This is a genomic window from Rania fehmarnensis, assembly GCF_056494185.1.
In genome coordinates this window covers 7,571,577-7,629,247 of the sequence record NZ_CM151398.1, presented here as the reverse complement: position 1 = coordinate 7,629,247, position 57,671 = coordinate 7,571,577, and the positions used below count along the sequence as shown (strand labels likewise).

Here is a 57,671-nt window from a genome sequence, read left to right as displayed (position 1 = left end):
CGTCCTTTTTGATCAGCAACCAATTCTCGTCGCCACGACCGTGCATGCGCACGAGCGTCCAGGCACCCTTTAGCTTCTCGCCATCCAATTGAAAAGAGAGTTTGCCACGTTTCAGCGCTGCCGACACATTGGGTTCATCCGTGCTCCACTGGCCGCGATCCCAGACCATAACGGTGCCACCACCATATTGTCCCTTGGGGATCGTACCTTCGAAAGTTGCATAATCCAACGGGTGATCTTCAACTTGGACCGCCAATGATTTGACTGTCGGGTCGAGACTTGGGCCGTTGGGTACTGCCCAACTCTTGAGGACCCCTTCATGTTCCAGCCTGAAGTCATAATGCAGTCGCGTAGCCGCATGCTTCTGAATGACGAACTGACCCTGGCCCGTCGACTTGGTGGATGCGTCTTGACTACCCCGCGGTTCAGGCGTTTTCGTGAATGAACGTTTGCGATTGTATTCCCGCAGCGACATGATCGACTATGCTCGCTTCTTTTTGGCCGCGGTTTTGGTCGCGGTCTTACTGGTGGTCTTCTTGCGAGTGGACTTGCGAGTGGACTTGCGAAGGTGCGTGCTCTGGCGGCTGGTCTTCGGCTTGGCAACTGTTGACTTGGCCTTCTTTTTCGTTTTGCCATGGCTGCCATGGCCCTCAATGCTGCGCCGCAGCACATCTAAAAAGTTGATCGTTGTCGGTTCGTCATCGGAATCCTCTTCGTCGGGAACATCACGTGGCTCGGTATCGCCGGAAGCGATTTTGTCTTGAATCATTTTCATGACCGCGTCGTGATACTCGTCGTGAAAGTCTTTGGGATTCCACTTGTCGGTCATGCCATCGATCAACTGCATAGCCATATCGCGCTCTTGCTTGGAGGCTTTAACTTTCTGCGACTGGGCAGGCAGGTCGAAGTCCTTCATATCGCGAAGTTCTTGTTGGTAACGCAGCAGCTGCAGTACTAAACCGTCGGCATAGGGTCGCAGGGCAGCGACGTACTGTCGCGTCCGGATAACGACAGTCGCCAGGCCGACGCGCTCGGAGTCGATCAGGGCTGCGCGCAGCAAACCATAGCCTTTGGCTCCGCCTTTTCCTGGCACCAAGTAGTAGGGCTTGTCATAGAATATAGGGTCGATATCGCTCTGATTGACGAACTGCGCGACATCGATCGTGCGCGTTAATTCAGGCGAGGCACGTTGCAGTTCCTCATCGCTCAATAGGACAAGGTTTCCGCCGTCGTCTTCATAACCTTTGACGACTTTGTTCCAAGGAACTTCCTCGCCGGTCTCGTCATTGACGCGCTCGTACCGTACCCGAGCATCATTGCGACTATCGATCAGTCGCAAATTCAGATCCGTACGGCGCTCGGCGGAATATAACACAACCGGGACATTGACCAAGCCAAAGGTAATGTGCCCAGTCCATACAGGTCTGGCCATAGATACACCTCAAACATTTCAGGTGCGTGGGCCAGTGTGCATTCTGCATGCCAATACACGCATCCCAAACAACGCACGTGTCCACTTGCCTTAGGTCGTGTAAGAGGCGTCTAAGGTTGGGTGAGTTGTATGTTTGTCAGGCTGCCAGCAAAGTACTTTTGAGCGCCAAAGCCAATTTCAGCCGGCGCATGGGAATCAAGATTAAAATCGCTGGGTTTAAACAATTTAGATTGAGCCACTTGTTTTCCATCTACTCGCAGCAGTAGGCGATCAGCCAGGCGGATGGCTTCGACGTAATGCCAACCGCTGGGAAACTCATAATCCCAGGTAGCGTTTGCGCCGGCTTCGATCGAGAGGACACGGCCTGAAGGCAAGGTGCCGATGAACAGTCGCCCTTGGTATACGGCCATCGACCAAGCGCGACGATACTTTACATCAGGCGTTTTATCCACTGCGCCTAGCAAGGTCCACTGGTCATCGCGGTCGTAGCGAAAGATTTGTGCGCTGGGCAGCGAACCACCATACAACTTGCCGTTGTATACCAGCAGCGGCATGGCTTCCAGTTCGCCAGCGAATTTGCCCGTGTCTTGCCAACGCGACTCGCCTGTGTATCGATACACGTGCGCTTGTGGCCATTCGCTGACGTGTAGCTGTCCACGATAAATGGCAAAGCCATAAGTCTGAGTGGCGCCGGGTAGCGTGCCTACATGTTTCCACTGCTGTCCATCGAATTGAAATATGGAACCTTCATCGTAACTGGTGGCGAACAGTCCATCTGGGGTAACCGTCATGGCTTCCACGCGTTTGCCATCGGGAACAGCTAAGGCTGTCCAGTTTTGATCGCCTTCGTAACGGAAGAACCCGGCTGGTCGATACAGCGAGCTGGCGTAGAGTCGACCTTGATAGACAACCAAGCTGGCCACGGCTTCTGTTTCTGTTGACAGACTGCCACAAGGCTGCCAAGTGGTGGTTTGGCCGGAAGTCTGCAAGCGAAAGATGTTGCCACCTGAGTTAGGGTTCTCCGATTCAGCCAGGCTGGAACCAGCCAAGCGATACTTCGAGGAAGCAACGTACAGTTGACCATTGTAAACCGCCATGGCGGAGATAGCGTTGGCCTTATCGGGTGAGCCTAAATCTGTCCAACGCTCTCCGCCTTCGAATCGGTAAACATGTCCGGCCTCGTCTTTACCAGCCGAACATGTGGCAGCATACAGCTGCCCATCATGCACGCACATGGCAAATACAAAAACTGCCTGTCCCAGTCGTCCATGATCGGTGAAGTCGGTCTCGAGCCGACCTTGATCGATTCCAAAATGCAGTTGCCGCGAATTGGGTTGGCTATTGGTCACTCCGCCGTGCGTATAAATTCCCAGATGGTAACCCGTGCGAGAATCGGCATCGTATTGATTGATTAAGTCCCCAGCCAGATTGTCTTGCACATTGTCAGCGTTGACCCACATCGAAATCTTGAACGGAGTTGTGCCCAGTTGAGGAGCGCTATCAATCGTGATGCGCGATGAACGGCCATTAAACCTGGCAGAGCCATCGAGTTGGATCTCAGCAGTTGGGTTGAATTGGTCGCGAACAATCGTAACTTGCTGCGAAGTGCTGGCGAGTGGCTGCGACGAATGATCGTTCGTGTCTTGCGTTAGCGGCAAGCGCAAGAGTACTCGCGGCTCTTGAGCGCATAAGCTAGTGCCACTTGCCAGCAGCAAGATGGCAATACAGATAGATTGATACCCATAGTCTCCTTTCGCTCCGCGAAAGGCAAGTGTGTTTGTGATCATCTAATCTGCTTCGGCAAGTTCGGTCGGTTCGTGATGGTATGTTCCTTTTGCGGAGCAAAAGGAGACTATTTAACACGCACAAGTTTCATGATGCGTCCATCTACGTTCCAGTCTTGGACATAGAGGTTGCCATCGTGATCCCAGTAGGAACCGTGAGTGCCGCTGAAGATACCTTCTTGCCATTCGGCTTGAGGGATCTTGTACTCGCGACCCTTCTTTGGATCGGGGTTGTGACCCAATACGGCCATGATCGTATTGCTCTTGTCGAGGATCACCACGCGTCCATGCAGGTCGGGGACCGAAACGTAGTCGCCTTGAACGGCGGCGGATGTCGGCATGCCTAGGCCGTTGATGACTTCTTCGATGAACTCGCCTTCCAGTGAGTAGTGCACGAGCCTGCCTTTGGGTTGATGGTTGCGATCGCAGACCAGTAGTCGCGGTGGATCGTAGCGCGAGTCGAGCACCATGCCGTGAGCCGTGTTGAACTCCTTCAGCTCGTTACCTTTCTTGCCGAAGTGCATCACGTACTTGCCGGTCTGGTCGAACTTGAAAATGTGGTTACTGGCGTAACCGTCCGATAGATAGATGTCACCGCTGGGCGCGACTGCGATCGCCGTGGGGCTGAATTTGTCCAAGTTTAGTCCGGACTCTTTGGGAAATGGTAAACGCAGCGCGATCTTGCCATCGGCGATATTGAACTTGATACCTTCGCCCGCGACATTGCGAGCCCCATAGATGAACTCGGTGTCGCCTTCTTGGCGAATCTTCATATCGTGGATGTTGGAGTAGTCATTACCCAGATAGTTGTGAATGACTTTGCCATCGGGGGAAAACACAAAGACGCCTTCGCTGGCACTGGTGTAAATGTTGCCGGCTTTGTCGATGACTACTGAGCCGTGGGTGGAACCGATGGCAGATTTGCCATCGGGGCGCAATCCCCAGCCGGGCACGGTATCGAAGGTCATAACGCCGCAGCCCATGCGCACAGGCTTGACCTCTTGGGCTAAGGCATGGGGTGCGCATGTCCAGGCAAACAAACACGCAAGCGACAGGGCCAACGAAGTGATTCTCAAGGTGGGACTCCTAGCGGAACGAAGGTCGATGGGGTATGAAGGAATCAACTTACTTTTCAATTTCAGAATTTCAAACTAAAAATTCCAAATTGATTCGCACTAACCTCAAATTTCAGCGTCGACCACTGGCGGCAGTTGTTGTTCTGTTCGCATTTTGGGCAGTTCCTCCGTTGTGGGCTCAAGAGGAAAGCTACTTGAACGTGCCGATGCCGACCATGGGCGGCCAGCAGTTTTGGACTGATTATCGTTGGTCCAGTGGTTGGCGCGTGCAGCGCAATTGGTTGACCGATCACTGGCGACTACTAGATGACAGCGATGTGCGGCGTGCATGGGGATCGCGTGAGGCTTGCATCGCGAAACTCGATCAGCACATCCAAAAGTCGGCTGCAGCGCCGCCGGAGAATGTCGTGGTCTTGTTGCACGGGCTAATGCGATCGGGTGATTCAATGACGCCTCTGGCTCGCGCCACCTTGGACAAACAGTGGCAACCAGTGGTTTTCTCCTATGCGAGTACTCAAGCATCGATCGATGAGCATGCGCGAGCTCTCTGCGAACTGGTCGACAATTTGCCCGGCCAACCACGCCTGGCTTTTGTCGGTCATAGCCTGGGCAACATTGTGGCTCGGCGGGCGATCAAAATGTGGCAGACCGAAGGCGATCCTCGCGAGGTGCTCAAACGTTTGCATCATGTGGTCATGCTCGGTCCGCCCAATCACGGATCGTCGCTGGCCAGATATCTTTCGGGGCTGGGGCTATTCGAAAAGCTGACTGGATCATCGGGCCAAGAGTTGGGCGTAGCCTGGGATGAGTTTCAAGCGAAACTCGCAACCCCGCCCTGCCCTTTTATGATTGTGGCTGGTGATCTATCGGAAAGCTCGCTTAAGAATCCACTGCTCGAAGGTCAAAACGATTTTATTGTCACTGTTGAAGAAACACGCCTGGATGGAGCGGCCGAGAACGTGATTGTGCCTGTAGTGCACGCATATCTTATGTCCGATCGGGACGTCATCGACAAGTCGCTACAGTTTATCGATCAGAATGGCCAGTAAATGATGGCCAGTAGCCCATGGGCGGTGGCAAGGAGAATTTCTGTGCAGTCAGTTCTGGCTGGCGGATCGTTGCTTTTGGTGCTGGGCACGTGGTCACTGTGGACTCCGCAGTGGTTGTTTCCCAGAGTGCCATTGATTTCAGCTCTGGCTGAATTGCCGGAGGGTATCGATCAATGGTTGACTTGGCTATTGCTGGGAAGTTGGCTGGGTGTCAGCGCGGCTTTGTTGGTCTGTCGTGGGCGCTGGTTGGCCTGGTGTTATGCAGGATTATTCGCCGCGCTGGTCGTGCTAGATCAACATCGTTTGCAACCTTGGGGAGTTCACCTGGCGGTTGGTCTGTTGTTGGGAACTTCACGGAAGGACACAGGCTGGAAGCCTATGCCACAGGGAGACACAGGCTGGAAGCCTATGCCACAAGGAGACACAGGCTGGAAGCCTATGCCACAGGGGGACACAGGCTGGAAGCCTATGCCACAGGGGGACACAGGCTGGAAGCCTATGCCACATGATAGAGAATGCGGACAGCGCTGGCTAATCTATCTGACGGCCTCGATCTACATCTATTCGGCTCTCAGTAAATTCGATGCGCAATTCTTGTATACGGTGGGGCAAGATTTTCTCAGTTGTCTGCTAAGTTTGGTGGGTCTGGCCCAGATTCCATTGAGTGAACCAATGCGAGTGGCGTTGGTATGTTGTTTTCCGCTTGGTGAACTGCTGTGCGGGGTGGGGTTGCTGTGGGTACGCTCGCGGACCACTGCGCTGTGGTTGGCAATTATGATGCACATGCTGTTGTTACTGATCTTGGGACCTTGGGGTTTGAATCACTCCTGGGGAGTGCTGCTGTGGAACGCAGTCTTCGTGGCTCAGAATGCCTGGCTGATTCGAGCATTGCGGCCTGATTCAACATCCAATAGACCATCAGTCCTGAACGAAACGTCGGTCGTAAGCGAAACACCAAGAGCGAAGTTAAGGCAACTTGGTGTGGTGCAATGGCTGTGCATTGCCATATTGATCTTGCCGATCGGCGAACGCTGGGGATGGGTCGACCATTGGTTGGGCTGGGCGCTCTATGCACCGCATAGCAGTCGCGCCTCGATTGAAATCGCTGAATCAGCTGTGGATCGGTTGCCAGTAGCGACTCAAGACTATTTCGCCCCCGCTGACCAGCTGGGGTGGCGACGACTGGCAGTTGACCAATGGTCGCTCGACGGCCTAGGCGTGCCGACGTATCCGCAACAAAGGTTCTATGTAGGCGTGGCTCGGGCTCTAGCAGAACGCGTGGACGAATTCGAGATTCGCGTAGTGTTGCAAAGCGTTTCCCAGCGATTCAGCGGGCGCAGGCAGACCACCGTGTTAGAAGGCCGACGCGAGCTGGAACTAGCTGCAGAGCGTTACTGGTTCGGAACGGCTGCGCGGTTTGGTCCCTAGGAGATGCTTTATGTGTAAAGTATTTGTGGTTGATTGGGCTTGTGGCATAGGCTTCCAGCCTGTGTCATGTGGCATAGGCTTCCAGCCTGTGTCGTTACTACCTTTACTGAAACTCAGCTTTGCACAGACTAGTTTTACTTGAAATCCAGCAACAGCTCAGCTGCGGCGATGCCGGATTGGGAATTTGAATGCACACAGGCTGGAAGCCTATGCCACAGAAGACACAGGCTGGAAGCCTATGCCACAGCGATGGGCTAATCTGACTATAATAGGGTTTCTCCAACTCGACTCCCGCCTCAATGTTGTTATTGCCTATGACTATTCATCAGCCGCCTGTCGGCATTCAGCCGCGATTTGCTCTTTTGCATCATGCCATGGACGCGGCTGCTGGACGTTTTGATCACTGGGATCTGATGCTCGAACATTCGGGTAGTTTGTTGACGTTCGAATTGATGCGAGTTCCTTCTGGTCCGGGTTTGATGGAGACGCGGCGACTGAAGGATCACCGCCTGGCTTATTTGGATTACGAAGGGCACATTTCCGATAATCGGGGGCAAGTTTATCGACTGGACCGAGGGCGCTACCGGGAAATACATATTCAAGAGGTCAGTTATCCCCGCCGTTTTCAATACGAATTGACTGGCAGTCGTCTAACTGCTCTGTTGGGGTGCGATCAGCCACTCTTTTTGCTGCCGTTTGGGCAACCTATCGAACTGGAAGTTGTGAAATGGGACCTGCATGATTAGAAGCTTGGTGACTGCTTGGATGCGTATGTTACCCAATCCCGGATCATTGACAGTCTTTTCGCCCGCAAATTAGAATCGGCATCCCCTGATCTTCCCTTAACCCCACATCCCGATCCCATTGCAAAAGGTCGCCTTGATGAGCGAGCATGTCGAAGGCCAAGTCCATACCGTGATGGTGGAACAGCGGCTTTTTCCACCTACTGCCGAGTTCGCTGCCGAAGCTCGCATCAAAAGCCTGGCTGAATACGAGCAGCTATACAAACGCTCGATGGCCGATACTGAGGCCTTTTGGGCAGCCGAAGCCCGCGAGCATTTGTACTGGTCCAAACCGTTCACCAAAACGCTTCAGTGGAACGAACCGTTTGCCGAGTGGTTTTCCGACGGCGAGACCAACGCCAGCGCCAACTGCTTGGATGTGCATATCAACAACGGACTGGGTAACCGCCGAGCGATCATCTGGGAGGGTGAACCGGGCGAGATGCGCGAGCTGACCTACGCCCAGTTGCATCGCGAAGTCTGCCGGGCAGCCAACATGTTAAAGGGGCTCGGCGTCCAGCGCGGCGACGTGGTCAGTATCTACATGCCCATGACGCCCGAATTGGCCGTGGCCATGCTGGCCTGTGCCCGCATCGGTGCTGTGCATTCGGTTATCTTCGCCGGTTTTTCGGCCGAAGCGGTAGCCGATCGCAATAACGATGCTCAGGCCAAGATTCAGATTACCAGTGACGGTTTGTACCGACGCGGCAAGATTCTGCCGTTGAAGCAAACCATTGACGAAGCTCTAGCCAAGAGTCCCAGCATCGAGAAGTGCATTGTCCTCAAACGCGTTGGCAATGAAGTCAACATGACCGCCGGTCGCGACGTTTGGTGGCATGAGCAGATGGAACAGGCCAGCGATGATTGCCCAGCCGAATCATTGCCAGCGGAAACGCCACTGTTCATCCTGTATACCAGCGGGTCGACGGGCAAGCCCAAGGGCATTCGTCATACGACCGCTGGTTACAACTTATTTGCCAAGCGGACCTTTCAGTGGGTCTTCGATCATCGCGATGATGACATCTACTGGTGCACTGCGGATTGCGGATGGATTACGGGACACAGCTACGTAGTCTATGGTCCACTATCGGCTGGCGCTACGGTGCTGATGTATGAAGGCGCGCCCAATTGGCCAGAAGAAGATCGCTTCTGGGCACTGATTGAAAAGTATGGCGTTACGATCCTGTACACAGCTCCCACGGCGATTCGCGCGTTTATCAAGTGGGGCGATCATCACGTTGACAAGCACGATTTGACTAGCTTGAGGTTGCTGGGCAGCGTGGGCGAAGGCATCAATCCAGAAGCTTGGATGTGGTATCACCGTAAAATCGGCGGTGGACGTTGTCCGATTGTGGATACCTGGTGGCAAACGGAAACCGGCGGCATCATGATGTCCCCGTTGCCCGGTGCCATCTCTACCAAACCTGGCAGTTGTACCAAGCCGCTACCCGGTATCAGTCCACGTATCGTCGACGACAAAGGTCAAGAGGTTCCGGCCGGTCGCGGCGGCATGTTGTGCGTCGACAAACCCTGGCCGGGCATGCTGCGTGGTATTTGGGGCGATGACGCGCGGTACCAAGAGCAGTACTGGACCAAGGTGCCAGGCATGTATTTAACTGGGGATAATGCCCGGTGCGATAGCGACGGTTACTTCTGGATCATGGGTCGCATCGACGACGTTATCAACGTGGCTGGCCATCGTTTGAGCACGATCGAAGTCGAAAGTGCCTTGGTATCGCACCCGGCGGTGGCCGAAGCGGCGGTGGTTGCCAAGCCCGATGAGATTCGCGGCCAGGCAATTTCAGCGTTTGTCACGCTGCGTGGCGGCGAGCCCAGCGACGAACTGCGGCAAGCCCTGCGGATGCACGTGCGCAAAGAAATCGGGGCCCTGGCCCAGCCCGACGATGTTCACTTTACCAGTGCCCTGCCCAAGACGCGAAGTGGTAAAATCATGAGGCGCCTGTTGCGGGACATTGCGTCGGGTAAAGAGAGTGTTGGCGATACGTCCACGCTCGAAGATTACTCGGTCTTGGCCAAGCTCCGCGGTGACGAAGAATCCTAATCTCACTTTTCCAACTGTCTACTTGTGGCACATGAATGAGTCAAGCAGATCGGCCGGCGACTGAAGCACACGCGAAATCGCCGCAGCCGAGCCTGCTGGGCGGGCTGTGGCGTCGCACGGTAAATGCCTATCGACGACGCCAGGAACTGAACAACAACCAAGTGCGATTCCGCTTGTCGCGCGAAGGTTTTCATTTCCTGATGATTCTGCTGTTCATTCTCATCGGAGCGGTCCTGCGCGACATTAGTTTGCTGGTGCTGCTGGCCGGAGTGATGTTCGCGCTGCTGCTCATTCAGTGGCGTGTGGGAACTCGCAGTGTGTCAGGGTTAGAAGTCAAACGCGAGATTCCGCATACCACGGTTTGTGGATTGCAGATCGATGTACGAATGACCGTAGCTAATCAACGTCGCTGGTTGGGAGCTTGGCTGCTAACGGTCGAAGATCATATTGAGCAACTGGCACCCAGTCGCCGCATCAACTATCAACGCGCTCTGACCGTGGTTGATGATGTCGCGCCAGGCAAGCAGCGTCAGGGCACCTATCATTTGGTATTTCATCAGCGTGGTCACTATCGCGTTGGTCCAACAACCGTCTCGACCAGGTACCCGCTGAATTTGGGGCGGAGCATGCGTTTGTTCAGCATGCGCAATACGGTCGTCGTCCATCCTCGCCAAGGCATTCTGACCAATCGCTGCCACGAGTTGTTTCGCGTCGAGCGACAGGGACTGTCGCGAGCCATCGCTCGAGCCGGAGTCAACGAAGGCGAGTTCTTTGGTCTGCGCCAGTGGCACAATGGCGATTCGCAGCGCTGGATTCATTGGCGCACTACGGCTCGCTTGGGTGAGCTAAGTGTTCGTCAATTCGAGCAGCAGCAACGGATGCAGGCAGTTGTTGTGCTCGATCTGCATGCCAAGCCTGAAGATCTGTGGTCGTTGGTCGAATCACCTGTGGTGGAGCGGGCCATTGGTTTCATGGCCACCTTGGCTGTGGAACTGGTCGGCCGCGGGCGGCACAAGTTGAGCGTGGCCATTGCTGGTCGCGATATTGTTGGCCTGCCGAACGTGCAGAGCCGTATACTGGTGGATGACTTGTTGGATCGCCTGGCCAGTGCCGCCAGCACAGCTCAAAAAGACGCTTTGCCTCGAGCGCTGGAACAGGTGCAGGCCAGCCTGGTACGCAACCCGCTGTTGATCGTGATTAGCACTCGTAGCAATACGATGCCGCAGTTGATCAAGAGTATGCCAGAGAGTTTGGGTAAACGCGTGCTGGAGAGAATCAGTCTGCGGTGGTTAAATGTGGCGGCCGATGATTTGGAGCCTTACTTTCAATGGTCCGAGATGAAATCGTCCGCGTCCGACGTCTCCTGACGTTGATGCTGGTGCTGTTAGCGTTTCTGACATCGACGCTGGTTGCCTTGGGCAGTCAGAGTGCGTTTCTGCCGTTGTTGGTGCTGGTGATTGGCGTATCATCGCTGTTGTTTGTCGATTGGCTGGAATGGTTTTCGCTGCACCATGTGTTGGCGTATTTCGGCATGATCTTGGGCACGATCGTGGCCTTGTCCGATTATTTTCGCAACGCAGGGGCCGATACCAGTAAGCAGCTATGCGCGATCGCTAGTCTGCTGATCTATCCCGAGCTAGTCATCATGTTGCAGCGCAAGAACCTGCGGCTGTTCGAGCAGATGGCGATCTTTCTGCTGCTGGAGATCATCGTAGCGGCGCTGGTCAACGATAACGTGCTATTCGGCGTATTGTTGGCACCGATCGTGTTGCTGTGGGTTGCTTCGCTGTTGCTATTCACTCGCTATGCGGCTTTGATTCAATTGGCACCGGATTTGGACAAGCCGACGCCGCGCGTGATCGAGCTGATCATGGATGCATGGTCGCGGGCTAGATCGCGAAATCAACCGACTCCCACCAAGATGCTGGAAGTGGTGCAGCCTGCCAACGCTCGGGCTCAATCCGCCGGCGTGATTACGCTGATGGGACAGGCGGGGCCAATTGGTATTGTTAGTTTGGCGTTTGCGGGCCTGTACTTCTATCTCTTGCCCAGAGCCGCCGGCGACATGGAATCGCTGGCCCTGGCTCCACGGACGGGACTGTCCGATACGATGGTCTTGGGTTCCATGGGCAAGTTGTTGCAAGACAAGGAGGTCGCCTTGCGGCTGAGTTTGCGAGATGCCTCTGGTCAACCGTATCGCTTGGAGAGCCCGCCCTACATTCGCGGCACGGTGGTCAGCCGCTACTTCCGCGATCAGAACAACAAGACCACTTCTTTTCAGGGAACTGACACGCATCAGGCGGCAGATCTGCTTGAATTGCTGGGTGGTTTGCATTATGCCGACGATGCCTTGGCCGGCGACAAGGTGATTGCTAACTTCGAAATCCTCTCGCCTGATGGATCGCTCTTGCCGTGCCTGGCCCCGATGGCCAATCACGATCGCGATAAGCAGTTCATGATGATCATCCCATTCGAATGGCGACTATTTGACAAACGCTCGGATCACTTTCCACATCGGACCAAACTGCAATATGAGCTGATGACGACGGCGTTTCGGCAAGGGCAAGAGTGGCCAGTGTTGCCCGACTGTCGACGGTTGATCAATCGTCCCGATCGCAACGTGCATGCGGTTCTCCTGTCGCAGCTCTCTCAGGCTCGTCAAGAACGGCAAGCATATTCCACTGGCTGGATTGATCGGTTCATCGACAAAGTGAAAGCGCGTTCGCCACAAGCAACTTCACCGATCAAGTTGGCCCAAGCTGTGGAGAACTATCTTTCGCAGTCGGGTGAATTCACTTACTCGCTGGTGCACTCCATCTCTCGGTTCAACGATATCGATCCTATTGAAGACTTTGTGGTCAATCAAAAGCGAGGTCATTGCCAATACTATGCGGCCGCGCTAACGATGACGCTCCGGCATCTGGGCATTCCGACGCGGATCGTCATGGGCTACCATCCGCTGGAGTACAACGAAATTGGCGATTATTTTACGGTTCGACGTCGCGATGCGCACGCGTGGGTGGAAGCCTATTTTGAAGCAGATGAACTGCGCGAGATTGGGCTCTATACACCGGAGCTGGGGCAGTATGGCGGCTGGCTGCGCATGGATCCCACGCCGGCCGGGCCGGGCTCCAATGCAGGTGATGATCTGCGGGCTCAGTCCGATCAAGGTGTTGATTACGTCAATCGAGTCTGGAATGAATACGTTCTAAATGGTCGTCAGCGCGCCGAAGAAAACTCGCTGTATGCCCCGCTGCAGGAATCGACCGTCGAGACCTACAAGCAGATGTTGGAGCTCAGTAAAGAGCTGATACGTCGCGCGCGCGATGCAGAGTTCGTCGGCGGGGCGATCAATCGTGACAACTGGTTTTCCTGGCCTGTGGCAGTCTTGATTATGCTAGCCGGAGCCGCGGTGGTGATGAGCGTACGCTTAGCTCGCTGGTTGCCAAGGCTGGCACCGCAACTGGCCCGCAAGCTTGGATTGCGTCAAAGTGCCGAAGAGATCCAGCAGCAGTTCTTCAAGCAGTGTATGCGCATGCTCCGCCGCGCAGGCTTTATTCGGAACTGGAGCCAAACGGTGCAAGAGTACACCGGCCAGGCCGCCACCGAATTAGCAGAGGCGGACCACTGGCGAGATGCTCCACGCCAGCTGAGCTTGTTGACCGACGCCTACTATCAAGTACGTTTCGGTGGCAACAAAGTACTCCAGCCCGAGACGCTGGAACGCATAGGTACTGCGCTGGATGAGATGGAAGAGAGCGTTAACAAACGCGGACGCCGGTAGCGGAATGCGTCAAGCATTTCGAACCATCAGAATACGTCAAGCGTTTGAAAGTTTGACGCTGCCGGTTCGAAAGCCTTGACGGCTTCCGCTACGGATAGTGCCGGTAGGTTGCGGTTTAGGCGACGATATTGACTCGGCGGCCTTCTTGGTCGAATTGGACGACGCCTTCTTTGAGGGCGAACAGGGTGTAATCCTTGCCCATGCCGACGTTGCGACCAGGGTGAAACTTGGTGCCGACTTGGCGAACCAGGATCGAACCGGCGGTGACTTGTTCGCCACCGAAGCGCTTTACGCCACGACGCTGAGCATTGCTGTCGCGTCCGTTACGGGTCGAGCCCTGACCTTTCTTGTGTGCCATCGCTGAATTCTCTGCCTAATTGGATTTCGATATGTTTGGTATTCTGGAGAACTCAGAATCCTAGCGATAAACCCAATAATGATCAAGTCGTTCTCGCAAACCGTATTTGGCTAGCACGCGTTTTTGTTGGACTGGGTCGGCCAAGGCTGGCACCCCGTAGCGGATGATGTCGGCCAGTTCGTTGACCGTATCGCCGGGGCGGGAAAAGTTCAGGACCAGCGTTTTTTGCTTGCTGACCAATTCACCCTCAACAGTTTCGGTTTTCTGGGCATTGGTTAGCCCGCGAATTTCCACGGAGAAGAAATCAGTTCGAGGGTCAACGTCAGTCCAGGTGGCGACCCCCCAGACTTCATTGGACTCGAGTTCCGTCGACAACTTGACAGGCACGCGTTGGATGGCGATGTGATCGTAGACTGGCTTGCCGACGCGTTCTTTTTCCATGATCAGCGGTAGCGCTTGCGGAATTAGTTTGCTATTGGTCTGTCTACCCAGGGCGGTGGAGTTGAGGGTAAAGTGCGGCATGAACCGACGCTCGGTGCGTCCGGCGCTGGGGGTCGGTTGATAGACGTCGTTGCCAAACTGATCTTTCTCGAGCTTGGGAACTATGTCGCCGCCCTTGTATTTGACGTAATACAGCAAGTACCACACAACCTTGGTTTGGGTTTCACCCGTCGCGGTTGACAGGTCCACAGCGAGCATGCGTACCGGTTTGAATCCAATTTCCAAACCCCAGATTTCATTGCGGAAGATCTCGTCTTTGACTTTGTTGACCAGGGTCTCAGAAGTGGGCGCGAAATTGGGAGTCCACTGCAGAGAATCGGCAGACTTCAGGGGCAATGTCAGCGGACCTTCGACCGTATCACCCAATTCGGGCGACGGCGGAATAATGTTGATAGCGTCCGCGGCCAGGCGACGACCTGAGTTGGCCGTGACGGGCAATCCGCCTGCAGGCGCTAGGTTATCTTGGGCCGGCACAAAATCGACGCCCACCAGCGCCAAAGCCAGGGAGAAGGCTGCCAAACCTTGAAACGAACGCTGCCAGCGTAAAACCATGCTTGAATCCGTTTTACTAATAGCGGCCAGAGCCGAGACGAGAGTTATCCGATTCTTCCAACCTTGTAGTGTAGTCGCTCTCCGGCAGAACTAAAGCATTTTTGGGATTGGGGAATTGAAATTTGAGATTTGAAATTTCAAGTTTGAGTTTTGCGATTCGCAGCGATTTCGAGGTTTGCACAGGCTATCATACTCACTGGTCAACCTCTTCCCGCACTCGATCATTCCCCCCAAGCAGGAGCCACGCTATGGCTTTATCTCGCCGACATTTTGTCAAAACCTCAGCTATTCTCACCGTGGCCGCTGCGGCGCTGCGTTATGCCCCGATTGCCTTGGCTGCAGACCAAAGCGGTCTGAAACTGGGCATCCAGTTGTATTCGCTTCGCGGCTACAAAGATGCCACCATTGCTCTCAAGCACGCCAAAGACTTGGGTTTTGAACAAGTCGAGTTCTATAGCGGCATGTTTCCCCTGGACTCCACGCCTGAACAAATCGCAGCCATTACAAAGCAGGTCAGCGATTTGGGGCTGAGCATTTCCGCGCACGGCGTCAATCATTTGTCCAAAAACGATGCAGCCAATCGCAAGGTCTTTGAGTTCGCCAAAGCCGCGGGCATTCGCAACATCACGGCTGATCCCGACCCCGATTCCTTCGACAGTATAGAGCAGTTGGTCAAGGAATTTGATATTCGCGTGGCCATTCATAATCACGGTCCAACGCACCGCTACAACAAAGCGATCGACGTGCTGCGAGCCGTTGAAAAGCGCGATGCGCGCATTGGGGCATGTGCCGATCTGGGGCACTTTATTCGTTCCGGCGAGGAGCCAACGCAAGTGGTTCGGTTGTTGACCGGTCGCCTCTTTGGCGTGCATTTGAAGGACTTTGCTGAGAAGCAAGACAAGACAAAGGGGGTCATCTTGGGTAAAGGCCACCTGAACGTGGCTGAGGTCTTTGCAGCCCTGGTGGATACTAAGTTCCCCGCCGATGGCGCCCTGTCGCTGGAATATGAAGAGAACGAACAGAACCCGCTGGAGGATATCCGGCAGTGCGTGAAAGTTGCGAAAGACGCTCTTAAGGAGATTGGCTAATTTCCCAAAACTTCGCAGCTGGAACAGATTTCGCTTCGCATGGCGACGTAATCTCTTCCTAGACGCCCCGGTGCACGCAGGTGGTAAAATCTACCCAGCCTGCTTGTACCTCCCCGTTGATTGGTTATCCTAGCAAGTGAGTTCCGAATAATCCTCACATTCGGTAGTTTTTGACATTGTCAGCCGTGGAGTTTGGGCACATGAAGTACACAATGGTTCGGCTTTTCGTCATCGCAGCCAGTTGCTGCGTCGTGTCGCTAGTGGCCAGTCCCGCTAGTGCGGGTTTTGGGCTGCTGCATCGTGGCGGCTCCACTGGCGGTTCCAGTGGTGGCGCAGGCTATGGAAGCAGTGGCGGCTATGGGGCTGCGAGTTATGCGTCCGCAGGCTATGGTTCCACAGGCTACGCAGCTGCAAGCTATGGTAGCAGCGGTGGCTATGCTGGTTATGGCTACGGCAGCACTGGCGGTAGCTCCGGTGGCGGTAGCTCCGGTGCTGTTGCCTACGGCTCCTCTGGTCACGGTCCAGGACCCCTGCGTCGCTTTGCTGCTCACGTCCACGATCACATGGCCGCCAAGCACGCACGTCGCGCGGCTTACGCCAGCAGTGGCGGCTCAAGTGGCAGCTATGTTGGCTCCTATGGCAGCACTGGCGGAAGCAGTGGTAGCTACGTCGGTTCCTATGGTAGCAGCGGCTATAGCACCTCCTACGGAAGCAGTGGCGGTTACGGCGGCTACAGTAGTTCCTATGGCAGCAGCGGTGGATACAGCACCTCGTACGGCAGCACTGGCTATAGCACGTCTTATGGCAGCACGGGCTCGTCGAGCTATGGTAGCACCGGCAGCAGCTATTCAAGCGGCTACATTGGCGTCTCGAATCAATCACCCGCAGGCGCAGCCAGCTTGGCTTCACACAGCGCTAACAGCGATAGCGATGCGATCTACTTGAATGTGGATGTACCTGCCGCAGCCAAGATTTATGTCAATGACATGCCAACCACCAGCACGGGTGCTAGCCGTCAATACGTCAGTCGCGGTCTGGTTCCAGGCAAGAGCTACAAGTTTGAACTGCGAGCTGAAGTTGTGGCTGCAGACGGACAAGTCGCCAAGGAAACCAAGCTGGTGACCTTGACCGCCGGACAGAAAGAAGCAGTTCAGTTTGTCTCGCTGCAAGATACGCGTGTACAAACGGCGGTTACGTTGAATGTGCCGGCAGATGCCAAGGTCATTCTGGCTGGTAACGAAACCAAGGCCACCGGTGAAGTGCGGACCTTCCGCACATCACAATTGACCGCTGGTCAACAGTGGGATGATTACATCGTCGAAGTTCATCACGATGGCCAAGTCAAACGTGAAAGCCTACGCTTGATTGCTGGTGATGAAGTCTCGTTGACCTTCAATTTCGACGAAGACAAAGATCTAGTCGCTAGCCGTTAATCGGCGGTATTCGGTCAACCCAAGCTGCAGCGGCTGACGCCAGCGGCCAGCAATACAAACCCTCGTGGCTCACGCTGCGAGGGTTTTTTATTTGCAGGGAGATTTGATCTTTCGGAACGTGAGCTCTAGAATTTGGGCTCGACCAATCTCTTTCCATCACAACATGCCGTTTGATATGCGGCACCTGGAATGAAATCTAGCAAGCTTAGGAGGCAGATCGCGCTGGATGCCGCCCGCGCGATGTATTACCGCGAAGAGTCAGAATATTATCGGGCCAAAATGAAAGCGGCCCAGCGCATCGCGCGCGGTTGGGTCAAACCCGCTGACTTGCCCAGCAACGCCGAGATCCGCGATGAGATTCAAGCCTTCGCACGCATGCATGAAGGCAGTACTCGTACTGACAATCTGCAGCAAATGCGGTTAGTCGCTTTGCGCATCATGCGTTTGCTGCAGCGTTTTCGTCCACGTCTGATCGGCAGCGTTATGACCGGGCACGTGCGACAAGGCTCAGACATCGACATTCACCTCTTCTCCGATAGCATCGATGCCATCACGCTCGTGCTCGATGAGCAGATGCTGTTTTACGACGTCGAAAAGAAACGCGTCCAGAAACATGGTGAAGAGCGGATCTTTACTCACATCCACCTGCGTGATGTGTTTCCCGTTGAGCTGACGGTTTATGCCGCGAACTTGGCGCATTATGTTTTTAAAAGCTCAGTTACCGGCAAAGCGATTGAAAGGGCTAGCATCGCTGAGCTGGAAGAACTGCTGGCCGAAGAATATCCAGACTTGCAAGTCGAGCAATCTCTGAGCGACTTGGACGATACGCCCGATCGCTTTCAAGTATTCACTGCACTATTGTTGCCACTGGAGAATGTCAAGCAACATCCCAAGTACCATCCCGAAGGAGATGTGCTGTATCACAGCCTGCAGGTCTTTGATTTAGCTTGCGATGAGCTGCCCTACGACGAAGAGTTCTTGTTGGCTGCCTTGTTGCATGATGTTGGCAAAGGTATTGACCCGCAGCAGCATGTGGCTGCCGGTCTGGAGGCGCTCGAAGGGTTTATCTCAGATCGCACAGCCTGGTTGATTGAGCATCACATGGAGGCGCAGCAAATCCTAGACGGCACGTTGGGAGCGCGGGCCAAACGACGCTTGCATGCGCACGAAAGTTATGACGAACTGCTCATGCTGGCCGAATGCGATCGCGCCGGTCGCGTGGCCGGAGTGGAAACCTCGGATCTAGAGGCCGCGCTGGGGTATATTCGTGACCTGAATGAAAAGTTCGGTTAGAGGCGCTCGTAGTCGCCGCTGCCAAGCGGTGGTCAGTTGAAGGCAGCACGTCCACCGTCTGGCGACGGTGGCTACGGTACACAAAGAAAACAATATTATGCAACTTCAAACGCTCAACTGGCCCAAGGGTGAATTGACGGCAGTCTGGACAGCCGGCGGGCTGTGCAGACTGACCTTTGGACGCATGGAACTGCCGGGCACAGTTCCGATGAATAGTGCGGAGGCCAGGTTAGCTGGGCCGCGAGCTTTAAGCAGTGCACTGGCTGAGTACTTTGATAACCGTGGCGAACTCGATTTTCCGCTCGAGCATCTCGACTGGACCGGAGTGCCCGAGTTTCATCGCCAAGTCCTTAAGTGTTGCGCGCAGATTGCACGTGGTCAGTTTATGACATACGGCCAATTGGCCGCGGCCGCCGGAAGTCCGCAAGCGGCCCGGGCCGTCGGACAGGCCATGGCTCGCAATCGCTGGCCACTGGTCGTGCCTTGTCACCGCGTGATTGGGCAATCGGGTAAACTGACCGGCTACTCAGGCCTGGGCGGCATCGATACCAAACTTTGGCTCCTCGAGATGGAGGGTATCAGCGCCGCCAGCTTGAAAGCCAGTAGCAGTATGCGTCAAGCATTTCGGACATGCTGGTAGCGGAATGCGTCAAGCATTTCGGATATGCTGGGAGCGGAATGCGTCAAGCATTTCGGAGCGTTGCCATTATATCGCGAGCCAACTCAAGACTCGAAAGCCTTGACGGCTTCCGCTACAACTCACTCGAAAGCCTTGACGGCTTCCGCTACAAACCCAGACGAAAGCCTTGGCGGCTTCCGCTACTATCTGTCGGAGGTGATCAATGGTTGTGCGAATGCGACTGACTGTGTTGTGGACGCTGGTGCTCTGGAATCTGTCGGCCTGGGCATTGCAAGCGCAACTGCCACCGTCATGGCCGCAAGTTACTGAAGTTGAAACACAGCCACTCATCGCTGCTACGCGGCGCGTGGTTAGTGCCCTCGAGTTGGCTGGTTCACCGCTGGAGGCTTCGCTGGCTTCTGAGCTGGAGCAGGCTATGACCGGCGATGATTCGTCCGCGCTCAAGCGAATTCAAGAATTGCTTGACCCGTTGTGTTTGGCGGCCGTGTCGATCAATCCGGAAAGCCGCGTGAAAGTCGCCGCACCTATTGCACGTCAAGAATTAACGCAAAACGGCTGGCGAACTTTTTTAATCAAGGTCCATAACGAAGCGGGTGTAACGGCAGCCCTGCGCATCAGTAGTCCTCAAGCTCAGAAATTCTTGCGAGCCAGTTCGGGTTCGCCCGAACCGAAACAGACCATCACCTCGGCCGACGTCCGCGATCGGTGGTTAGAGTTGGCGGTGCTGGACAAGCAGCCCTTATTGCCGACGCTCTCGGGGCTAGCGCTGGAGTATCGACTGGTGCAACTCTATAGTCGCGATGCGGGTGCGCGCGAAGCGACCTTGGCATTTGATGTGGGACAGGGCACGCAGGACCTGGGCTTCCGCAATGAAGCCCCCATGCAGTTTGCCTGCAAACCCGCTAGCGAAGTTCGTTTATCAATCCGCGATACTGATGGCTCGCCTACGACGGCAGCGCTCTTGGTCAAAGATGCTCAAGGCCGTGTGTATCCCAATCCAGCTCGGCGCTTGGCGCCCGACTTCTTCTTTCATCCACAGGTCTACAGGCAAGATGGTGAAACGATTGATTTGCCGCCCGGCCATTACTTTGTAACAGCCACGCGTGGACCCGAATATCACGTCTTTCAAACAGAGATTGATGTTGTGGCCGACAAAGCTCCTGAGCCCTTGGTCGTCAAGCTCGATCGCTGGATCGATCCCACGCAGCGCAGTTGGTTCAGCGGCGACCATCATGTGCATGCCGCAGGTTGTGCGCACTACGATCAACCGACTGAAGGCGTCAAACCTGGCGACATGATGCGCCACATCTTAGGCGAAGATTTGAAAGTGGGTTGTGTGCTGAGTTGGGGACCGTGTTGGTACTACCAAAAGCAATTCTTCGAAGGCCGCACATCGGACCTGAGCAAGCGCGATTACTTGATGCGTTACGATGTCGAAGTTAGCGGCTTTCCTTCATCGCATGCGGGCCATCTGTGTTTGCTGCGTCTTTCCGAAGATGACTATCCTGGTACCGAGCGCATCGAACAGTGGCCCAGTTGGACTTTGCCGGTGCTCAAGTGGGGGCAAGAACAAGGCGGCGTGGTGGGCTACAGTCACAGCGGCTGGGGACTAGCACTGCCCGATTACATGCCCGATGGTTCGCGAGCACCTAGCCCGGGCGGCAAAAATGAATTTGCGCCTCGCGCTGGCGGACGCGCGGCCGACAAGCTGCCGGATATGGCCATGCCGGCCTTTGACGGCATTGGTGCCAATGAGTTTATCGTGACCGTGGCACACGAGGCCTGCGATTTTATTTCAGCCGTTGATACACCCGCGATTTGGGAATTGAATATCTGGTATCACACACTCAACACCGGCTTCCGCTCACGCATCAGCGGCGAGACAGATTTTCCCTGCATCTATGGCGAACGCGTTGGACTGGGACGCATCTATGTACAGCTTGACGAAGGCCAACCACTCAACTACGAACGCTGGGTCCATGGCCTGAAGAATGGTCGCAGCTACTGCGGTGATGGCCTCAGCCATGTGCTCCGCTTTCAGGTAGGCGATACCGCGCTGGGGCAATCGACTGAGGCCAACGGACCGGCCAGCGAACATCGCCTAGCGCAGCCGGGCAAAGTAAAAGTCGTGGCGGATGTCGCGGCCATGCTCGATGCCCAACAATCCAGTGAAGGTCAAGCGATTGCCAAACGTCGTTTGGACGACAAACCGTATTGGCACCTGGAGCGATGCCGCTTGGGCAGCTCGCGCAAAGTACCTGTCGAATTGATCGTCAACGGTCAGGTAGCTGCGCGGCAAGAGATCGAAGCTGACGGCCAGGTGAAAGAACTAAGCTGGAACGTGGAGTTGAAGCATTCGAGTTGGGTAGCCGTGCGGATCTTGCCCTCGGTCCACACCAACCCGATTTTCGTAGTCGTCGATGACAAGCCGATTCGAGCCAGCCGCGCCAGTGCTCAGTGGTGTCGCCAGGCTGTCGACGTGTGTTGGGAGCGCAAACAGAATCAGATCCGCGAGAGCGAGCGCCCAGAGGCCGCCGCTGCCTATCAAAAAGCTCGCGAGATCTACGATGCGCGCCTGTCCGAGAGCGTAGCCCCGTAAGAACTAAACAGCTTCACGTTGAAATAAAAAAAGCGGACGACCTGCGCTGGTAGGTCGTCCGCTTGATTTTTCTTCGCGTGCCCGGCAACGAGCCGAACGAGCGATGAGTAATAAACCTGTTACTTGCCTGTCAGGCGTCGGGTTGGAACGCGAAATTGCTTCCTTTGGTACCCACCGTCGGCAAGAGGCTGAGCAAATTAATGAGAAATTGAATGAGTTAAACGCATGCTCTTTACTGTGGGCGAGCAGCCGTTTGTTTGATTGGTTCTCGTACTCGTGAGAGCAACTCGCGAAGCCGCGATTGGCTCTGCATGCCGGTTAAACTAAAACGTTTCCAGCCGTCAGCTTCCTGCTTGAACATGACAACTTGTGGGAGAGTCGAACCTCGCATCAATTGCTCGGCCAACTCTGGCTTGGCGTCTTTATCGACGACAGCCACCACGACATCATCCAGTTCCCCCGATCCTTTCATGGGTTCAATCGTTTCCTTCTTCATCACTTGGCAGGACGCACACCAATTGGCACCTACCAGGACCAGAAGCGGCTTCTTCTCCTTTTCGGCTTTTGCGCACGCAGCGTCGTACTCGTCTAGGCCTTCGTTCGGCGCTCCCGCAATAGTAATAGCCATCAATAGAGCTATTGCCACATGAACCATACTTGTCATCCCTTCGTGAAAAGACAGTGTGGCGATCAATCAGCAAAGATGAACAGGACTCCTGCCGGTTCAAACAGACTGTCATTGCTGAACTTTAACGACAGTCGGCAGTTCGAGTCCTTTCCACTCCAGCGCGCTGATGTGTCTCGCTGTCAAAGGTTGCTTCAGCCCACAGGGTACAAGTCGAAGATGAGAATCAGGATCTTGGGTTAACTGGCTAAACTCTACCAATCGTGCAACCTTTGACGACCAATGTTGGACCGAGTATAGGCATGGGAATGGTGCTGGCAACCGCCTGCTGTCGTGCTAGCATTATCGTCAGGCCCCTGGAGCCCTCCCGAGTCTTGTACAGCATGACCACTTACAAAACGGATAGAAAACGCCAAGTCTTTCCCATGATGATGGTTACGTAAACGGTACAATGCCAGGATCCGCGTCCTGTGCCCCTCCGCTTGGTGGGGGTCAATTGGTCCAAAAGATTTTTTGCAAAACCAAACCAAAAGAGTGGAATGTGTGGGAAGAACGTTCAAAAGACCCCCAGTGTCATTGGCCTGAGGCCTGTCAGTGGCGTACCCTGGGGACGCAGTGCTCTGGGCTTTCCGCCTGCTGGAACTGCGTTTAGCCTACTAATGTGCGTATCAAGAATCGCAAACCAACCCCTTAGGAGCCAACAATGCGATTGCGAGTGGGACTGATCGGCCTGAGCAAGGATTGGCAGAATCGATACCGTCCTGCCCTGCGAATGCTCCAGGATCGGTTCGAGGTCCGCGGCGTGTACAGTAGTGTCGCACGCCTGGCCGACCAGGTTGCCCAGGAGTTTCACTGTGAACGCTTCGACGGTTACCGCACCATGCTGCAGCGTGAAGACATCGACGCCATCATGCTGCTGGACGGCGATTGGTTCGGCACCCTGCCAATTCATGCCGCCTGCGAATTTGGCAAAGCCATCTATTGCGGGACAGAAGTGGATTTCGAGCCCGCGGTGGCCCACGAATTGCGCAAGGAAGTCGAACAATCTGGTGTGGCATTTATGGCGGAGTTCCCGCGACGATTTGCACCTGCGACTTTGCGTTTGAAGGAATTGATCGCCACGCGCTTAGGCAGACCTCGGCTGTTGTTCTGCCATCGACGCCTGGCCTGCGAGAGCAGCGGCACGCATCAGCGGAGCCAGCGGAGCCTGATCGATCGTAGTCATCGAGAGTTGATGGAACTGATCGATTGGTGTCGCTTCATCGTGGGCAATGAACCGCGGGCTGTTCAGGCGGTCTATCACCCATCAATGACCGAAGCGGCTACCCCCGACTATCAGGTGCTGAGCATGGATTTTTCCAAAGGCGACGCGCCCGACCAGGCAACCTTGGCTCAGATCAGTTGCGGAGCCTACATTCCAGGCAGTTGGCATGAGGCCATTACCTTCCGCCCACCGGCCGGCGTGCAAGTTGCCTGCGAAAAAGGTGTGGCCTTTGTCGATCTGCCCAATTCGCTCATCTGGTTTGACGAAGCCGGTCGGCACCAGGAGTCGCTCGACAGCGAACTATCGGTCGGTCAGCAATTGCTGGCGCAGTTTCACCGGGCCGTGACTAGCCTGGTCCGCAAAATGGGCGACTTAGAAGATGTGTATCGCAGTCTGCATGCGATCGAGAAAGCACAGGCCAGCATGAAACAAGGCGGACGAATGTCGCTGATGTAAGCTCCTGCTGTTTGTGCGTGTTCCCTTACGTTCGCAACCGTTCACTCTTCTTCGAGCGAATCACTGAACTCGTCGTCGGAATCGATCAGTTCGATCACTTCGCCTTGTTCATCTTCCAGCGTCGCACCAGGGCCGGCGCCGGTGTGGCTATCGCGCTTCTGCATGTAGAACTTGATAGGCACTTCGCCGAAGGGCAGGTGATCGCGGAGTACGCCCAGCAAGTAACGCTGATACTGCGAGGTAAAGCCTTGCGGGTTATTGCACATCATCACAATCGTCGGCGGATTGGTCGAAATCTGCGACGCAAAGTAGATTTTGGGTCGTTTGCCCGAGATCATCGACGGTTGCTGCTGCCTGAGGGCGGCTTTGATCAAACGATTGATGGCGTTGGTCGGCACCCGCGTCGAAGCTTGTTTGTACAGCATCTGTCCATGATTGAGCAGCGCTTTGACGTTCTTGCCGGTTTGGCCCGTGATGAAAGCGATCGGACAATACGCCATGGTCGGAAAATGCTCGCGCAAGTATCGCACCCAACGCTCAGTCGGTACCTGCCCGGCGACTTTGTCCCACTTGTTGATCACAAAGATGCAAGGCTTGAACTGCTGCTCGATGTAATGCGCTAGCTGCTTGTCGACGCGGCTGATCGCTTCCATACAATCGAAGAAAAGAAAGACCACGTCGGCCCGGCGAATACTGCGCTGGGCGCGATGGAATCCATAGAAATCGATGTCGGTGCGGATGCTCTTGTTGCGCCGCAGTCCCGGTGTGTCGATCGCCATAAAGCGATAACCGTCCAGTTCGAACAGCACGTCGACGCTATCGCGAGTGGTCCCGGGAACTTCGCTCACGATCATGCGTTCGGCGCGGGCCAGCGTATTGACGAAGGTGCTCTTGCCGACGTTGCGACGACCGACGATCGTCATTTTCATCCGCGCTGGTTCAACTTCGCTGTCTTCGTAGTCCTTCTTGGGCAAGCGTGTCAGGATCTCATCCAGCAGGTCGGTGCGGCCGCGATTCTGCAGCACGCTGACCGGTATCAACCAGCCGCGACCCAGCTTGTGAAACTCGTGAGCCTGCACATCCAGTCCGGCATGGTCGGTCTTGTTGGCTAGCAGCAGGACGGGCTTTTCGACTTTGCGCAGCCGCTCGGCTACTTCTTCATCCAGGGGTGCCACGCCCGTCTTGGTATCGACCACAAACAGAATGACGTCGGCTTCGTCGATGCCGTTGGTGATCTGCTGTTCAATTTCTTTAGTCAGATTATCAACGTCATCGATACCCATGCCGCCGGTATCGACGATTTCAAAGAAGCGATCTTCATGCTCGACCAGCATGGTAATGCGGTCGCGGGTAACGCCAGACATATCGTCAACGATGGCGATGCGTTTACCGCACAACCAGTTGAAAATGCTGCTCTTGCCCACATTGGGGCGGCCAACAATCACGACACGGGGTACCGGCATTAGAATCACCACGGGGAAATTTTTGAGAATCCCCTAGTCTAGTTTATTGCCATACTTTGAACAGTCGCAATTTTTCCCGCCGGCTCGCAGCGCACCCCCCCTGGCCGGCTTGCCCTCCGGCCAGGCTCCCTAAAACTGTTAAAAAAATAACAGATCCAGCTTGATTTGCCCGGGTAGTTGTGTTAGAAAAATAACACATTCTTTTGGGAGGATCGGTTATGGAATTAACACGTCGCGAGCAGCAGATTCTGGACGTGCTGTATTTGCTGGGTGAAGCGACGGCCAACGAGATCGTGGCGGAGATGCCCGATGAACTGGCCAATGCTACGGTGCGTACGCAACTCAGACTCTTGGAGCAAAAGGGAGCAGTGAAACACCGGCAAGACGGCAAGCGATTCATTTATCGACCGGCGGTACCCAAGAAGTCGGCCGCCAGCAGCGCGCTGCGCAAAGTGCTGAACGTCTTCTTCAAAGGCTCAGTCGAAGAAGCCTTGGCGGCACACCTGGCGGATCCCAAAACCAAGATCAGCGACGAAGAAATCCAGCGCCTGCGAGCCTTGATCGATCAACACCACAAACCGGAGAAACGCAAACCATGATGGACTCTCTCAGCCAGACAGTGGGGCTCGATTGGCTGTCGCTAGGCAGCCTGGTGAGCGTGGTAGTGGTTCAGTTATTTCTGGTCGCCGGCCTGGCCACGGCTTTGTCGCGCTGGCAGCCAGCCCGGTTGTTCTGGGGCGCGGGTGCCCAGGGCAATCATCCCAGTGCCCGGGCCCGCCATCGTTTGTGGCTAACGGCCATCGTGCTCGCACTACTGTTGATGCCGGTTCACTTGATCATAGGCGGTTGGCCCATCAACTTGCAGGCCCCGCTCACTACTGAACCCCGTATCGAGGAATTGCAGACCAGTGCGCTAAAGCTCGAGGCAATTGAAAATGCGCCGGTCGGTTCTGTCATCAAGGCTACCATTCCATCCGCCCTGCCACCGGCTGCGGCAGTTCCGACATCAACTGCCCCAGCTGCAGTCATCACTGCGCGAGACATCGGAATGGCTACGTCGAAGGGCACACCAGTTTCCGAAACCAAGCCGGCTAGTGATGCGCGATGGCAACTGCCTGGCTGGCTGGTGTTGATGCGCTGCCTGGTAATCGTTTATGTGGGTGGAGTTGCGTGCCTGGCAGTGCGCGCATGGTTATCGACCATACGACTGTGGTCGCTTGCGCGACGTGGTACGCAACTCCAATTAACACACACGTTGGTTGCTGAGGCGTGCCGTCAAATCGGGCTCAAGCGTATACCGAGAGTTGTGGCTGATGATCGAGTCACGATGCCACTGATGTTTGGCGTGGCTCGGGCCACTGTACTGTTACCCACGGAGTTTGCCAGCTGGCCTCCCGAGGAGCAGCGCTGTGTGCTATTGCACGAACTGGCGCACGTTAAGCGTTTGGACACGTGGTCGCAGTTGGCTTCGTTGACCTTGAAGTGCCTTTACTGGTTTCATCCAGCGAGTTGGTATATGGATGATCAGCAAGCTCGCGTGCGCGAACTGGCGACCGACGAACTGGTCGTCGCTTCGGGCATGCCCGGCGACCGATACGCAACTTGCTTGCTGAATGTGCTCCAGCGATTGCAAGGTCGCCGACCGCCCACGGGGCTGGCAGTGGGCATGGCTTGCTCCATGAATTTAAGCCAACGCATCACGCACATTCTGTCGCTACCAACCGCCAGCGATTCATCAAATCGCGTGCGAGGCTTGGCATTCATTCCGCTGATCGCTTTAATTGCAATCACCACAGTGGAATTGAACTGGGTGACCAGTGAAGCCCTGGCAGTTGCAGCCGCACAGCCGCCTGCAGAACAGGCTCAAGCACCAACAGCGGCACCGGCTGCTGATCCAGTGCAGTCGCCTAGCCCTGTGGAAGCTGACTTTGGTTATTTGCTAACTGCGTGCGGAGTGGTCAGCCAGGCAGAGATGACGGCCATGTTCGCACTCAAACCTGCCATTGCAGCGGTCAGTGGACGCGTGGTGGATGCCGGTGGCCAGCCAGTAGCGGGAGCAGATGTTGCGTTGCATGCAGAGAGCTTTGCCTATTGGCCGCGTATCAATCAGAATCGGCTACCGAGTGCTGTGAACTACTTTAAAGTGCGTCAGAAGTCCGCTACGGCCCGCGCGACTACAGACGATCAAGGTTTCTATGAGTTCAAGTCCGTGCCTTATCCCATCGATCAACTGCCCACTTCGCTACCAGGCTTTGTCACCGTTAGGCATCCTACACAGGGTGTTGGTTGGCGGCATGTCAATCTGAACAGGCAAACCAATTTTCGACAGGCCGATGTCGATGTCCGACTGCAAGAACGCGTCGATCTGCCAGCCGAGGTCGTCTGGCCGGACGGACGACCGCTGGCTGATGCCAAGGTTACGCTCGTTGATTTAGAAGAGCTTAACCCACTTCCCGTTTCGAGGTTCGGCCGACGACTGAATCTAGCTGCGACCGAGTTGGCTCCTCATACAGTTACGGACAGTGAGGGTCGATTCAAGTTGACAAGTTTGCCGCACGGATGCCTGGCCACGGTGATCATCACCCACCCGAGCATAGCGCGCACCGTGGCGGTGATGGCTACCTACAACGATTCCCAGCCGATCGATGCGGTGAATCGCAACGATAATCGCTACCCACCTTCCCGACGCATTTATTGGGACAAACCGTATAAGATCGAAGTGGATCCGGGATACAAACTGGTGGGTCAGGTTGTCGATGAACAATCACAACCGGTTGCGCAGGTCAACGTGGCTCTGCCTGTTGTGAATATGACAACCGAAACCAATGCCGACGGCAATTTCGAGATGGTTCTTCCGAGCAGCCTGAGCCAGCTTAAGCTGCCACACCTTGCACAGCGCATGCTGGAAGCAGCGGCACCTTCGGGATCAGGCTTGCTGAATGGTTTTGCCGTCATCGAGGCAGACAAAATCAAGCGACCGCCGGCAGTCACTTTGCGATTGCGAACTCCGGTGACCGTTACTGGGCAACTGGTCGCGGAACCAGGGCAGAGCCTTTCAGCGATCAAGCCAACGGTCTGTTTTCTGAACGACACCACGCTGGAACGCATTCGAACAGTCATCCCCGCAGAGGATGGTTCGTTTGAAGTCTTACTGCCGCGCGATGTGTATCGCGTGGTGGTGGCTACAGACCAACCCGGTTTCCAATTGCCCCGGGCGCAACAACTTTTAAAAGGCGTGCCTCCCGACGTGGAAACCCTCGCGGGCTATCGCGTCGTATTGGCTACCGACCTTGCGAATCAAGCAACTCTGGAGAGAGTGCCAGCCGATGTGGAAACCATCGTCGGTATAGCGCTCGACACTCGCGATGGCCAGCCCAAGCGCATGGAGCCAGTGGTTATCAAGCGACGACCACCGCTGGAAATCTCGGTAACGTTGCCCGATGGCCAACCAGCCGCGGGGGCTGAAGTCACTCTGCGTACGACGGAGGCGGTTACTTCCGATCGCGGGTTGGTCGGTCAAATAACAACTCAGCTTGAAGCTCCGATCGTGACCAATGCACAGGGACGTATATCGATGCTGCTGCGCAATAACCCAACACCCAATGAGTCGCTGGACATTCGGCTGGTCATAGGTGACAAAGCGTATCGCGCAGCACAGACGCTAGTGGCCGACCAGTATCAGATAAAGGTCGAGCTTAAGAGTGTGGCTTTGCTAAAAGGTCGCGTCACTTTGAATGGTCAACCGCTGGCCGATGCGATTGTCGTTGTATCGATCGACACACCGCGCAATCGTAAGGAGGGCAAAGTCATATTGACCTATATGGAGTCGAAAGAAATTGGTCGACTCACCACGGATGCAGCGGGTAACTACGCCTTGGCCGTGGCACCTGGAGGCCACTATTCTGTTCGCGTTGACTCAGTTCCTGGCAGCAATCGAGATTTCGCTTCTATTTTCACCACGAAAACAGCGACGGCAGACGCGGAGGTGACAAACGTCGAAGCTTGGAATCTGCAAACGGGTGACGAGGAGATCGCGGGTATCGTCGTTGATGGCCAAGGCAGGCCAGTGCCGGGTGCCGTTGTCGAACTCAAGTCGAGCAGCCTCGATGTACATGGCTTGCTCGGATATCTAGCCAGCAGCCAACCCACCACGGACTCGGAGGGACGTTTTCATTTTCGCAAGCTCGTCAAAGGCGACTACCGACTCGAAGTTGGCCCTCCCAGACCAATTCCCGGCCAGCCGGCGCTGAAGTCCGTGATCGAAACCACCGCTGGCACGAAAGATGTGACGCTCAGGTTACTGCCGTAAAAGATGTGGCAGCGGAAACTCCTACTCCTACTCCTACTCGTACTCCTACTCGCTACTTTCGAGTACGAGTACGAGTACGAGGGAGGACGTCAGCAACCAACGTTAGGCACTCAAGCTGACTTCACGCGCCAGCGGCCTTGGGTTCGGCCGGAGCGGAGTTGGCTGGCTGTGCGATTGACGGCTCGCTCGACGGCTCGCAGCTTCTTGGCGACGGCAGGCCGCGAATCGAATCGCTCTAGCGAGTTGCGGTACTTGAGAAAGTACATAAAGGTCTCGGCAAAGTCTTCGCATGCACAAGTCGATGCATAGTCGGAGATGAAATCGCGTCGAAAGTGATCTTCGCGAACTCGACGACGGCCACTCTCGGTGCGGCAGCGCACGACCGCATTCTGGTAACGCTTGTTACCGAGAATTTGCCGCGACCACGCCGTCAGTGGCTTGGGGTTGCAGTTGGTATAAGGCGCACCAAAGGTGCGGGCAAACCACTCGTTTCTGAAGAATTTTGGATCGGTGTAATACCAGGCGTGTCCAAACTCGTGACGAATCGTATCGACTAGCGTAGAGCCGGGAACGCGAGGCAATTGTGGCATATCGCTGGGCAAGTAGATCACGCCCGGGCGAAAACCCAGTCGTCCCCAATCGCCAATCGATTCAAACACATAACCCGCTTCGCCTCGACTCGGGTAATTGGAAACGCAGAGCTCGATATGATCGAGGTATACACCGTCGGCGAGCAATCCGACTTCGGCAAGCTCTCTGCGAACCTGGTTGTAAGCGCGGTCAACATCCACCATGGGGCCACCAGTGAAAGCCAGTGCTGGTTAAGTTAAAAACAGCTGGATTGCGGTATGCATTTCCAGCCGCGGCTTTCCCTGCCCACCACCAAGTCTGACTCCCAGGGCCGCGCCAGGCAACCGCTTTCTGCCATTTACCGCCCCACCCTCTGCGACCCCTTACTTTGGGTGGATTGCCTATAGCTATCATAAGCTAGGCCGGAAATTCCGTTAATGGCGTCGAGACTCCCATTGCCATCCGGCTTTTGGTGGCTGGGTGTGTCCTGACTAGCTCATTTTTACCCATTTTGGGAGCCGGTAATCCGCCATGTCACCATTTGTCCACTCCCCTGTCGGGGTGTTTGGCTACAGCCGAAATTGGTCAAATTTTCTGGCGCGTTTCTGCCGGAATAATCGGAGCGAAGTGGACAAGTTGTAGATAGATCACCCCTGGCCGCACCTGGTCGGCAGGTTCCTGGTCGGCGGAGCAGCATGTCCAAAATCGCGTTAGGGCCAACGGGGGGCAGAGAGTGCGGGCCACAGCCTATTGAACGACATCGACCAAGCTGCTGCAAAAGAGGCGGCCTTGAAATTCATTTGTATTTACGTAGTGGCCCGCGCTGCGCCGGCCTCGACGGGACGTTACAGCTCGCATGTGCGCTAGCGAGGATCAGTCGAAAAAGTCGACGACAGCCGTGTCGAGATCATAGTACGCGCCGACGATCTTCAAGCTGCCATCTTTGACCATAGCGCGCAAGACTGGACTGCGACGAGTTATCTGTTTGACGTTGTGTCGCACGTTGTTCTTGGCTACGTGATCAACGAATGCAGGATTGGTGGAGAGCTTCTTGCCTCGAAATGTTTGACTGCTGCGCTTCACGATAGGACGTATCTTCGAGAGCATTGAAGTAATGTTGCCAATCTTCACATTGTCGATCGCCGATTTTATCGCGCCGCAATACTCATGACCAAGCACTACGATCAACTTCGCCCCAGCTACATGACATGCAAACTCCATGCTGCCAAGTAAGTCTTCATTGACGAAGTTACCAGCCACACGACCCACAAATAGATCACCGATACCTTTATCGAACACATCCTCAACAGGTACGCGGCTATCGACGCACGAAAGCACCATAGCTTTAGGGTACTGGCCGGCTGAAGCCAAGCGAACTTGGGCTGTATGATCGCGAGCGGTGATGTCGTTGTTGACGAATCTCGCATTGCCCTCTTTCAGACTCTGCAACACCTCATCAGGAGTGAGTCTCGCTTGTTCCTCTGCTGTTAAAACGGTCGAGACGAGTGCTTTGCGTGGCATGTGTAACTTTGTTCCTGCTTTGGTTGTGGCATAGGCTTCTAGCCTGTGTTGTGGCATAGGCTTCCAGCCTGTGTGTTTGGCAAGGGCTTCCAGCCTGTGTGACAATACCGTTGGGTTCCGTGTGGCAGTTGGGTCGGTTGGGTCGGTTGCAAATTGGAATAGCGGGAGCAAGTGGCTGAGGACAGCCGCTCTACACTGGCAAACTGCGCCACCAAGCGATCAGGTCGCTGGCCGGTACGGGGCGTTGGCTGTGTCGGAGCATGTTCACCAGTTGCGCACGATGGTGCGTGCCATGCGTGCATAACTGCGTGAAGGCTTCGCTGCGGCGGGCGAGCAATCTAACGCCACCTGGTTTCGCCTCCAGCACTTCTTGCGCCGCCTTGTTGTCGGTCTGGGCTGCCTGCGCCAATCGCGTGGCATAAACGGTATCGAAGTGTTCTTGCATGGCTGGAATGTCTAGTTCTGGGAGAGGTTGCCACGAGTCACCTTGACTGTCCATGATGGCGTTCCATTTCAGCTCGACATTCAGCATGTGCATCAGCGTCTTGCGAATCGATCCAGGGCCCATCGCGAAATCACGATCCAGGATCTCCGCAGACGCATCCGTTAGCAAGTTCAGGATTTGATTGGTGGCCCATTGGCCGTACTCGATGTAGCGCTGCATCGCCAACCCATCCCAGCGCACCATCCAGCCAGGTGAGACGGCGACTTGCAGTCCCATATTCTTGCAGGCCGTCACTGATTCCGCCGGTTGTTCCAACGTCGGTCGGGCCAGTTTGTAGACGATAAAATCCAAACCAATCGGCACCGTGCGACCGAAGGCTTTTAGATACGACAGTGCTTGTGCGCGATGGTAGACACTGTGGTTAGCCACATGTAACAGCAGGACGTCCAGCGGATTGGACCACTCTTGGCCCTTGGCGTCTTTGTAGTTGATCACGCGTTTGAACGCCGAATCGACTTCGGCCTTGATCATCTGCAAACGAGCTTGCGACATCTGGCGCAGTTGGGCATGGATATCATCGGGTGCCAAGCCCATCGACTCGATCGGAAATGGTCGCCACGGTGCGACTTGCCAACGCTCGAGCCAGATTTGTTCGGCGGCTAACAAGTGAAAGAGCGTATTGCGAAGCGTTCCCAGCCCCAACTCGCGGGGCTGGTCCAATTGGGCGTTGGTGAGGTCATCGCACATCTTGAACAGTCGAGCGTTAGCCCAATCGTTATAGCGGTACAGATCTTCGATCTGCGATATCGTTTCGAGCATATCAATAGGATCACTTAGGGGATGGAGGGGCACTGTGACCAGTGGTTTGTATGGCCTGAGCTTGTCAGGTCAAAGCTACTGAAGGCACAGCCTACCACTGGGCGAGGTTTTTTGAAACGCAGAGTCCGCTTGTTCTTCTCTGCGATCCTCGGCGAACTCTGCGTTTTAAGGTGGAACCCAAAAGCTCACACGATCAGCTATAGGCCAATAGAAACTCAGCCCGATAAGCTTGGGGGTTATTGGGAAAGAGACGCTGGGGTTGATCAGCGCTGCCGTCTTGGAAGCGGCGTTTAGGATAGATGGGCATGTCCCAACCGGTGAGCGCTTTGATGCCGGCTTTTACAACTTGTCCTTTAAGCTCGTACAGTTTGTCGTGCTGCCAATCGGTCAACTCGATAAATGGTATACCTTCGGCAACTGCGATGACCTGTGGCAAGGCATACGGGCTGAAGCCGCGGAAGCCCAACTGTTGTCCGGGCGCGTAGCTCCGCACGTGGCCGCGGCTCTGTCCGCCGCTGAAGGTCAACGAATGCTTGATCGCGTTGACGCCCCAACCTTCTTGATAGAGCATCAGGTTGTTCAGCACACTACGAATGGTTAGTTCGGGGTTGTCTTCGATCGGGTAGTCTTTCAAGTTCTCGTCACCGCCATCGCCATCGACCAGCCACTGCCAATCGGGATAACGAGTGCGAATGGCTTTGCACAGCGCTAGGCCCATCGTGGCGGCTTCGACATCCAAGCGTTTGTAATCTTCGAGGACTCGAATTGTCTCGCGCCAATCGATGGCACTGGCCGGCACATCGATCGTTTCCAGCAGCATCTCCATGTCCAAAGCCTGCAAGAACTGACGAGCTTGCCGCCAATCGGGACTATCACCATCGACGGCGAGTGTAAATGCTTTTAGTCGAGCCGGATTCTCGCCGCGTTTGAGCAGCAGGTGCATCAGCACTAACAGCACCGAACCCGAATCGATTCCACCGGAGAATAGCACGCCAATCGGTTCACGCGACTCGATGGAATCGAGCCAACGCTCGCATTGCTCAGCCAAAGCCCCCATGTATTGCCGCCCGATGGTCTCAACATTGGCCGGTAGACTGTTGCGCGTGGGCGTAAAGAAGCGATCGCACGTCGGGTTGGGATCTGGGCAGCCGATCAATTTCAAATGCAGCACATGATGAGCCGGCACCATCCGCGTATAAGAGGGATGGAACTGGTCGCCCAGTCCTAGTTCGTCCAGTTTCTGGCGAATAGCATCGATACGTTCGGCCACAATCAAGCACGGGCCGTCGGACTGTTTGGCCAGAAAATAGCGGAGCGGCCGGCCAATGGTGCGCGCCAAACGCACGTCTTTGCCTTGGTAAGCCACCAAGGCAAATTGCCCTTCGATTTGGCTGACCTGGGCGGCATCCCCACTTCGCACCCGCTCGGTAGCCTCGGCGACGGACATATTGAAGATGAGGTTGCTTTGAGGATCGACTAGATCAAACACTTTTTCGATATAAGCCGCCTGGTGCATGTCCGAGTCCCTACTTGAGAATAGTCCCAGCCGAAAAGACTGAGTGTAAAGCGGCTGAATCCAGCCGCAAGACGTAGAGCTGCTGTCCTCAGCTGCTCAGCACCCTCTAACCAACGTTTCTTCCGACTGGGTGACCAGCGTTACAAGTTGACGACTTGCCGGGTGGTCAAGTTCTTTGCTAAAACGCAGAGGCCGCGGAGCCCGCAGAGAAAAAACGCTGTCTTCTCTGCGATTCTCTGTCTCTTTGCGTTTGGAAACGGAACCCTCTAACCAACGTTTCTTCCGACTGGGTGACCAGCGTTACAAGTTGACGACTTGCCGGGTGGTCAAGTTCTTTGCTAAAACGCAGAGGCCGCGGAGCCCGCAGAGAAAAAACGCTGTCTTCTCTGCGATTCTCTGTCTCCCTGCGTTTGAAAACGGAGCCCTCTAACCAACGTATCTTCCGACCGGGTGACCAGCGTTATAGGTTGATGACTTGCCGGGTGGTCAAGTACTTTGCTGAAACGCAGAAGCCGCGGAGCCCGCAGAGAAAAAACGCTGTCTTCTCTGCGATTCTCTGTCTCCCTGCGTTTTAAAACGGAACCCTCTAACCAACGTATCTTCCGACCGGGTGACCAGCGTTATAGGTTGACGACTTGCCGGGTGCCGAGCGGCTGAGGACAGCCGCTCTACGAGAATACGCGATCAACTATTGCTTCTCAGCTTGCCGCTCCGATATACTTCTTGTTGGGTACATGACCGCTTACCACACCATTTCGCAGGGTTGAGACTCATGGATAATGTCCGCAAGCAGGCCAAAGTGGCCAAGCGCAGATTGGTCTCGGAGCGATTCTTTAAATATCTCTCGAACAACTTGCTGGTGTGGTTGGGTATTGCCTTAGTCGGTTTGGCTCTGCCTATCTTTATGGTAATGGCCGTCGACAAAGTCATTTGGTATGCATCGTGGCTGGGCGGCGCGGTTGTGCTGGCATTGATTGTCAACACGATCATGACTTGGATCGGTCGACCTACGTTAACGGACGCAGCAGTCGAGATCGATCGGCGCTTTGCGCTGCGTGAACGGCTTTCCAGTGCGCTGATGCTGGGGCCGGAAGATCGTGAAACCGAGTTAGGACAAGCCTTGGCGGCTGACGCTGAAAAACGCGCCACGCAAATCGATGTGCGCGATCAATTCAAGTGGGGCGTGCATCGCGGCTTACTCTTGCCAGTGATTCCCGCCCTGTTGGCTTTGGGGCTGTGGTTCGCTCCGCTGCGTCAAGCGGATGAAGACGCAGCCAAGGCCGGTGCCAAAGTTAATCAGATAGCCAACTCGACCAAGCCTCTGATCGAACAGCTCAAAAAGAAACGCGAAGAGCTCGAGAAGCAAGGCCTCAACGAAGCGGCCGACGTATTCCGCCAACTCGAAGCCAAGCTGAACGACTTGCAGAAAGATACCAAGCTCGATACCAAACAATCGTTAGCCAAGTTGAACGACATCAAGCAACAGCTCGAGAAACGCAAAGAAGAACTGGGCAGCTCGGAAGCACTTAAGAAGAATCTGCAAAACCTGGAGAAGCTCGAACCAGGTCCAGCCGACGAAATGACCGAAGCGATGAAGAAGGGTGACTTCGACAAAGCTGAAACCGAAGCTCAAAAGTTGCTCGAAAAGATGAAGTCCGGTGATGGTCTCAGCAAAGAAGACATGCAGAAGCTTGAGAAGCAACTCTCTCAGCTAGAAAAGGCGCTCAGCGAAGCGGCCTCGTCCCATGAAGAAGCCAAGAAGTCGCTCGAGCAACAAATGAAGCAAGCCGAAGCGGCTGGCGATATGCAGAAAGCCGCTCAGCTGGAACGCAAGCTCTCGGAGATGATGGCCAAAGACTCCCAGATGCAGCAGATGCAACAAATGGCTGATACCCTCTCGGAAATGCAGAAGGCGATGTCCGAAGGCGATCAAAAGTCTGCCGAGCAACAATTGCAGAAGATGGCTGAGCAACTGCAGAAGATGAGCCAACAAGACGGCGAGATGGAAAACCTAGACGAGTTGATGGATAGCCTCTCGCAGAGCAAGTCACAGATGGCCTGCGATAAATGCAACGGCAAAGGCTGTGCGAAATGCATGAACGCCGGCATGGGCAAGATGGGCCAAATGCCAGGAGACGGCATGGGCGAAGGCAAAGGCCAAGGTGAACGTCCAGAAGAAGAAAACGAAACCGATTTCTTTGACTCCCGCATTCGCGAACAAATGCGAAAAGGTGAAACCGTCTTCGGTGGCAAAATCGGCGGCGAGAATCGCAAAGGTGTAACCACTGCCGAAGTTCAACAAGCCGTCCTGACCTCGCTGGCCGAAGAACCAGAAGCTCTCGACAATCAACCTCTGCCCAAGAGCCAACGCGAACACACCCGCGAATACTTCAACGCCCTCCGCGACGGAAAGAAGTAAGACGGCACGCTGTAGGACGGGTTGTAGGACGGGTCTCCAGGCCCGTCCACGTCTTTCCCACGTCTGTGGCATGTAGGGCCCTCGGCTAACGCCGTGGGTTTTAATTTGGACGGGCCTGGAGACCCGTCCTACGCGCCGTCGGTTTGGACGGGCCTGGAGACCCGTCCTACGACCAGTCCTACATGCGTTCGACGACACCGATGCCTAGCAAGCTCAAGCCTAACTTCAACGTGCTGGCAGTCGCATGACACAAGAGCAAGCGACTGTCGCGCAGAGCGGGTGTGGGTGCGTTGTTGACGTGGCATTGATCATAGAAGCTGGCGAACTGTTTGCTCAGTGCATACATGTATGCCGTCAACTGGCTGGGGAAGTAGCCATCCAAGCACGACAGCAATGCATCTTCAAACTGGATCAGCTTCAGAGCCAACTCGCGTTCCGCGTTTTCTTCTAGCGTCAAAGCAATGCCGCTCGACCAGGCCGCAGTTGGTACCACATCGGCTTTGGCGAGAATGCTGGCGATGCGGGCGTAGCTGTATTGGATATAGGCGGCGGTGTTGCCTTCCAGTTGCACCATCTGGTTAACGTCGAACACATAATCGCTGGTGCGATTGTGGCACAGGTCGGCGTATTTGATCGCTCCCAGACCAACCGTTTCGGAAACCAATTTCTGCTCGGCTTCGGACATCAGCAGGTTCGCCTTCTGCAGTCGGGCTGGATCGCAAACAACTTGATAAGCCCGATCAACTGCTTCATCCAGCAAGTAATCCAGGCCGACAACCGAACCATCGCGGGTCTTGAAGGGCTTGCCGTCTTTGCCGGTCACGGTCCCGAAGGCGATGTGCTGCATATCGATTTTGTCGTAACCGATCTGGCGAGCCGCCGCGAACAGTTTGGCAAAATGCTCACCCTGCCGATGGTCGACTACGTACAACATGACGTCGGGGTGAAAGTGCTGGTCGCGATATTCAATGGTGGCCAAGTCGGTGGTCGCATATAGAAAGGCACCATCGGCTTTACGAACGATCATCGGTGCGTCGAAGCCTTCGACGAAGATACACAATGCACCATCGCTAGTCTGAGCCAGGCCCGACTGGGTGAGTCGTTCAACCAAGGGCTCCAGCATCGGGTGATAAAAGCTTTCGCCGTATTGATGATCAAAAGTAATGTTCAAGCGATCGTAAACTAACTGGAGCTCGCCCAAGCACAGCGGCATGAACTGTTGCCATAGCGCCAGGTTCTCCGGATCGCCTTGGTGCAGTTTCACGGTTTCCAACTGAGCTTGCGTTTCCAGTTGTGGATGGCTGGCCACCAGCTTGGCCAGCGCAGGATCACTGGCGACCTTGTCGATTTTCTTATCGAGATCTTGCAGCGCTTGTTCGGCTTCGGCGAGGCCGCGCGTGACTGCTTTCAGTTCTTTCTCGGCTTTTTTCTTGTCGGCCGTCGCTCGAGCTTCGGTCAGTTTCAATTTCTCAGTTGCCCGGTCGATGGCTTCGAGCGCTTGTGGGCGCTCGGCCACGGCTGACTGGTATCCGATGATCTGCTGCACGAGTCGATAGAGCCGACTCAGTTCGGCGACGGGCGTGGCTGCGAACGCAGTCTTGTCGACGAAATGTTTGTAGCCATAAATCACCATCCCGAATTGCGTGCCCCAGTCGCCCAGGTGATTGTCGGTGATCACTCGGTGGCCCAGAAATCGCAAGATACGCGAAAGTGCGTCGCCAATCACGGTCGAACGAATGTGACCAACGTGCATGGGCTTGGCCACGTTGGGAGCGGAGAAATCAATCACGTAAGTTTGCCGTTGGCCGGCTGAATCAACCCCTAGTCGCTCGTCCAGCAAAGCAGCCTGGACGGCTTGGGCCAGCACATCGGACTTTAGTCGCAAATTGATGAAGCCGGGTTTGACGATCTCCGGTGGCAAACACAGGTCGTCAATCTGCAATCGGCTAACCACTTCGGCCGCAATATCCATCGGCTTCTTGTTCAGAACGCCTTCCAGTGGCATAGCGATATTGGCTTGATAATCACCGAATCGAGCATCGCGAGCTGGCGCGATACGCTGAGCATGCTCGGCCGGCTGATCGACCAGTCCGGTAAGTGCTGCGGTAAATCGTGCTCGCAAAGTTTCGATCAGTTTCATCGGTCGGCAACCTTAAAATGTGGCATACGCACTAGTGTGGCATAGGCTTCCAGCCTGTGGTCAATCAAGCAGCCCAGACTTCCAGCTCTCCTGTGGCATGTGATGTCATAGACCCAAAGCCCAGCCCACACGAATGCCAGATTATTATCGCTCCCCTGGATTTTTGCAGTGGGGCAAGGAATTGGGTTACAATGGAGTTTTCCTGCCCACTTTCCCACCTCTGCCGGCTATGACTTATCCCATGCTGCGAAAGTTCGTTGCCCACAGTCCAATCTTCCGCAATGCCATGGCCGTATGCATGGGCATGTGGTGCAGTCTGGGCCTGGTCGATTTAGCGCACGGGCAAACTGCGACGCAGCAAGTTGATTTCGACGGCCAGATTTTGCCGATTTTCCAGAAACATTGCTTGGGCTGCCACGGAGCCGATGATGCCCAGAGCAAGTTGCGGCTCGATTCGATGCTCGATGCACTGCGTGGAGGCGATTCAGGCGAGGCGACCATTGTCCCTGGCGAGAGCGATCGCAGCCACTTGATGCAGCGCATCACCAGCGCCGATGCTGCTCTGCGCATGCCGCCCGACGACGCCGAGCCCCTGGCGGCCGACGAGATAACCTTGCTCGGACAGTGGATCAATGAGGCATCAGCTTGGAACGCAGCTCGCGATCAACTTGCCCAACAATCGGTGACGCACTGGTCGTTCCAGCCAGTTGGTCAGCCCGCCATCCCGCAAGTTGGCCAGGCTCATCCGATCGATGCCTTCATCGTCGCCAAGTTGCAAGAGCAAGGACTGTCGCTATCGCCGCGCAGCGATCCGCGCCGATTGATCCGACGGTTGTACTTAGTCATGCAGGGCTTGCCGCCCGATCCGCACCAGGTCGAGTGGTTTCTCATTGAGAATCAGACCAGCGATCCCGCGCAAGTTTGGGATGCCTGGATCGATCGAGTACTCAGCAGTCCACACTACGGCGAGCGGTGGGCCATGCACTGGCTGGACCTGATTCGTTTCGGCGAGACCAATGGATTTGAAACCAATCGTGAACGACCCAATGCGTTTCACTTTCGCGATTGGGTGATTCAGTCGCTAAACGACGACCTGCCCTATGATCAATTCATTCGCCAGCAACTGGTGGGCGATGCTCTCGGGGCACCAGTGGCCACGGGGTTTCTGGTCTCGGGGCCCAACGATATAGTCAAAGGTCAAGACAAGCTTCTCGGTTTGATGCAGCGTCAAGATGAATTGTCGGACATCGTCAACACGACCGGTACAGCTTTCTTGGGTTTGACCACTGGTTGTGCGCGCTGCCACAATCACAAGTTCGATCCAATCTCGCAAACCGACTTCTTTGCCTTGCAAGCCATCTTTGCAGGTGTCGAACATGCCGATGGCCAATTGCCACTGACGCCTGATCAGCAACAAGAGCTGGTCCGACTGGATGATCAAATCCGTCAAGCCAAATCGATCTTGGATAAACTCACCGCGCAGTCCGAACTTCGCCCGCCGGTCAACCCGCGCGAGAATGTCGAGTCCTTCGAGCCTCGCCGGGCACAATTCGTGAGGTTCTCGATCCAGCGCTCGAGCGCATCCGAACCATGTATCGACGAGTTGCAAGTTTTCTCGGGGCAAGCCAACGTAGCTTTAGCCAGCCTGGGGACGCAGGCCACATCATCGGGTGACTTCGTTCATCCGTTTCATAAGCTCGAGCATATCAATGATGGGCAGTTCGGCAACTCGCGCAGCTGGATTGCCAGTACGGCCAGCGATGCCTGGTTGCAATTAAAGTTGCCTGAGCCGAAAGACATCGAGCGCATCGTGTGGGGACGCGATCGCGACGGCCAGTTCGCCGATCGTTTGGCGTTGGATTATAAAATCGAGCTGTCGCTAGACGGTCAGCAGTGGCAGACTGTAGCTTCGTCCAAGGATCGCCTGCCAGCCACAGGCAGTCAGCAGCCGCGTTACGATCTGAGCCAGGTTGCCGTTGAGCATCGCTCGGCGGCCGAAGCTGCGCTCGAGACACTCACCAGCAGCGAAACAGCCAAACGTACGCTGACGGCCGCGCGAATGGCTTACACCGGCAAATTCGTGGCGCCACCTGAAATCAATCGACTGTTTCGCGGTGATCCGACCGCACCGCGCGAAGTTGTATCGCCCGGCGCGATCGGCTCGCTGGGGCAATTGAATCCACCGCTAACCAATGCCACCAGCGAACAACAGCGACGCCTGGCCCTGGCCGATTGGATTGCCAATCGGGACAATCCATTAACGGCGCGTGTTATGGTCAATCGCTTGTGGCAGTTTCATTTTGGCACTGGGCTAGTTGATACGCCCAGTGATTTTGGAGCTAACGGGACATTGCCCACGCATCCAGAACTGCTCGACTGGCTCGCCTGGCAATTTATGGAGCATGGTTGGTCGCCGAAGTACATGCATCGACTGATTCTCACCAGCCAGACCTGGCAGCAATCCAGCCAACCGCGCACCGCTGGCTTGGCCATTGATGCCGCCTCGCGACTGTTGTGGCGATTTCCGCCGCGGCGATTGGAAGCAGAACCGATTCGCGATTGCATGTTGGCGGTCACCGGTAAGTTGGACCGATCGCTGGGCGGAGCGGGATTCAGCGCCTTCGAAGTCGAACTTGAAAACGTGCGGCACTATTTTCCCAAGAAGGATTATGGTCCCGGCGATTGGCGGCGCATGGTCTACATGACCAAAGTGCGTCAAGAGAAAGACTCGGTCTTTGGCGTCTTCGATTGTCCCGATGCCAGCCAGGTTACTCCCAAACGCAGTCGTTCGACCACGCCGCTCCAGGCTCTGAACTTGCTCAACAGCCGTTTTGTGTTGCAGCAAGCCGAGTTTTTGGCGGCCAAGCTCCAGGCGGCTCGCGAGTCAACCCCTGAGCGCATCGAACTGGCCTGGCAACTTTGTTACGGCCGCCCCGCCGCTGTCGCTGAAGTCCAAGCCGCCAGCCAGTTTGTAGCTGAATCTGGTTGGGAACAGTTCGCCCGTGCCTTGCTGAACTCCAACGAGTTTGTGTTTATCCCCTAGTGGTTTGAACGAGTAATAAAATAAACTTGCCAGATGCTTTATGTGTAAAGTAAGTTGCTTTACATGTAAACTAAATAGAAATGCTTGCCATGCAGCCACTTTCGCCATTGCTGGACCGCCGTCGCTTTCTCAATCACACCCTGACGGGACTCAGTGGGATCGCGCTGGCCAGTCTGCTGGCCGACGAGCGTTTGTTGCTCGCTAGTGACACGGGGAGTGGTCCGATTCGGCCCGCGATCGATCCGGCCAAACCGTTTGCACCGCGCGAGCCACACTTTGCAGCCAAAGCCAAGAATGTTTTGTTGGTGTTCTGCTCTGGTGCTTGCAGCCAACTGGATACCTTTGATTACAAACCAGAACTTATTCGTCTAGATGGCCAGCCCATGCCGGGTGCGGACGAACTGGTCACCTTTCAGGGCAAACAAGGCAATCTCACTCGCAGTCCTTGGCAATTCAAACCGCGTGGGCAATGCGGCAAGATGGTTTCTGACTTGGTGCCCCAGTTGGGTGAATTGGCCGATGAGATGTGTTTCCTGCACTCGCTGACCAGCAAGACCAATACGCATGGTCCGGGCGAGAACTTCATGTCGACGGGCAATACGCTGGAAGGTTTTCCCGCGGTTGGTACGTGGGTCACTTGGGGACTGGGTACCGAGAATCAAGAGTTGCCCGCCTATGTCGCCATCCCCGATCCGCGCGGCACGCCGCAATCGAGCGTTAACAACTGGGGTAGTGGCTTTCTGCCGGCGGCCTATCAAGGCACCGATTTCAACGCGACCAAACCGCTGCGCAATCTGGATCGACCCGCTCAGTTCTCGGCCGAGACTGATCGCGCCACCCGCAACTTTATTCAGCAATTGAATCAGCGGCACTTGGAGCAATTTCCCGGTGACACAGAATTAGCTGCGCGGATCTCCAGTTATGAACTGGCCGCCCGCATGCAACTGAGCGTGCCTCAGGTGACCGACTTGAGCACCGAATCGGAGAGCACGCTGACCATGTACGGTGCCAACGATTCGAGCAACGAGTTGAAGATGCAGTACGCGCGCAATTGCATTCTCGCACGCCGCCTGGTGGAACAGGGCGTGCGCTTCGTGCAGTTGTTCAATGGCGCGTATCAAACAGGTGGCGAAGGTGTGAGCAACTGGGATGGTCACAAACAGCTACATGAACAGTACAGCAAACACGGACCAGTGTTTGATCAGCCGACGGCGGCCTTGCTGCGCGACCTGAAACAGCGAGGCTTGCTGAAGGATACGTTGGTCGTATGGTGCACCGAGTTCGGACGCATGCCTACCTTTCAAGCGGGTGCCAGCGGTCGCGATCATAATCCGTCAGGCTTTACCGTGTGGCTAGCAGGTGCCGGTGTCAAAGCTCCGTTTACCTACGGCGCTACCGATGAATTTGGATACAAGGCTGTCGAGAACGTGACGACCGTGTACGACTTGTATGCCACCATCCTGCACATTCTGGGGCTCGATCACGAGCGACTTAGCTACTACCACAATGGCCTGGAGCGTCGATTGACCGACGTTCATGGAACCGTGGTAAAAGATATCTTGGCTTAGACTTCAAACTTCAAACTTCAATCTTCAATCTTCAATCTTCAATCTTCAATCTTCATTCTTCAATCTTCATTCATGCGTTTCCTCATATTATTGCTGCTTGTCTCTACTCAGCTGCAGGCTGATCCGCCTGAGTTTCAAACGCAGGTCGCACCGCTCTTGGCCACGCGGTGCCTGGGTTGCCACAGCGGGGCTGAGCCCAAGGGCGAGCTGGACTTGTCGCGGAAGTCGGCTGACTTGGATGTGCAAGCTTTGTGGGAGCAAGTCGAAGCGGACGCGATGCCACCCAAGAAGCCGCTATCGGACGCAGAGAAGGCGATCCTGCAGCAGTGGATCGCGGCCGGTGCAGAGTGGACGCTGCCCGAGATTGATCCACTGGCTTATTCCAGCGACGCGCGGGCTGGACTGGACTGGTGGTCGCTGCAGCCACTCAAGCCGCTTGAACCTACTCACAGTTCAGTGCATCCGATCGACGGGTTCGTGCGGGCCAAATTGACCGAAGTTGGATTAGAGCCGGCGCCGCGGGCTGAGCGCCGTCAATTGATTCGGCGCTTGTCATTTGATCTACTGGGTTTGCCGCCTGCGCCTGAAGAGGTGGACCAATTCTTGGCCGATACTAGCGATGACGCTTATGGCCGGTTGGTTGATCGCCTGTTGCAGAGTCCACATTACGGCGAACGATGGGGACGGCACTGGTTGGACATCGTGCGTTTCGGGGAGAGCAATGGTTTCGAGTACGACGAACCCCGCGATAACTTTTGGCCGTATCGCAACTGGGTGATCGATGCGCTTAATGCCGACATGCCTTACGACGAATTTGTGCGACAACAAATTGCCGGCGATGCTTTGGCACCTGAGGACTATTCGGCCGCCTCGGCCATCGGTTTTCTGGTAGCCGGTCCACACAATACGACCTTGCCAGCCAATGTCAAAATGCGCATGGCGATGGCTCAGGACGAGATGGAAGATTTGCTGGGCATCGTGGGTCAGACCTACTTAGGGCTGACGATTAATTGTGCGCGGTGTCACGATCACAAGTTCGATCCGATCTCGCAGCAAGACTATTATCAGTTAGCCGCTACTCTCGGTGGCGTTTCGCACGGCCAGCGTACGATTACGGTGCCGCTCGGCCCGGCGCAATTGACGCGGCTGGAGGCTATTCAGGTTGAGCTCGATCAATTGCAGCACGCACGTGACGGCTTGCTCGAACCGATTCGTCAAGCGTTAGTGGCTCAGCGACAAGCTGCTGCTGCCTCACCAGTCACGCCCACCGATCATTCGGAGCTCTTTACTCCGCCGCAGGCGCTAGCGACTTGGGAGTTTGAGGGCAATTTAAAGGACGAGCAAGGACAATTCGAACTAACTGTTGCCGGCGATGCCAAGGTAGTGGATGGAGCATTGGTGCTCGACGGCCAGCAAGCCTACGCAACTACGCCGCTATTACCGCAGGCGCTGAGTGAGAAGACACTTGAGGCTTGGGTCAAGCTCGATAATCTCCAACAAGCTGGTGGCGCCGTGATTTCGCTCGAAGCGCCGGAGATGGGCTTGTTCGATGCCATCGTTTTTGGCGAACAAGAGCCTAAGAAGTGGATGGCCGGGAGCAACTCCTTTGTGCGCACCAAATCTTTTCAAGCTGCTAGCCCAGAGGATCAGGCGACCGAGCGCTATGTGCACATCGCGCTGGTCTATCAATCCGACGGAGTTATTCGCGCCTATCGCGATGGGCAGGCGTATGGCACAGCTTACAACTCCGGTGGATTGCAAACGTACTCAGCCAACTCAGCCAGGCTGAACTTCGGCTTGCGGCATTCGCCGCCGGGCGGCAATCGTCTGTTAATTGGCCGCATCGATCGAGCTCAGTTGTATGACCGCGCGCTCAGCGACGAAGAAGTTGCGATGTCAGCAGCTTATAATGATATCGGCAATATTCCGCGGTCCCTGATCCTGGAAGCGATGACGCCAACCCAGCGCGAGCAGTTGGCCAGCACCGAAGCCAAACTAGTGCAACTGCAAAACGAACGGGGAGCCATTCGCGCATCCGAGAAGCAGACGCTTTACACTTGCTTGTCGGTCAAGCCACCGGAGACCTTTGTGCTCCTGCGCGGTGATGTTGGCACTCCGGCGCAGCCAGTCTCGCCCAAAGGCTTGCGCGCCTTGCAAAGTCTGGATGCCGATTGGAAATTGGAGGCGACGGCCGACGATCGTAGGCGACGATTGGCGCTGGCCACCTGGATAACTGACCACCGCAATCCTTTGTTTGCGCGAGTTATTGTCAATCGGTTATGGCAGTATCATTTTGGCCAGGGCCTCGTCACGACGCCTAGCGACTTTGGGTTCAACGGTGGTCTGCCCTCGCATCCGCAGCTACTGGACTGGCTGGCGGTGAAGTTGCTTGACAGCGACTATCGTCTAAAGGCCATTCATCGCCTGATAGTTACCTCTGAAACGTATCAGCAATCCTCCGCACCGCATGCGTTAGGGCTAGAGAAGGATGCGGACAACATATGGTTATGGCGCAAGGCTCCGCAGCGCATCGAGGCAGAGACGTTGCGCGATGCGCTGTTGGTGGTCACCGATAGACTCGATCGACAAATCGGTGGCACTGGTTATCGCGATATGAAGCATTACTTCTACAAAGGTAGCCACTTCTATGATCTGCTGACGGAGACTGGGCCCGAGGCGCGGCGGCGCACGATCTATCGCTTCACACCGCGGGGAGCCAACAATCCATTCCTGACCACCTTTGATTGTCCCGATCCGAGTGCAACCTCGCCGCGCCGGGCCGTTACCACTACGCCGCTCCAAGCGCTGGCCCTGCTGAACAATCCGATGGTGTTCGACCTGGCTGATCATTTCGTCCAGCGTGCGCAGCAGCGTGCGGGAGCAAACGTCGATCAACAGATCGGCGAGGTGTATAACCTGGCATACAATCGCCCGGCCACGCCATCCGAAATCGAGCGCAGCCGAGCGTTTGTTGACAAACATGGTCTGGCCGCGCTATGTCGAGTCGTCTTTAACAGCAACGAGTTTCTCGTCGTGCCATGAGCAAACCTATGCATATCCAACCGCTAGTGAATCGACGCCAGGCGCTCAACTTTGCGACGGCATCGCTAACTGGGACGGCGCTGGCCGCGCTATTGGCTCAGGATAAACCAGCCTGGGCTGCGTCGGTTCCTGGCCAGGTGGCCGGTTGTCCCCATCATCCAGCCAAAGCCAAACGCGTGATCCATCTCTGTTTGTGTGGCGGTGTTAGTCAGATCGATTCGTTCGACTACAAACCGGAGCTTGCCAAGTACCATGGCAAGTCGCTGCAATCGGAAGAAAAGCCAGCGACCTTCTTCGATCGCATCGGTTTGCTGCGCATGAATGATTGGGAGTTCAAGCAGCGTGGTCAAAGTGGGCTGTGGGTTTCGGAGTTGTTTCCCAACCTGGCTGAAGTCGCTGACGAACTGACCGTGATTCGCTCCATGGTGGCCGAATCTGCTAACCATACGCCAGCTACCTTTGAAGAAAACAGTGGCTTTCGTTTGAATGGCTTTCCGGTGATGGGTTCATGGATCTCGTACGGCTTGGGTTGCGAGACCGATGAACTGCCCAGCTATGTCGTGCTGCCCGATGCTCGCGGTATGCCAGCTGGCGGGACCATCAATTGGTCCAATGGCTTCTTGCCCGCGCAGCATCAGGGCGTGTCCTTTCAAACAAGCGGGCCTGTTATCCATGATCTCTTTCCCGCGCGCGACTTGCCCGCGGACCGTGATGGTGCAAGCCGAGCACTGCTGACGCAGATGAACGAGCATCATCTGCAGCAACATGGATTGGAAGATGCGCTCGTTGCCCGCATGCGGAGTTACGAATTGGCGGCCAAGATGCAATTGGCCATTCCGCGCGTCACCGATTTGTCGCAAGAGTCCGCCGACACTCAAGCCATGTACGGTATCGATCGCGAAGAGACGGCCGATTTTGGCAAGCGATGTTTGCTGACCAGGCGTTTGCTGGAAAGTGGTGTACGTTTTGTCCAGTTATTTTCGGGCGGTTCGTTCGGTTCACCTCGCATCAATTGGGATGGTCACGAAGATGTCAAGGAGAACCACAATCGCGAAGCGGTGCGAATGGACAAACCGGTCGCCGCGTTAATCAAAGACCTGCGGCAGCGCGGCATGCTAGATGACACGTTGATCATTTGCACTTCCGAATTTGGACGCACGCCCTTTACGCAGTCCGACGCCGACAAAGTAGGAGCGGGCCGCGATCACAATATGTATGGTTTCTCGATTTGGATGGCCGGCGCAGGGTTAAAACACGGATTGGCTTACGGTTCGACTGATGACATAGGCTGGAAAGCTGTAGAGAATCCTGTTCATTGGTATGATTATCACGCGACCGTGTTGCACTTATTGGGAATCGATCACGAGCGACTGACGTTTTATCACAATGGCATTCAGCGACGCTTGACCAACGTGCATGGCGAAGTACTGCATGCGATTCTAGATAGTTGAGCTCGCTGCTAAACACGCCCTCGTGCTCATTGAGATCGTACAGCTTTTAAGTAGTGCGATTGCATGGCGTTAAGGGTTCTGGGTGGCACTGGCTATGCGCAGCATTGCCAGTGCTCACAACGAAGCGTTTGATATTCGGTCTGCAGTTGCATAAACCATGGAAATCGAAGTTTGTGGGCACCCAATGAAGGTTCATTCCCGAAAGACCAAACCGGTATTTCGATAGTTGAAAGCTGGACGATTTCTTTTGTGAAGGGGTAAGGGATGGCCGATTTATCCGACGAGCTGATTGAGCAACTGATGGCGTCAGCTCGTCAAGCTGCTGAACGTGCCTACGCGCCGTACAGTCGCTTTGCAGTGGGCGCGGCCATCTTGTCGGCCAGTGGCAAGATCTACAGCGGTTGCAATGTCGAGAATGCATCTTATGGTCTGGCCTGCTGCGCCGAGCGAAATGCGATCTTTCAAATGGTCGCCGATGGGCAGCGGGAAGTTGTTTGCGTGGCCGTGTTCACTCCTACCGACAAACCGACTGCACCTTGTGGTGCCTGTCGACAGGTGATCCACGAGTTTGGGCCCACTGCAAGAGTTATCAGTTCTTGCCGCACTTCTGAGCGGTTGGTCACAAATCTTAACCATCTCTTCCCAGAAGCCTTCGGCCCTAAGAGCCTCTGATCGGTAACAATCCTGTACCCCAACTAAGCCGTAGGCGTTAGCCTCGGTTGCATCACGTTTGACCAGGAACGTCCCAACTAAACCGTAGACGTTAGCCTCGGTTATTGAACGTTTACGGTCGGTAAAGACCGCAAACGCCTCTAACGCCGTCGGCTAAAAGCAACCGCGGCTAACGCCGTCTGCTAAGTGAACATTTTTGCATCCGTGGCTCGGTGCCGACGGCCAGTAAGTCTATTTGCTATACTGTGGCGACTTATTTTCAGTTCTCTTTTCGTTCCGGGTGACAAGATGGCCGAATCGCAAGTAACGCTACAGCGCGGGCCGGGGCCTAGCGCTTCTGCTGCAGCCGAGGAAGTGGCTGGGATCATTGTGGGCTTGTTCAATCAACACGGAGGTTCGATGTATGGCGGTGAAAGCGTTACGCAGCTTCAGCATGCGCTGCAATGTGCAACTTTGGCCGAACGCAGCGGAGCTCAGCCTTCTTTAGTTGTGGCCGCCCTCCTGCATGATATTGGTCACTTGTTGCATGCGCTACCGGATGATGCTCCTGAAACAGGCATCGATGACTTGCACGAGGAACTCGCAGCCCAGTGGTTGCGCGAACGGTTTGGGCCCGACGTCGTCGAGCCAGTGAGATTGCACGTGGCGGCCAAGAGATTTTTGTGTGCTACCGACCCGGTCTACTTCAACCAGCTTAGCCCACCTTCGCAATTGAGTCTCAAACTGCAAGGCGGTCCGATGTCGACCAGCGAAGTTGGTCAGTTCTTGGCTAATCCCTTCTATCGCGAAGCTGTTTCGCTGCGTCGCTGGGACGACGAAGCCAAAATAGTCGGTATGGTCACGCCGGCCGTTGAACACTTTGCCCAGGCGATCGTCGCTTGCGTTTCGCAATAAGCAGGGAGCATAGTTGTAAGTGAAAGTTGCAATTGTCGGCGCTGGCATCTTTGGTCTAGCGCATGCCTGGTCCGCGGCCAAACGCGGACATAACGTTACGGTCTTCGAACGATCAAAGCGCGCCAGTGGAGCTTCGATTCGAAACTTCGGTATGGTCTGGCCCATCGGTCAGACCAGTGGCCACTGGCATCACATAGCCCTGCGCAGCCGTGAAGCGTGGTTGGAACTGGCGCGTGAATCGAACATTTGGCTCGAGCCTTGTGGTTCGATTCACTTGGCGCACCGTGACGATGAATGGCGAGTTTTGCAAGAGTTTGCGGAGCTCAGTTCCAGCCTGGGATACGATTGCGAACTGCTCGATCCCGAGGCTGTTGTGCAGAAAACGCCTGCTGCTAATCGGCGTGGACTGCTGGGCGGTCTCTTCAGTCCCACTGAATGCGCGGTGAACCCACCGGCAACTATTCGCGCCGTTCCGAGCTGGTTGAGCGCACGTTACAACATCCAGTTTCGTTTTGACACGGTCGTATCGCACATCGATCGCGACCAGGTTGTCCTGGGGGATCAATCGCGCGAAGCATTTGATCGCTGTGTGATTTGTAGCGGCAGTGATCTGCAAACGCTCTTCGCAGACATTTACGCCGGCAGCGGAATTCGGCAGTGCAAATTGCAAATGATGCGCACCGGACCGCAGCCCGGCAATTGGCGAATCGGTACGCACCTTGCCAGTGGTTTGACGCTCCGACACTACGCTTGCTTTCAGTCATGCCCTGGGCTGGAGAAACTGAAACAGCGGGTGGCTCGAGAGACACCAGAACTGGATCGCCTGGGGATCCATGTGATGGCTGCGCAAAACGAACTGGGCGAAGTAATCTTAGGGGACTCGCACGAATACGACAGCGACATCGAACCGTTCGACAAACAACTCATCGATGATTTGATGTTGCGCGAACTGAAGAAAATTATCGACTTGCCCGACTGGGATATTCGCGAGCGTTGGCACGGTATCTACTGCAAGTACACGCAAGGCCCCGTTTTTTGCGCCGAGCCTGAGTCCGGCGTTTTCGTGCGCAGCGGTGCAGGTGGATCAGGCATGACAATGGCTTTCGGACTAGCCGAAGTAGATTGGGATCAGTGGGCATGAACGCAGCGTTAACGTTATCGAGCATCAAGGCAGTCATCTTCGATTGGGCCGGAACGACGGTGGACTATGGTAGCCGCGCGCCGACACAAGTCTTTATTGAGATGTTCCGGCGCCGTGGCGTCGATATTACCGAAGCCGAAGCCCGTGAACCGATGGGTATGGCCAAACATGCACATATCGCCACCATCGCCGGAATGCCGCGCGTCAACGCCGCCTGGTGCACTCAACATGGACGCGGTCCCACTTCGGCGGATGTCGATGCGATCTATGCGGAGTTTCTGCCGTTACAAAAAACGACGCTCGCCAATCACTGTGATGTGATTCCAGGAGTCGTCGAGACAGTTCAGTGGCTACGTAGTCGTGGATTGAAGATTGGATCATCAACCGGTTACACGCGAGAGTTGATGGATGTGGTCGTACCCCTGGCCGGTGCAGGTGGCTATCAGCCTGACGTCGTAGTTTGCTCAGATGAAGTGGCTGCCGGCCGACCCGCACCGTGGCTGAACTTTCGCGTAGCAGAGCAATTGGGCATCTATCCCATGAGCCAAGTGTTGGTCGTCGATGACACCCCAATCGGCATAGCCGCCGGCCTGGCAGCTGGCGCTATCACGGTGGCCGTTTCCAAGACCGGCAACTCCATGGGATTATCCGAATCGCAGGTCAGCACTTTGCCAAGTGACGGGTTGAACGCACGATTGAAGCAGATCACCAGTGATTTCTTAGCAGCTGGTGCCCATTACGTCATCGAATCTGTCGCCGACCTACCCCAACTGTGGAAATTGTAGAGCGGCTGTCCCCAGCCGCTCAGCACCCGGCAAGTCGGTTTGGCGGTAACGCTGGTCATTCGGTCGAAAGAAACGTTGGTTAGAGGGTTCCAAATTTTTAATCGCAGAGGCAGAGAAGTCAGTGATTTCTCTGCGGGCTCTGCGCCCTCTGCGTTTTAAAAAGAGCTTGACCAAGTCGGTTGCCCGTAACGCTAGTCACCTCTGCGTTTTAAAAAGAGCTTGACCAAGTCGGTTGCCCGTAACGCTAGTCACCTAGTCGGAAGATACTTTGGTTAGAGGGTTCTGAGCAGCTGAGGACAGCTGCTCTACGCTAGAGGGTTCTGAGCAGTTGGGGACAACTGCTCTACGGCTGCGGCGCTGCAAGCGTAAAGGTGCTGCCGCTGGGATGCTGGACGTAGGGTCGATTGGAGGGTGTGGTCAGCCAGACGCTGCCTTCGCCGAGCACTTGGCATTTGTGCGTGGGTTCAACAACCAGAGCCGTGCCTTCGTCGATGCCGATGCCGATGATCTTCGGGAAACGCTCAACCACACCAGCCAGGTCATCAAAACGGTTGCGTTGGCGAAAGTGCTGATCGATGGCTACACCGCTCAACAAACCCAGCCCGCGTCGATAACCATCGGCAACCATGATCTGATTGCCTAGCGGATGACCACGCACCAGCAAATCACCTTGGATGGTGGCACCAGCGGAACTGCCGCCGATGACGCCACCGCGGGCGACAACTTGTTTCAGCTCATGCCATGCAGGCGTGCCCCAATAGGCATCCACGAATCGCCACTGTCGCCCCCCGCCGAACCAAACGCCGGTCGCCCAACGCAAGTCGGCCAGATACTCGTCGCTGGAAACCGATTGGCGATCGATTTGCGGCAGCACTCGAACTTCGCCGGCTCCCATGCGCGTAAAGATATGCTGTTCGTCAGCATCTTCGAGAGTTGGTTCCGGTACGGCCGTCGGTAGAACCACAATGCGAGCTTGCTGGCCGCCGGCCAAATCAATGAACCTCTGCCAGATCTCGGGCGACATGCGGCCGCCGCCGACAATGACTAGACTGCCGCTAGCCAGCTGCGGCGCGTAGTCCACCTCGGCGGGAAATTCTGGTTGTTGCCGCTCATAACATGCGCGGCGAAACGTTACCAAATCAGCCACCGTGCCTACTGGCAGGCGCTGTTCTTTGGAGCTGAAATAATGCTTGGTCGCGGGCCAGTGTACCCAGCACTCAGCTCCTGGTGCGGCGGAGAGATTCATGATCGCTCGACCGCTGGTCCGCAGCCAACAATCAACTGGCACTGTGGCATAGGCTTCTAGCCTGTGCGCATCCGTGTCTTGTTTCTCGACAATCTCCGCGCGTCGCTCTGGATCATCGCAGCGCACTAATTCAAAATCGGGCACCAACCCCTGAGCAATTACTTGGCCATGTTCGACAGTCGAGCCCTCCACGTAAACGAAGCTGCCACGTTCCAAACAGGCGCGCATGCTTTTGACGACATCAGTGTTTTCCTGCGTCACGTCGGATGCAGAGACCCACACACAGTCGCCACGGGCTGGCTTCTGCAGGGCGCTGGTCAGCTCAGCGATTGCCTGATCAGCGACGTTTAAGTGTTGTGGCTCCGAGGCCCACTGCATTTCGAGCAAGTGTTTCAGACTGGGCGGTACGTCGTTCTGCGGCGCACCCAAGATGAACAAGGTGCCAGGCTTAGGTTGCGATTCGAATTCTGCGCTCAGCAGTTCATGCTGTTGTGGACTCAGCTGGGCGCTGGTGCTGACGATTAAGACGCCATCAAAAATAATGGGCGGCACATAAATATCCTGGCTGCGAGCAGACGATGATATCGCCAGCGCAGCCCACATCAAGCATAAAGTGTTGAACTTCAAGTTCAGGATCTCATCGCAAAAGCTGACTATTGTCCACGTGCTTCGATGGCTTTGATTACTATCCAGCCGGATGTTGCCATGGATCGCGATAGTCGCGTTTGAGCAACTTGGTAGCTTCTTCGTCGCCGGGAATCGTATGTGTTGCTGGATCAAACTTCAGCGAGCGGCCAAGCTTTTGTGAGAGGTTGGCCATGATGCAAGCTGCTGAGGAAATGTGCCCCTGTTCGATGTCTGCCACTGGCTTGGTGCGTTCGTCGACTGCCTGCAAGAAGTTCTGCATGTGACCGCGAATGGCTGAGGCGACGTGGAGTTCCAGCGCCCACTTCTTTTGGTCTTCGGCATCTTTGGGATATTTGTCCAGTTCGATTACAGCTTCGCCATGCAGCTTCTGACCACCGCCTTGTGGGATGAAGTCGTAACTGTTGACACTCAACTTGAGAGTACCTTTATCGCCGTAGATGATGGCCGCCCAGGGATACTGTGGGTCGGGTGACGAGCCCCAGGCGCGATGGGTCCAGACCACATCGAGATTATCAAAGTGGTAGGTAGCGGTCTGCGTATCGGTAATGTTAGCACGAGCTGCTTTATCGACCAGAATGCCACCGTTACTGGAGACTTCTGTGGGCCAACCTAGATCGAGCTGCCAACGGACCGTATCGAGCATGTGCACACACATGTCGCCGACGATTCCGTTGCCGTACTCCATGAAGGCTCGCCAACCTCGTGGATGCACGATGTCGTTGTAAGGGCGCATGGGCGCAGGGCCAGTCCACATATCCCAATTGAGATTTTCTGGCGCCGCCTTGTCTGGCGCCTCTTTTTCGGTCTTGCGATTGCGCATGTGGTAGTAACAACACACTTCGGCATAGGCTACGTTGCCCAGCAGCCCGGCATCGATCACGCGCTGTTTGGCTTCGATCAAATGCGGCGTGCTGCGGCGCTGGGTACCGATTTGAACGACACGGTTATGACGACGAGCTGCGTCGAGCATGGCTTTGCTCTCCATTACGTCGACGGCTGTCGGTTTTTGGCAATATACGTCCGCGCCCGATTCGACGGCTGCAATCATAGGCAGGGCATGCCAGTGATCTGGCGTGTCTACCAAGATGATATCAAGTTCCTTTTTGGCTAACATCTGACGATAGTCGCCGTAAGTTTGCGGGCGATTGCCCGAAGGCTGCCGTGCTTTGAACAGGTCGGCTGCTTCGTCCAGCATTTTGGAATCGACGTCACAGAGCGAAACAACTTCGACCGGTTCGACATTCAGCAGCTGTAATAGATCGCACTTGCCATACCAGCCCGGTCCGATCAGGCCAACGCGCCGCGGCTTGTTGGTTGCCGCTGCAAATGCTCGACTCGACAACGCCGCCAGCGAAGCGGCCGCTACGGCGCTTCCGAAAAATTCTCTACGTTGCATGATCGCTCGTTCCGGATGGTGAGGTTGGATAAGTGGCGGTTCGCGGGCGGCTTGGCCCCGCTCTGCCTCAGAAAAAGGTTGGTAACATTGTAACATAGGCGCGGGGGGCGATTTTACTAAGCACGGGAACGCGTCCACGTGCTTATGGGTCCGCAGCCACAGCACTCCGAAAACCGAGGCTAACGCCTACGGCTTACCAAAGGATATATCCATGAATGTCTGCACGCTGTTCGTTTGGCTGGTTTGTGCCCAAGTCGGACAACTTCCTTTCTTGACATCTGATAGCCAGTTCAAAAGTGTTGATCCACCGGGTTGGGTACTCGATGGCGCGGTGAAGGTCTTTCTGTCGTTGGATGATATGAAAGGCATCGAAGATACGGCGGCCATCGGTGCCACCATCGTACATGCCGGTGGTCCATCGCCATATTATCCGCTGCGACGCGATGACCCTACTTCGGGCGTGCCGACCGCCGAACGCGAGAAACTGGTGGCCGGCATCCAACATGCCAAGCAGCATGGCATGCGCGTGATATTGGGTGTGTCGCCGTATGCGCCGATTCCCATCGTGCGTGAACATCCCGATTGGATGCATCATGCCACCGACGATCCAGCGATTCGCGAGAAAGCCAAGCTGGATCTGACCACTCCTGAGAACATCGGGCTGAGGTCGTTACCGCTGAATACTCCCTATGGAGACTATGCCATCGAGTGCCTGGCGGAAATGATGCGCGACTTCCAAGTCGATGGCTTCTCGTTTGATGGTTGTTATCATCACTTCATCAACTTCAGTCCATACGAGAAGCAGTTGTACCAACAAGAGACTGGCCGCCAGTTTCCGACCAAGATTGACTTAAACGACGACAGTTATCGCATCTATTTGTTGTGGGCGGATGAAAAGCTGGAGAGCTGGTATCGACGGTTGGGCGAGCGATTGAAGCAGGTCAACGCCGAAGCAGCTATTTACACTTGGACCACCAACGCAGGACGTTATGGTCACTTTCTCACTAGCCCGCGCGTCATGTCCGCGCGCATGAATCGCTTGATCCATTGTCCAGTGCAAGAATGGTGGCTGGACGAAGTGAATCTCGGCGCGACCGTCGTTCCTTATTTCGGCGCCGCTTATGTGCGCGCGGTAAGCGGTGGAAAAGTTGGTGCAAGTGAACCGTACTTGATGTCGCGCGGCAATCCTTATACGACTGACAGCTTTCCACCACATGAACTAACGGTTCGCTGTCTAGGTGCGATGACCAATGGTTCCTTCACACCGATCGCGCAGATGGCGGGCAAGGAGGCCACCTATGCTGCGCTGCGCGAGATCGCCCGACGCCAGCATGTCTTTACGCGCTTGGAACAGGAACCCTGGGCAGCACTGCTGGTTAGCGAACAAACGCGTCAGTTTTATGCTCACGGTAACATTATGGAGCGATGGTTGTCGCATGCCCTGGGCGTTTATCGCATGGGCATGGAAGAGCATCTGCCGCTGACGCTCATCACCGAACAAGACCTGACGGCCGATGAGCTCGATCGCTACAAAGTTTTGATACTGCCCAACGTCGTATGTTTATCCGACTCGCAAGTGAGCACGATTCGCGACTACGTTCAGCGTGGTGGGGGACTGGTGGCCACGTGTGAAACCTCGTTATGCGATGAACTGGGACATTCGCGGGATGACTTTGCTCTCAAAGATTTGTTTGGGACCAGTTTCGGTGGCCGACCAAGCGCACCCCAAGTAAAACGGGATCTCGATGTGAACTTTGCAATCGTGATTGGCGACAGCTACTGGGCACAGCGAGGCAACGCGGGCGCGTTTCGATTTTCGGATTACTCACAATCGATCTTTGCGACCGATGCCCGTATCAAACATTTGGTTCCCAACGCACAGGCCACCTTCAAAGGACCGCTCGTGCTGCCTGCGGGTTTCGAAGGCCATATGAAACCTGCGGTCATGTATTTTCCTGAAGGTAGTCGCGAGCCATTTCCGGCTGTCGCCGTGGGCAACTTTGGCAAAGGTCGAGTAGTTTATTCTGCAGCCGGAATCGATGCCGCTTTGTACAGCTACGGCTTTCCGTATCAACGCGTGATGTTGGCTCAAGCTACGCAGTGGGCGGCTGGTTCGCCCTACGACATCGAAGTCAAGGCGCCCATGTGTGTGCAGAGCACGTTTTGGAAACAGGCAGACAAACGCATCGTGCATCTATGGAATGGACTGAACACTACATCCGATCATGGTCAGCAGGATGTCGAAGCGCCGCTACGCGAGGAATCGATACCCATTCATGGTATCCAGCTGCGCATCAAGGGTTCGTCGGTGCGCAGCGCCCGTTGCGAACCGGAAGGCATCGAACTGCCATTGTCTCAGGACGGAGAGACAACCGTT

Annotated in this window: 40 protein-coding genes (3 of these 40 running past the window's edge); 24 read left to right on the top strand and 16 right to left on the bottom strand. The window is 55.4% G+C overall.

The window, feature by feature from the left end:
* The 4 genes from ligD to SH573x_RS25955 all read right to left on the bottom strand — a co-directional run.
* Positions 1-475, bottom strand: the start of a protein-coding gene (ligD, locus tag SH573x_RS25970; protein ID WP_479350965.1) for a DNA ligase D. The gene continues 2,048 nt to the left of window position 1, outside the view; the window shows 475 of its 2,523 coding nt (coding positions 1-475); it begins with the start codon at positions 473-475; its stop codon lies off the left edge, out of view.
* Between the two features lie 6 nt (positions 476-481).
* Positions 482-1,432, bottom strand: a complete 951-nt coding sequence (ku, locus tag SH573x_RS25965; protein ID WP_479350964.1) for a non-homologous end joining protein Ku — start codon at positions 1,430-1,432, stop codon at positions 482-484.
* A gap of 110 nt (positions 1,433-1,542) precedes the next feature.
* A complete protein-coding gene (locus tag SH573x_RS25960) occupies positions 1,543-3,219 on the bottom strand; it encodes a Kelch repeat-containing protein (RefSeq protein ID WP_479350963.1) in 1,677 nt (558 codons plus the stop codon).
* A gap of 65 nt (positions 3,220-3,284) precedes the next feature.
* Positions 3,285-4,292 (bottom strand): NHL repeat-containing protein, encoded by a 1,008-nt coding sequence (locus SH573x_RS25955; RefSeq protein WP_479350962.1) that lies wholly within the window; start codon positions 4,290-4,292, stop codon positions 3,285-3,287.
* A gap of 35 nt (positions 4,293-4,327) precedes the next feature.
* Between SH573x_RS25955 and SH573x_RS25950 the strand changes: the two genes are divergently transcribed.
* The 6 genes from SH573x_RS25950 to SH573x_RS25925 all read left to right on the top strand — a co-directional run bounded on the left by SH573x_RS25950 (position 4,328) and on the right by SH573x_RS25925 (position 13,397).
* Positions 4,328-5,341 carry an esterase/lipase family protein gene (locus SH573x_RS25950; RefSeq protein ID WP_479350961.1) on the top strand — a complete coding sequence of 338 codons (1,014 nt, stop codon included), beginning with the start codon at positions 4,328-4,330 and terminating at the stop codon, positions 5,339-5,341.
* Between the two features lie 42 nt (positions 5,342-5,383).
* A complete protein-coding gene (locus SH573x_RS25945; protein ID WP_479350960.1) occupies positions 5,384-6,769 on the top strand; it encodes a hypothetical protein in 1,386 nt (461 codons plus the stop codon).
* 314 nt (positions 6,770-7,083) lie between these two features.
* A complete protein-coding gene (locus SH573x_RS25940; RefSeq protein ID WP_479350959.1) occupies positions 7,084-7,515 on the top strand; it encodes a DNA polymerase ligase N-terminal domain-containing protein in 432 nt (143 codons plus the stop codon).
* Between the two features lie 136 nt (positions 7,516-7,651).
* Positions 7,652-9,613, top strand: coding sequence for an acetate--CoA ligase (gene acs, locus SH573x_RS25935; protein WP_479350958.1), 1,962 nt, complete (start codon positions 7,652-7,654; stop codon positions 9,611-9,613).
* Positions 9,614-9,648: 35 nt separating this feature from the next.
* Entirely contained in the window at positions 9,649-10,980 is a 1,332-nt protein-coding gene (locus tag SH573x_RS25930) for a DUF58 domain-containing protein (RefSeq protein WP_479350957.1), read from the top strand.
* A complete protein-coding gene (locus SH573x_RS25925) occupies positions 10,941-13,397 on the top strand; it encodes a transglutaminase TgpA family protein (RefSeq protein WP_479350956.1) in 2,457 nt (818 codons plus the stop codon). The genes SH573x_RS25930 and SH573x_RS25925 overlap by 40 nt, the downstream gene beginning before the upstream one ends.
* Before the next feature lie 115 nt (positions 13,398-13,512).
* Here SH573x_RS25925 and rpmA read toward each other — a convergent pair whose 3' ends face one another.
* The gene (gene rpmA / locus SH573x_RS25920; protein ID WP_479350955.1) at positions 13,513-13,755 is read right to left on the bottom strand and encodes a 50S ribosomal protein L27; all 243 of its coding nucleotides are present in this window, start codon (positions 13,753-13,755) and stop codon (positions 13,513-13,515) included.
* A 60-nt stretch (positions 13,756-13,815) separates the two neighbouring features.
* The gene (locus SH573x_RS25915) at positions 13,816-14,808 is read right to left on the bottom strand and encodes a hypothetical protein (RefSeq protein WP_479350954.1); all 993 of its coding nucleotides are present in this window, start codon (positions 14,806-14,808) and stop codon (positions 13,816-13,818) included.
* 248 nt (positions 14,809-15,056) lie between these two features.
* Between SH573x_RS25915 and SH573x_RS25910 the strand changes: the two genes are divergently transcribed.
* The 5 genes from SH573x_RS25910 to SH573x_RS25890 all read left to right on the top strand — a co-directional run bounded on the left by SH573x_RS25910 (position 15,057) and on the right by SH573x_RS25890 (position 21,861).
* Positions 15,057-15,896: a sugar phosphate isomerase/epimerase family protein gene (locus tag SH573x_RS25910; RefSeq protein ID WP_479350953.1), complete on the top strand. Its 840-nt coding sequence runs from the start codon at positions 15,057-15,059 to the stop codon at positions 15,894-15,896.
* Positions 15,897-16,096: 200 nt separating this feature from the next.
* Positions 16,097-17,329: a TIGR03000 domain-containing protein gene (locus SH573x_RS25905; protein ID WP_479350952.1), complete on the top strand. Its 1,233-nt coding sequence runs from the start codon at positions 16,097-16,099 to the stop codon at positions 17,327-17,329.
* A gap of 189 nt (positions 17,330-17,518) precedes the next feature.
* Positions 17,519-18,622 carry an HD domain-containing protein gene (locus SH573x_RS25900; protein WP_479350951.1) on the top strand — a complete coding sequence of 368 codons (1,104 nt, stop codon included), beginning with the start codon at positions 17,519-17,521 and terminating at the stop codon, positions 18,620-18,622.
* Positions 18,623-18,719: 97 nt separating this feature from the next.
* Positions 18,720-19,262: a methylated-DNA--[protein]-cysteine S-methyltransferase gene (locus tag SH573x_RS25895; protein ID WP_479350950.1), complete on the top strand. Its 543-nt coding sequence runs from the start codon at positions 18,720-18,722 to the stop codon at positions 19,260-19,262.
* A gap of 202 nt (positions 19,263-19,464) precedes the next feature.
* The gene (locus SH573x_RS25890; RefSeq protein WP_479350949.1) at positions 19,465-21,861 is read left to right on the top strand and encodes a CehA/McbA family metallohydrolase; all 2,397 of its coding nucleotides are present in this window, start codon (positions 19,465-19,467) and stop codon (positions 21,859-21,861) included.
* A gap of 232 nt (positions 21,862-22,093) precedes the next feature.
* Here SH573x_RS25890 and SH573x_RS25885 read toward each other — a convergent pair whose 3' ends face one another.
* A complete protein-coding gene (locus tag SH573x_RS25885) occupies positions 22,094-22,516 on the bottom strand; it encodes a thioredoxin family protein (RefSeq protein WP_479350948.1) in 423 nt (140 codons plus the stop codon).
* 673 nt (positions 22,517-23,189) lie between these two features.
* On the opposite strand from SH573x_RS25885, the gene SH573x_RS25880 reads away from it, so the two are divergent.
* A complete protein-coding gene (locus tag SH573x_RS25880; RefSeq protein WP_479350947.1) occupies positions 23,190-24,206 on the top strand; it encodes a Gfo/Idh/MocA family protein in 1,017 nt (338 codons plus the stop codon).
* A 41-nt stretch (positions 24,207-24,247) separates the two neighbouring features.
* On the opposite strand, the gene der is transcribed toward SH573x_RS25880, so the two are convergent.
* Complete coding sequence (gene der / locus SH573x_RS25875; protein WP_479350946.1) at positions 24,248-25,669, bottom strand: ribosome biogenesis GTPase Der; 1,422 nt, start codon at positions 25,667-25,669, stop codon at positions 24,248-24,250.
* 218 nt (positions 25,670-25,887) lie between these two features.
* Here der and SH573x_RS25870 point away from each other — a divergent pair, with 218 nt between their 5' ends.
* Together SH573x_RS25870 and SH573x_RS25865 are read left to right on the top strand one after the other, a co-directional pair.
* Positions 25,888-26,268: a BlaI/MecI/CopY family transcriptional regulator gene (locus SH573x_RS25870; RefSeq protein WP_479350945.1), complete on the top strand. Its 381-nt coding sequence runs from the start codon at positions 25,888-25,890 to the stop codon at positions 26,266-26,268.
* Positions 26,265-29,978: a carboxypeptidase regulatory-like domain-containing protein gene (locus SH573x_RS25865; RefSeq protein ID WP_479350944.1), complete on the top strand. Its 3,714-nt coding sequence runs from the start codon at positions 26,265-26,267 to the stop codon at positions 29,976-29,978. The genes SH573x_RS25870 and SH573x_RS25865 overlap by 4 nt, the downstream gene beginning before the upstream one ends.
* Before the next feature lie 110 nt (positions 29,979-30,088).
* On the opposite strand, the gene SH573x_RS25860 is transcribed toward SH573x_RS25865, so the two are convergent.
* The 4 genes from SH573x_RS25860 to SH573x_RS25845 all read right to left on the bottom strand — a co-directional run bounded on the left by SH573x_RS25860 (position 30,089) and on the right by SH573x_RS25845 (position 34,849).
* Positions 30,089-30,772 (bottom strand): putative zinc-binding metallopeptidase, encoded by a 684-nt coding sequence (locus SH573x_RS25860; protein WP_479350943.1) that lies wholly within the window; start codon positions 30,770-30,772, stop codon positions 30,089-30,091.
* Positions 30,773-31,421: 649 nt separating this feature from the next.
* Positions 31,422-32,126: a carbonic anhydrase family protein gene (locus tag SH573x_RS25855; protein WP_479350942.1), complete on the bottom strand. Its 705-nt coding sequence runs from the start codon at positions 32,124-32,126 to the stop codon at positions 31,422-31,424.
* Positions 32,127-32,259: 133 nt separating this feature from the next.
* The gene (locus tag SH573x_RS25850) at positions 32,260-33,333 is read right to left on the bottom strand and encodes a DinB family protein (protein ID WP_479350941.1); all 1,074 of its coding nucleotides are present in this window, start codon (positions 33,331-33,333) and stop codon (positions 32,260-32,262) included.
* Positions 33,334-33,526: 193 nt separating this feature from the next.
* Entirely contained in the window at positions 33,527-34,849 is a 1,323-nt protein-coding gene (locus SH573x_RS25845) for an asparagine synthase-related protein (RefSeq protein WP_479350940.1), read from the bottom strand.
* Positions 34,850-35,621: 772 nt separating this feature from the next.
* Here SH573x_RS25845 and SH573x_RS25840 point away from each other — a divergent pair.
* Positions 35,622-37,268, top strand: coding sequence for a 6TM ABC transporter family protein (locus tag SH573x_RS25840; protein WP_479350939.1), 1,647 nt, complete (start codon positions 35,622-35,624; stop codon positions 37,266-37,268).
* A 178-nt stretch (positions 37,269-37,446) separates the two neighbouring features.
* Here SH573x_RS25840 and argS read toward each other — a convergent pair whose 3' ends face one another.
* Entirely contained in the window at positions 37,447-39,408 is a 1,962-nt protein-coding gene (gene argS / locus SH573x_RS25835; protein ID WP_479350938.1) for an arginine--tRNA ligase, read from the bottom strand.
* A 133-nt stretch (positions 39,409-39,541) separates the two neighbouring features.
* Here argS and SH573x_RS25830 point away from each other — a divergent pair, with 133 nt between their 5' ends.
* The 8 genes from SH573x_RS25830 (at position 39,542) to phnX (ending at position 52,004) form a co-directional block, all read left to right on the top strand.
* Entirely contained in the window at positions 39,542-42,451 is a 2,910-nt protein-coding gene (locus tag SH573x_RS25830; protein WP_479350937.1) for a DUF1553 domain-containing protein, read from the top strand.
* A gap of 89 nt (positions 42,452-42,540) precedes the next feature.
* Positions 42,541-44,019 carry a DUF1501 domain-containing protein gene (locus SH573x_RS25825; protein WP_479350936.1) on the top strand — a complete coding sequence of 493 codons (1,479 nt, stop codon included), beginning with the start codon at positions 42,541-42,543 and terminating at the stop codon, positions 44,017-44,019.
* Between the two features lie 72 nt (positions 44,020-44,091).
* The gene (locus SH573x_RS25820) at positions 44,092-47,061 is read left to right on the top strand and encodes a DUF1553 domain-containing protein (protein WP_479350935.1); all 2,970 of its coding nucleotides are present in this window, start codon (positions 44,092-44,094) and stop codon (positions 47,059-47,061) included.
* On the top strand, positions 47,058-48,512 hold the full coding sequence (locus SH573x_RS25815; protein WP_479350934.1) for a DUF1501 domain-containing protein: 1,455 nt from the start codon (positions 47,058-47,060) through the stop codon (positions 48,510-48,512). The genes SH573x_RS25820 and SH573x_RS25815 overlap by 4 nt, the downstream gene beginning before the upstream one ends.
* Positions 48,513-48,776: 264 nt before the next feature.
* On the top strand, positions 48,777-49,184 hold the full coding sequence (locus SH573x_RS25810; RefSeq protein WP_479350933.1) for a cytidine deaminase: 408 nt from the start codon (positions 48,777-48,779) through the stop codon (positions 49,182-49,184).
* Positions 49,185-49,472: 288 nt separating this feature from the next.
* Positions 49,473-50,078 carry a phosphonate degradation HD-domain oxygenase gene (locus tag SH573x_RS25805; RefSeq protein WP_479350932.1) on the top strand — a complete coding sequence of 202 codons (606 nt, stop codon included), beginning with the start codon at positions 49,473-49,475 and terminating at the stop codon, positions 50,076-50,078.
* 19 nt (positions 50,079-50,097) lie between these two features.
* On the top strand, positions 50,098-51,219 hold the full coding sequence (locus SH573x_RS25800; RefSeq protein ID WP_479350931.1) for a TIGR03364 family FAD-dependent oxidoreductase: 1,122 nt from the start codon (positions 50,098-50,100) through the stop codon (positions 51,217-51,219).
* Positions 51,216-52,004 (top strand): phosphonoacetaldehyde hydrolase, encoded by a 789-nt coding sequence (gene phnX, locus SH573x_RS25795; RefSeq protein ID WP_479350930.1) that lies wholly within the window; start codon positions 51,216-51,218, stop codon positions 52,002-52,004. The genes SH573x_RS25800 and phnX overlap by 4 nt, the downstream gene beginning before the upstream one ends.
* A gap of 343 nt (positions 52,005-52,347) precedes the next feature.
* On the opposite strand, the gene SH573x_RS25790 is transcribed toward phnX, so the two are convergent.
* Together SH573x_RS25790 and SH573x_RS25785 are read right to left on the bottom strand one after the other, a co-directional pair.
* Positions 52,348-53,877 carry a cyanophycinase gene (locus SH573x_RS25790; RefSeq protein ID WP_479350929.1) on the bottom strand — a complete coding sequence of 510 codons (1,530 nt, stop codon included), beginning with the start codon at positions 53,875-53,877 and terminating at the stop codon, positions 52,348-52,350.
* Between the two features lie 58 nt (positions 53,878-53,935).
* Positions 53,936-55,294, bottom strand: coding sequence for a Gfo/Idh/MocA family protein (locus SH573x_RS25785; protein ID WP_479350928.1), 1,359 nt, complete (start codon positions 55,292-55,294; stop codon positions 53,936-53,938).
* A 211-nt stretch (positions 55,295-55,505) separates the two neighbouring features.
* On the opposite strand from SH573x_RS25785, the gene SH573x_RS25780 reads away from it, so the two are divergent.
* Positions 55,506-57,671, top strand: the 5' portion of a protein-coding gene (locus tag SH573x_RS25780) for a ThuA domain-containing protein (protein WP_479350927.1). Its footprint extends 48 nt past the window's final position; only the first 2,166 of its 2,214 coding nucleotides appear in the window; it begins with the start codon at positions 55,506-55,508; its stop codon lies off the right edge, out of view.
* On the bottom strand, positions 57,650-57,671 hold the end of the coding sequence (locus SH573x_RS25775; protein ID WP_479350926.1) for a hypothetical protein. 755 nt of this gene lie beyond the right edge of the window; only the last 22 of its 777 coding nucleotides appear in the window; the start codon falls outside the window, past its right edge; it ends in the stop codon at positions 57,650-57,652. The genes SH573x_RS25780 and SH573x_RS25775 overlap by 70 nt on opposite strands.

Bases quoted from the DNA above. Each gene is read 5' to 3' on its own strand.
- SH573x_RS25895 (WP_479350950.1), top strand. From the start codon at position 18,720: ATGCAACTTCAAACGCTCAACTGGCCCAAGGGTGAATTGACGGCAGTC.
- acs (WP_479350958.1), top strand. From the start codon at position 7,652: ATGAGCGAGCATGTCGAAGGCCAAGTCCATACCGTGATGGTGGAACAG.
- SH573x_RS25910 (WP_479350953.1), top strand. From the start codon at position 15,057: ATGGCTTTATCTCGCCGACATTTTGTCAAAACCTCAGCTATTCTCACC.
- phnX (WP_479350930.1), top strand. From the start codon at position 51,216: ATGAACGCAGCGTTAACGTTATCGAGCATCAAGGCAGTCATCTTCGAT.
- SH573x_RS25960 (WP_479350963.1), bottom strand. From the start codon at position 3,219: ATGATCACAAACACACTTGCCTTTCGCGGAGCGAAAGGAGACTATGGG.
- SH573x_RS25900 (WP_479350951.1), top strand. From the start codon at position 17,519: ATGAAATCTAGCAAGCTTAGGAGGCAGATCGCGCTGGATGCCGCCCGC.
- SH573x_RS25830 (WP_479350937.1), top strand. From the start codon at position 39,542: ATGCCAGATTATTATCGCTCCCCTGGATTTTTGCAGTGGGGCAAGGAA.
- SH573x_RS25925 (WP_479350956.1), top strand. From the start codon at position 10,941: ATGGTCCGAGATGAAATCGTCCGCGTCCGACGTCTCCTGACGTTGATG.
- rpmA (WP_479350955.1), bottom strand. From the start codon at position 13,755: ATGGCACACAAGAAAGGTCAGGGCTCGACCCGTAACGGACGCGACAGC.
- SH573x_RS25820 (WP_479350935.1), top strand. From the start codon at position 44,092: ATGCGTTTCCTCATATTATTGCTGCTTGTCTCTACTCAGCTGCAGGCT.
- SH573x_RS25930 (WP_479350957.1), top strand. From the start codon at position 9,649: ATGAGTCAAGCAGATCGGCCGGCGACTGAAGCACACGCGAAATCGCCG.
- SH573x_RS25870 (WP_479350945.1), top strand. From the start codon at position 25,888: ATGGAATTAACACGTCGCGAGCAGCAGATTCTGGACGTGCTGTATTTG.
- SH573x_RS25885 (WP_479350948.1), bottom strand. From the start codon at position 22,516: ATGGTTCATGTGGCAATAGCTCTATTGATGGCTATTACTATTGCGGGA.
- SH573x_RS25905 (WP_479350952.1), top strand. From the start codon at position 16,097: ATGAAGTACACAATGGTTCGGCTTTTCGTCATCGCAGCCAGTTGCTGC.
- SH573x_RS25850 (WP_479350941.1), bottom strand. From the start codon at position 33,333: ATGCTCGAAACGATATCGCAGATCGAAGATCTGTACCGCTATAACGAT.
- der (WP_479350946.1), bottom strand. From the start codon at position 25,669: ATGCCGGTACCCCGTGTCGTGATTGTTGGCCGCCCCAATGTGGGCAAG.
- SH573x_RS25810 (WP_479350933.1), top strand. From the start codon at position 48,777: ATGGCCGATTTATCCGACGAGCTGATTGAGCAACTGATGGCGTCAGCT.
- SH573x_RS25890 (WP_479350949.1), top strand. From the start codon at position 19,465: ATGGTTGTGCGAATGCGACTGACTGTGTTGTGGACGCTGGTGCTCTGG.
- argS (WP_479350938.1), bottom strand. From the start codon at position 39,408: ATGAAACTGATCGAAACTTTGCGAGCACGATTTACCGCAGCACTTACC.
- SH573x_RS25855 (WP_479350942.1), bottom strand. From the start codon at position 32,126: ATGCCACAACACAGGCTAGAAGCCTATGCCACAACCAAAGCAGGAACA.
- SH573x_RS25940 (WP_479350959.1), top strand. From the start codon at position 7,084: ATGACTATTCATCAGCCGCCTGTCGGCATTCAGCCGCGATTTGCTCTT.
- SH573x_RS25880 (WP_479350947.1), top strand. From the start codon at position 23,190: ATGCGATTGCGAGTGGGACTGATCGGCCTGAGCAAGGATTGGCAGAAT.
- ku (WP_479350964.1), bottom strand. From the start codon at position 1,432: ATGGCCAGACCTGTATGGACTGGGCACATTACCTTTGGCTTGGTCAAT.
- SH573x_RS25845 (WP_479350940.1), bottom strand. From the start codon at position 34,849: ATGCACCAGGCGGCTTATATCGAAAAAGTGTTTGATCTAGTCGATCCT.
- SH573x_RS25785 (WP_479350928.1), bottom strand. From the start codon at position 55,294: ATGCAACGTAGAGAATTTTTCGGAAGCGCCGTAGCGGCCGCTTCGCTG.
- SH573x_RS25915 (WP_479350954.1), bottom strand. From the start codon at position 14,808: ATGGTTTTACGCTGGCAGCGTTCGTTTCAAGGTTTGGCAGCCTTCTCC.
- SH573x_RS25950 (WP_479350961.1), top strand. From the start codon at position 4,328: ATGAAGGAATCAACTTACTTTTCAATTTCAGAATTTCAAACTAAAAAT.
- SH573x_RS25805 (WP_479350932.1), top strand. From the start codon at position 49,473: ATGGCCGAATCGCAAGTAACGCTACAGCGCGGGCCGGGGCCTAGCGCT.
- SH573x_RS25825 (WP_479350936.1), top strand. From the start codon at position 42,541: ATGCAGCCACTTTCGCCATTGCTGGACCGCCGTCGCTTTCTCAATCAC.
- SH573x_RS25815 (WP_479350934.1), top strand. From the start codon at position 47,058: ATGAGCAAACCTATGCATATCCAACCGCTAGTGAATCGACGCCAGGCG.
- SH573x_RS25865 (WP_479350944.1), top strand. From the start codon at position 26,265: ATGATGGACTCTCTCAGCCAGACAGTGGGGCTCGATTGGCTGTCGCTA.
- SH573x_RS25840 (WP_479350939.1), top strand. From the start codon at position 35,622: ATGGATAATGTCCGCAAGCAGGCCAAAGTGGCCAAGCGCAGATTGGTC.
- SH573x_RS25860 (WP_479350943.1), bottom strand. From the start codon at position 30,772: ATGGTGGATGTTGACCGCGCTTACAACCAGGTTCGCAGAGAGCTTGCC.